Annotated in this window: 60 protein-coding genes, 1 tRNA gene and 1 pseudogene (2 of these 62 running past the window's edge); 33 read left to right on the top strand and 29 right to left on the bottom strand. The window is 56.5% G+C overall.

The annotated features are described in order from the left end of the window. Window positions 1-214, bottom strand: partial view of a PAS domain-containing protein gene (locus tag ACR0KG_RS12275; protein ID WP_480827436.1) — the 5' end (the start) only. The gene continues 455 nt to the left of window position 1, outside the view; the window shows 214 of its 669 coding nt (coding positions 1-214); it begins with the start codon at window positions 212-214; its stop codon lies off the left edge, out of view. A 245-nt stretch (window positions 215-459) separates the two neighbouring features. On the opposite strand from ACR0KG_RS12275, the gene ACR0KG_RS12270 reads away from it, so the two are divergent. The 12 genes from ACR0KG_RS12270 (at window position 460) to ACR0KG_RS12215 (ending at window position 12,259) form a co-directional block, all read left to right on the top strand. Then, on the top strand, window positions 460-1,350 hold the full coding sequence (locus ACR0KG_RS12270; RefSeq protein WP_480827844.1) for a YicC/YloC family endoribonuclease: 891 nt from the start codon (window positions 460-462) through the stop codon (window positions 1,348-1,350). A 17-nt stretch (window positions 1,351-1,367) separates the two neighbouring features. Beyond that, on the top strand, window positions 1,368-2,006 hold the full coding sequence (gmk, locus tag ACR0KG_RS12265) for a guanylate kinase (protein ID WP_480827435.1): 639 nt from the start codon (window positions 1,368-1,370) through the stop codon (window positions 2,004-2,006). Then, window positions 2,006-2,530 (top strand): gamma carbonic anhydrase family protein, encoded by a 525-nt coding sequence (locus tag ACR0KG_RS12260; protein ID WP_480827434.1) that lies wholly within the window; start codon window positions 2,006-2,008, stop codon window positions 2,528-2,530. The genes gmk and ACR0KG_RS12260 overlap by 1 nt, the downstream gene beginning before the upstream one ends. A 28-nt stretch (window positions 2,531-2,558) precedes the next feature. Further along, on the top strand, window positions 2,559-3,605 hold the full coding sequence (locus ACR0KG_RS12255; RefSeq protein ID WP_480827433.1) for a sensor histidine kinase: 1,047 nt from the start codon (window positions 2,559-2,561) through the stop codon (window positions 3,603-3,605). Window positions 3,606-3,803: 198 nt separating this feature from the next. After that, window positions 3,804-4,844 carry a substrate-binding domain-containing protein gene (locus ACR0KG_RS12250; RefSeq protein ID WP_480541457.1) on the top strand — a complete coding sequence of 347 codons (1,041 nt, stop codon included), beginning with the start codon at window positions 3,804-3,806 and terminating at the stop codon, window positions 4,842-4,844. 89 nt (window positions 4,845-4,933) lie between these two features. Beyond that, window positions 4,934-6,406 carry a phosphate ABC transporter permease subunit PstC gene (gene pstC, locus ACR0KG_RS12245; protein ID WP_480827432.1) on the top strand — a complete coding sequence of 491 codons (1,473 nt, stop codon included), beginning with the start codon at window positions 4,934-4,936 and terminating at the stop codon, window positions 6,404-6,406. Then, on the top strand, window positions 6,403-7,734 hold the full coding sequence (gene pstA, locus ACR0KG_RS12240) for a phosphate ABC transporter permease PstA (RefSeq protein ID WP_480827431.1): 1,332 nt from the start codon (window positions 6,403-6,405) through the stop codon (window positions 7,732-7,734). Before pstC ends, pstA begins: the two co-directional genes overlap by 4 nt. A 13-nt stretch (window positions 7,735-7,747) precedes the next feature. Then, window positions 7,748-8,545 carry a phosphate ABC transporter ATP-binding protein PstB gene (gene pstB, locus ACR0KG_RS12235; RefSeq protein ID WP_353007616.1) on the top strand — a complete coding sequence of 266 codons (798 nt, stop codon included), beginning with the start codon at window positions 7,748-7,750 and terminating at the stop codon, window positions 8,543-8,545. A 25-nt stretch (window positions 8,546-8,570) separates the two neighbouring features. Continuing rightward, entirely contained in the window at window positions 8,571-9,272 is a 702-nt protein-coding gene (gene phoU / locus ACR0KG_RS12230) for a phosphate signaling complex protein PhoU (protein WP_480541755.1), read from the top strand. Between the two features lie 12 nt (window positions 9,273-9,284). Then, window positions 9,285-9,974: a phosphate regulon transcriptional regulator PhoB gene (gene phoB, locus ACR0KG_RS12225; RefSeq protein WP_170536733.1), complete on the top strand. Its 690-nt coding sequence runs from the start codon at window positions 9,285-9,287 to the stop codon at window positions 9,972-9,974. Window positions 9,975-10,105: 131 nt separating this feature from the next. After that, window positions 10,106-11,335 (top strand): acyl-CoA dehydrogenase, encoded by a 1,230-nt coding sequence (locus ACR0KG_RS12220; protein ID WP_170536735.1) that lies wholly within the window; start codon window positions 10,106-10,108, stop codon window positions 11,333-11,335. 156 nt (window positions 11,336-11,491) lie between these two features. Next, window positions 11,492-12,259 carry an SDR family oxidoreductase gene (locus ACR0KG_RS12215; RefSeq protein WP_480549207.1) on the top strand — a complete coding sequence of 256 codons (768 nt, stop codon included), beginning with the start codon at window positions 11,492-11,494 and terminating at the stop codon, window positions 12,257-12,259. On the opposite strand, the gene ACR0KG_RS12210 is transcribed toward ACR0KG_RS12215, so the two are convergent. Continuing rightward, the gene (locus tag ACR0KG_RS12210) at window positions 12,256-13,119 is read right to left on the bottom strand and encodes an acyl-CoA thioesterase (RefSeq protein ID WP_480827430.1); all 864 of its coding nucleotides are present in this window, start codon (window positions 13,117-13,119) and stop codon (window positions 12,256-12,258) included. The genes ACR0KG_RS12215 and ACR0KG_RS12210 overlap by 4 nt on opposite strands. A gap of 49 nt (window positions 13,120-13,168) precedes the next feature. Beyond that, window positions 13,169-14,401, bottom strand: coding sequence for a serine hydrolase domain-containing protein (locus tag ACR0KG_RS12205; protein WP_480827429.1), 1,233 nt, complete (start codon window positions 14,399-14,401; stop codon window positions 13,169-13,171). 149 nt (window positions 14,402-14,550) lie between these two features. On the opposite strand from ACR0KG_RS12205, the gene ACR0KG_RS12200 reads away from it, so the two are divergent. Then, window positions 14,551-15,156 (top strand): DsbA family protein, encoded by a 606-nt coding sequence (locus tag ACR0KG_RS12200; RefSeq protein WP_480827428.1) that lies wholly within the window; start codon window positions 14,551-14,553, stop codon window positions 15,154-15,156. Between the two features lie 27 nt (window positions 15,157-15,183). Here ACR0KG_RS12200 and ACR0KG_RS12195 read toward each other — a convergent pair whose 3' ends face one another. Then, entirely contained in the window at window positions 15,184-16,212 is a 1,029-nt protein-coding gene (locus ACR0KG_RS12195; RefSeq protein ID WP_480827427.1) for a phosphotransferase family protein, read from the bottom strand. Between the two features lie 13 nt (window positions 16,213-16,225). Then, window positions 16,226-17,044, bottom strand: a complete 819-nt coding sequence (locus ACR0KG_RS12190; protein WP_480541471.1) for an SDR family NAD(P)-dependent oxidoreductase — start codon at window positions 17,042-17,044, stop codon at window positions 16,226-16,228. Between the two features lie 123 nt (window positions 17,045-17,167). Here ACR0KG_RS12190 and ACR0KG_RS12185 point away from each other — a divergent pair, with 123 nt between their 5' ends. The 3 genes from ACR0KG_RS12185 (at window position 17,168) to ACR0KG_RS12175 (ending at window position 19,494) form a co-directional block, all read left to right on the top strand. Beyond that, the gene (locus ACR0KG_RS12185) at window positions 17,168-18,169 is read left to right on the top strand and encodes an NADPH:quinone oxidoreductase family protein (protein ID WP_480827426.1); all 1,002 of its coding nucleotides are present in this window, start codon (window positions 17,168-17,170) and stop codon (window positions 18,167-18,169) included. Between the two features lie 123 nt (window positions 18,170-18,292). Next, window positions 18,293-18,742, top strand: coding sequence for a type II 3-dehydroquinate dehydratase (gene aroQ / locus ACR0KG_RS12180; RefSeq protein ID WP_480549220.1), 450 nt, complete (start codon window positions 18,293-18,295; stop codon window positions 18,740-18,742). Beyond that, window positions 18,739-19,494, top strand: a complete 756-nt coding sequence (locus ACR0KG_RS12175; protein ID WP_480827425.1) for a helix-turn-helix transcriptional regulator — start codon at window positions 18,739-18,741, stop codon at window positions 19,492-19,494. Before aroQ ends, ACR0KG_RS12175 begins: the two co-directional genes overlap by 4 nt. A 338-nt stretch (window positions 19,495-19,832) precedes the next feature. On the opposite strand, the gene tsf is transcribed toward ACR0KG_RS12175, so the two are convergent. The 5 genes from tsf to ACR0KG_RS12150 form a co-directional block, all read right to left on the bottom strand. Then, entirely contained in the window at window positions 19,833-20,708 is an 876-nt protein-coding gene (gene tsf, locus ACR0KG_RS12170) for a translation elongation factor Ts (RefSeq protein ID WP_480827424.1), read from the bottom strand. 76 nt (window positions 20,709-20,784) lie between these two features. Next, complete coding sequence (rpsB, locus tag ACR0KG_RS12165) at window positions 20,785-21,582, bottom strand: 30S ribosomal protein S2 (protein WP_480827423.1); 798 nt, start codon at window positions 21,580-21,582, stop codon at window positions 20,785-20,787. 166 nt (window positions 21,583-21,748) lie between these two features. Then, window positions 21,749-22,603 (bottom strand): lyso-ornithine lipid O-acyltransferase, encoded by an 855-nt coding sequence (gene olsA, locus ACR0KG_RS12160; RefSeq protein ID WP_480827422.1) that lies wholly within the window; start codon window positions 22,601-22,603, stop codon window positions 21,749-21,751. Continuing rightward, a complete protein-coding gene (gene olsB, locus ACR0KG_RS12155) occupies window positions 22,590-23,345 on the bottom strand; it encodes an L-ornithine N(alpha)-acyltransferase (RefSeq protein ID WP_480827421.1) in 756 nt (251 codons plus the stop codon). Before olsB ends, olsA begins: the two co-directional genes overlap by 14 nt. A gap of 100 nt (window positions 23,346-23,445) precedes the next feature. Beyond that, the gene (locus tag ACR0KG_RS12150) at window positions 23,446-23,628 is read right to left on the bottom strand and encodes a DUF3553 domain-containing protein (protein WP_480541487.1); all 183 of its coding nucleotides are present in this window, start codon (window positions 23,626-23,628) and stop codon (window positions 23,446-23,448) included. A 43-nt stretch (window positions 23,629-23,671) separates the two neighbouring features. On the opposite strand from ACR0KG_RS12150, the gene ACR0KG_RS12145 reads away from it, so the two are divergent. Next, window positions 23,672-24,268, top strand: a complete 597-nt coding sequence (locus ACR0KG_RS12145; protein WP_480827420.1) for a histidine phosphotransferase family protein — start codon at window positions 23,672-23,674, stop codon at window positions 24,266-24,268. Here the strand turns inward: ACR0KG_RS12145 and ACR0KG_RS12140 are convergent. The 9 genes from ACR0KG_RS12140 to ACR0KG_RS12100 all read right to left on the bottom strand — a co-directional run bounded on the left by ACR0KG_RS12140 (window position 24,265) and on the right by ACR0KG_RS12100 (window position 31,741). Then, on the bottom strand, window positions 24,265-25,527 hold the full coding sequence (locus ACR0KG_RS12140) for a glutamate-5-semialdehyde dehydrogenase (RefSeq protein WP_480827419.1): 1,263 nt from the start codon (window positions 25,525-25,527) through the stop codon (window positions 24,265-24,267). The two genes, ACR0KG_RS12145 and ACR0KG_RS12140, sit on opposite strands and share 4 nt — an antisense overlap. Before the next feature lie 21 nt (window positions 25,528-25,548). Beyond that, window positions 25,549-26,655 carry a glutamate 5-kinase gene (gene proB, locus ACR0KG_RS12135; RefSeq protein ID WP_480827418.1) on the bottom strand — a complete coding sequence of 369 codons (1,107 nt, stop codon included), beginning with the start codon at window positions 26,653-26,655 and terminating at the stop codon, window positions 25,549-25,551. After that, window positions 26,643-27,677 carry a GTPase ObgE gene (gene obgE / locus ACR0KG_RS12130; RefSeq protein WP_480827417.1) on the bottom strand — a complete coding sequence of 345 codons (1,035 nt, stop codon included), beginning with the start codon at window positions 27,675-27,677 and terminating at the stop codon, window positions 26,643-26,645. Before obgE ends, proB begins: the two co-directional genes overlap by 13 nt. 37 nt (window positions 27,678-27,714) lie before the next feature. Further along, a complete protein-coding gene (locus ACR0KG_RS12125) occupies window positions 27,715-28,251 on the bottom strand; it encodes a GNAT family N-acetyltransferase (protein WP_480541497.1) in 537 nt (178 codons plus the stop codon). Next, entirely contained in the window at window positions 28,248-28,856 is a 609-nt protein-coding gene (locus ACR0KG_RS12120) for a LysE family translocator (protein WP_480541499.1), read from the bottom strand. Before ACR0KG_RS12120 ends, ACR0KG_RS12125 begins: the two co-directional genes overlap by 4 nt. A gap of 93 nt (window positions 28,857-28,949) precedes the next feature. Beyond that, complete coding sequence (gene rpmA / locus ACR0KG_RS12115) at window positions 28,950-29,219, bottom strand: 50S ribosomal protein L27 (RefSeq protein WP_039535512.1); 270 nt, start codon at window positions 29,217-29,219, stop codon at window positions 28,950-28,952. Window positions 29,220-29,230: 11 nt separating this feature from the next. Next, complete coding sequence (locus tag ACR0KG_RS12110) at window positions 29,231-29,890, bottom strand: 50S ribosomal protein L21 (protein ID WP_480549238.1); 660 nt, start codon at window positions 29,888-29,890, stop codon at window positions 29,231-29,233. 208 nt (window positions 29,891-30,098) lie between these two features. Next, window positions 30,099-30,899, bottom strand: coding sequence for a DUF2059 domain-containing protein (locus ACR0KG_RS12105; RefSeq protein WP_480827416.1), 801 nt, complete (start codon window positions 30,897-30,899; stop codon window positions 30,099-30,101). Next, complete coding sequence (locus ACR0KG_RS12100; protein WP_480827415.1) at window positions 30,899-31,741, bottom strand: DUF2059 domain-containing protein; 843 nt, start codon at window positions 31,739-31,741, stop codon at window positions 30,899-30,901. The genes ACR0KG_RS12105 and ACR0KG_RS12100 overlap by 1 nt, the downstream gene beginning before the upstream one ends. Before the next feature lie 123 nt (window positions 31,742-31,864). On the opposite strand from ACR0KG_RS12100, the gene ACR0KG_RS12095 reads away from it, so the two are divergent. The 9 genes from ACR0KG_RS12095 (at window position 31,865) to ACR0KG_RS12055 (ending at window position 40,567) form a co-directional block, all read left to right on the top strand. Next, window positions 31,865-31,954 (top strand) — tRNA-Ser (locus ACR0KG_RS12095). A 217-nt stretch (window positions 31,955-32,171) separates the two neighbouring features. Next, window positions 32,172-32,717 (top strand): hypothetical protein, encoded by a 546-nt coding sequence (locus ACR0KG_RS12090; protein ID WP_480549244.1) that lies wholly within the window; start codon window positions 32,172-32,174, stop codon window positions 32,715-32,717. Window positions 32,718-32,913: 196 nt separating this feature from the next. Further along, window positions 32,914-33,942, top strand: a complete 1,029-nt coding sequence (locus ACR0KG_RS12085; protein ID WP_480827414.1) for an alcohol dehydrogenase catalytic domain-containing protein — start codon at window positions 32,914-32,916, stop codon at window positions 33,940-33,942. A gap of 38 nt (window positions 33,943-33,980) precedes the next feature. After that, window positions 33,981-34,856: a branched-chain amino acid ABC transporter permease gene (locus ACR0KG_RS12080; protein ID WP_480541511.1), complete on the top strand. Its 876-nt coding sequence runs from the start codon at window positions 33,981-33,983 to the stop codon at window positions 34,854-34,856. A gap of 3 nt (window positions 34,857-34,859) precedes the next feature. After that, window positions 34,860-35,957, top strand: coding sequence for a branched-chain amino acid ABC transporter permease (locus ACR0KG_RS12075; RefSeq protein ID WP_480827413.1), 1,098 nt, complete (start codon window positions 34,860-34,862; stop codon window positions 35,955-35,957). Then, window positions 35,954-36,718, top strand: coding sequence for an ABC transporter ATP-binding protein (locus ACR0KG_RS12070; protein WP_480827412.1), 765 nt, complete (start codon window positions 35,954-35,956; stop codon window positions 36,716-36,718). The genes ACR0KG_RS12075 and ACR0KG_RS12070 overlap by 4 nt, the downstream gene beginning before the upstream one ends. Continuing rightward, a complete protein-coding gene (locus tag ACR0KG_RS12065) occupies window positions 36,715-37,488 on the top strand; it encodes an ABC transporter ATP-binding protein (protein WP_480549254.1) in 774 nt (257 codons plus the stop codon). Before ACR0KG_RS12070 ends, ACR0KG_RS12065 begins: the two co-directional genes overlap by 4 nt. Before the next feature lie 5 nt (window positions 37,489-37,493). Then, window positions 37,494-39,380, top strand: coding sequence for an AMP-dependent synthetase/ligase (locus tag ACR0KG_RS12060; RefSeq protein WP_480549256.1), 1,887 nt, complete (start codon window positions 37,494-37,496; stop codon window positions 39,378-39,380). A gap of 26 nt (window positions 39,381-39,406) precedes the next feature. After that, window positions 39,407-40,567 carry an ABC transporter substrate-binding protein gene (locus ACR0KG_RS12055; protein ID WP_170536808.1) on the top strand — a complete coding sequence of 387 codons (1,161 nt, stop codon included), beginning with the start codon at window positions 39,407-39,409 and terminating at the stop codon, window positions 40,565-40,567. A gap of 38 nt (window positions 40,568-40,605) precedes the next feature. Here ACR0KG_RS12055 and ACR0KG_RS12050 read toward each other — a convergent pair whose 3' ends face one another. The 5 genes from ACR0KG_RS12050 to ACR0KG_RS12030 all read right to left on the bottom strand — a co-directional run bounded on the left by ACR0KG_RS12050 (window position 40,606) and on the right by ACR0KG_RS12030 (window position 44,579). Then, a complete protein-coding gene (locus ACR0KG_RS12050; protein WP_480549258.1) occupies window positions 40,606-41,325 on the bottom strand; it encodes a class I SAM-dependent methyltransferase in 720 nt (239 codons plus the stop codon). Window positions 41,326-41,537: 212 nt separating this feature from the next. Next, on the bottom strand, window positions 41,538-42,023 hold the full coding sequence (gene rpsI / locus ACR0KG_RS12045) for a 30S ribosomal protein S9 (RefSeq protein ID WP_010440030.1): 486 nt from the start codon (window positions 42,021-42,023) through the stop codon (window positions 41,538-41,540). 6 nt (window positions 42,024-42,029) lie between these two features. Next, on the bottom strand, window positions 42,030-42,488 hold the full coding sequence (gene rplM / locus ACR0KG_RS12040) for a 50S ribosomal protein L13 (protein ID WP_039536983.1): 459 nt from the start codon (window positions 42,486-42,488) through the stop codon (window positions 42,030-42,032). 152 nt (window positions 42,489-42,640) lie between these two features. Then, window positions 42,641-43,162 (bottom strand): GNAT family N-acetyltransferase, encoded by a 522-nt coding sequence (locus ACR0KG_RS12035; protein WP_480541525.1) that lies wholly within the window; start codon window positions 43,160-43,162, stop codon window positions 42,641-42,643. Between the two features lie 13 nt (window positions 43,163-43,175). Beyond that, the gene (locus ACR0KG_RS12030; RefSeq protein WP_480827411.1) at window positions 43,176-44,579 is read right to left on the bottom strand and encodes an aminotransferase-like domain-containing protein; all 1,404 of its coding nucleotides are present in this window, start codon (window positions 44,577-44,579) and stop codon (window positions 43,176-43,178) included. 99 nt (window positions 44,580-44,678) lie between these two features. Here ACR0KG_RS12030 and ACR0KG_RS12025 point away from each other — a divergent pair, with 99 nt between their 5' ends. After that, a complete protein-coding gene (locus ACR0KG_RS12025) occupies window positions 44,679-44,906 on the top strand; it encodes a YjiS-like domain-containing protein (protein ID WP_170536815.1) in 228 nt (75 codons plus the stop codon). Window positions 44,907-44,965: 59 nt separating this feature from the next. Here ACR0KG_RS12025 and ACR0KG_RS12020 read toward each other — a convergent pair whose 3' ends face one another. Continuing rightward, a complete protein-coding gene (locus ACR0KG_RS12020; protein ID WP_480541529.1) occupies window positions 44,966-45,409 on the bottom strand; it encodes a PaaI family thioesterase in 444 nt (147 codons plus the stop codon). 49 nt (window positions 45,410-45,458) lie between these two features. On the opposite strand from ACR0KG_RS12020, the pseudogene ACR0KG_RS12015 reads away from it, so the two are divergent. From ACR0KG_RS12015 to gluQRS, 4 genes and pseudogenes are all read left to right on the top strand, one after another. Continuing rightward, window positions 45,459-46,253 (top strand): annotated as a pseudogene (locus ACR0KG_RS12015) (enoyl-CoA hydratase); the annotation flags it as partial. A 257-nt stretch (window positions 46,254-46,510) separates the two neighbouring features. Continuing rightward, window positions 46,511-47,851, top strand: coding sequence for a methylenetetrahydrofolate--tRNA-(uracil(54)-C(5))-methyltransferase (FADH(2)-oxidizing) TrmFO (gene trmFO, locus ACR0KG_RS12010; protein WP_480827410.1), 1,341 nt, complete (start codon window positions 46,511-46,513; stop codon window positions 47,849-47,851). 37 nt (window positions 47,852-47,888) lie between these two features. Next, window positions 47,889-48,503 (top strand): class I SAM-dependent DNA methyltransferase, encoded by a 615-nt coding sequence (locus ACR0KG_RS12005; protein ID WP_480827409.1) that lies wholly within the window; start codon window positions 47,889-47,891, stop codon window positions 48,501-48,503. Beyond that, window positions 48,500-49,381: a tRNA glutamyl-Q(34) synthetase GluQRS gene (gluQRS, locus tag ACR0KG_RS12000; RefSeq protein ID WP_480827408.1), complete on the top strand. Its 882-nt coding sequence runs from the start codon at window positions 48,500-48,502 to the stop codon at window positions 49,379-49,381. The genes ACR0KG_RS12005 and gluQRS overlap by 4 nt, the downstream gene beginning before the upstream one ends. Before the next feature lie 55 nt (window positions 49,382-49,436). Here gluQRS and hisI read toward each other — a convergent pair whose 3' ends face one another. Then, window positions 49,437-49,826, bottom strand: a complete 390-nt coding sequence (gene hisI / locus ACR0KG_RS11995; RefSeq protein ID WP_170536827.1) for a phosphoribosyl-AMP cyclohydrolase — start codon at window positions 49,824-49,826, stop codon at window positions 49,437-49,439. Between the two features lie 48 nt (window positions 49,827-49,874). On the opposite strand from hisI, the gene ACR0KG_RS11990 reads away from it, so the two are divergent. Together ACR0KG_RS11990 and ACR0KG_RS11985 are read left to right on the top strand one after the other, a co-directional pair. Then, a complete protein-coding gene (locus tag ACR0KG_RS11990) occupies window positions 49,875-50,327 on the top strand; it encodes an iron-sulfur cluster assembly scaffold protein (RefSeq protein ID WP_480827407.1) in 453 nt (150 codons plus the stop codon). 60 nt (window positions 50,328-50,387) lie between these two features. Next, window positions 50,388-51,026 carry a MarC family protein gene (locus ACR0KG_RS11985; protein WP_480827406.1) on the top strand — a complete coding sequence of 213 codons (639 nt, stop codon included), beginning with the start codon at window positions 50,388-50,390 and terminating at the stop codon, window positions 51,024-51,026. A 187-nt stretch (window positions 51,027-51,213) separates the two neighbouring features. On the opposite strand, the gene ACR0KG_RS11980 is transcribed toward ACR0KG_RS11985, so the two are convergent. The 3 genes from ACR0KG_RS11980 to ligA all read right to left on the bottom strand — a co-directional run. Further along, a complete protein-coding gene (locus ACR0KG_RS11980; protein WP_353007504.1) occupies window positions 51,214-51,336 on the bottom strand; it encodes a hypothetical protein in 123 nt (40 codons plus the stop codon). A 112-nt stretch (window positions 51,337-51,448) separates the two neighbouring features. Continuing rightward, window positions 51,449-53,539, bottom strand: a complete 2,091-nt coding sequence (gene recG / locus ACR0KG_RS11975; protein ID WP_480827405.1) for an ATP-dependent DNA helicase RecG — start codon at window positions 53,537-53,539, stop codon at window positions 51,449-51,451. Continuing rightward, a protein-coding gene (gene ligA / locus ACR0KG_RS11970; RefSeq protein ID WP_480827404.1) for an NAD-dependent DNA ligase LigA crosses the window boundary here: on the bottom strand, window positions 53,536-55,070 show its 3' portion. It continues 592 nt past the right edge of the window; only the last 1,535 of its 2,127 coding nucleotides appear in the window; its start codon lies off the right edge, out of view; its stop codon occupies window positions 53,536-53,538. Before ligA ends, recG begins: the two co-directional genes overlap by 4 nt.

Genomic DNA, 55,070 nt, shown 5'->3' with positions numbered 1-55,070 from the left:
CAATCCGTTCCAGAATGAACGTATATTCCAGCACGTTTTCCAACCCGCGCGGGTCGATTTGCGACCGCATGGGCACTCCGTCGCCGGACAACAGCGCGGTCCAATACGCCTCGGCCTGACGGATCGGCGAAAGAGAACGTCCACTGTCAAAGCGATCCATTGCGACGATCTTTCCAAATTCTGACCCGGAATCAGTCCCGAAAAAGGTTTTCATTTCCATCACCCTAACGCCATTCAGCCGCTATTTTCTTAAAATGCATCGCATCCGGGACATCTGCGGCCCGACAGCCTTTGCTTTGGCCAAATTGACACGGGTTAATACAATTTTGGAGGAATTCTTTAATGAATGGTTAACTTCTGCGGATGAATTGCGGCTTGAGCAAACTCTTGCCCTTGCAAGGCCAATGGCATTAGGTGCGGCAAGAGTTGAAAATGCGGAAAGCCAAAGAAAGGTCTGTCATGATCAAATCCATGACCGGGTTCGCCTCGGGGACAGGCGAGTTTGGCCTGCATAGCTGGACGTGGGAGCTGCGCAGTGTCAACGGCAAGGGGCTGGACATGCGCATTCGCGTCCCGGATTGGCTGACCGGGCTTGAGGCCGAGTTGCGCGCCACCCTGTCCAAGTCTTCGAGTCGTGGCAACGTGACGCTTTCCATGCGCCTGAGCCGCGACGAAACGCTTACTGAGCTTGCGTTGAATACAGCCGCGATGTCCGCTGCGCTGGAGGCGTTGCAGCAGACCCAGGACATGGCTGAGGCCAAAGGTATTGCCCTAACACCTTCCAAAGCGACAGATTTGCTGGGTCTAAAAGGCATGATGGATGCGGGATCTGACAGCGATGATCCGGCCCCTCTGGTCGCGCATCTGATCAAGGCGTTTCCCGCATTGTTGGACGCGTTCCTGCAAATGCGCCAAACCGAAGGCGAGGCTTTGGCTGAGGTTCTGGATTTGCAGTTGGACCAGGTTTCGGCGTTGACCGCGCAGGCGGCTGATTTGGCCGAACAGCGCAAGGATAAAATGGCCGAAGCCCTGCGTGAGAATTTAGCGCGGGTGATGGAGAATGCTCAGGGTGCCGATCCGGACCGCGTGGCGCAGGAACTGGCGCTGATCGCGGTCAAGGCAGACGTGACCGAAGAGATCGATCGCCTGACCGCCCATGTAGCCGCCGCGCGTGATCTACTGGCTCAGGACGGGGCGGTGGGTCGTAAACTCGATTTCCTGATGCAGGAATTCAACCGCGAGGCAAACACCTTGTGTTCCAAGGCGCAAAGCACCGATCTGACCTCGGTCGGATTGGAACTAAAGGCTGTGATCGACCAGATGCGCGAGCAGGTACAGAATGTTGAATAATGACGGAACATATTGAAATGGCAAATCGTCGAGGCCTTCTTATCATCCTTTCTTCGCCGTCTGGCGCGGGCAAATCCACCTTGGCGCGGCGTTTGATGGCCTGGGATGAGGGGCTGGAATTTTCAATCTCGGCTACCACCCGCGCACCGCGTCCCGGCGAGCAGGATGGACGCGAGTATTATTTTCAGACCGAGGATGCGTTCAAACAGCAGGTCGCCGATGGCCAGATGCTGGAACACGCCCACGTCTTTGGGAATTTCTACGGCTCTCCGGCCGGACCGGTGCGAGAGTCGATCAACGCAGGTCGAGATGTTCTGTTTGACGTCGACTGGCAGGGTGAGGTTCAGATCCGCAATTCCGACCTAGGCAAACACGCCTTGTCGATCTTCATCCTTCCGCCCTCGATCCAGGAACTGCGCCGCCGTCTGGAAACCCGCGGTCAGGACAGCGACGATGTGATCGCCAAACGTATGCTCAAAAGCTGGGATGAGATCAGCCATTGGGGCTATTACGACTACGTTCTGGTCAATGACGATCTGGACGCGACCGAAGAAAAGTTGAAAACCATCGTTAGCGCCGAACGCATGCGCCGTATTCAGCAACCCAGGCTGCAAGACCACGTACGTAAACTACAAAATGAGTTCGAGGCCCTGTGATGCCAATCTATGCTTTGGGCAAAGACGCCCCCGAAATACACGAAGACACTTGGGTTGCACCGGACGCCAATCTGATCGGCAAAGTGGTGCTAGAGCAGGGCGCATCGGTTTGGTTCGGCTGCACCATCCGCGCGGATCACGAAGAAATTCGCGTGGGCGCTGGCAGCAATGTGCAGGAAAACTGTGTGATGCATATTGATGCGGGCTTTCCGCTGACCGTTGGGGCGAACTGTACCATTGGCCATAAGGTCATGCTGCACGGGTGCACCATTGGCGAAAACACCCTGATCGGAATGGGCGCGATTGTTCTGAACGGGGCAAAGATCGGCAAGAACTGCTTGATCGGGGCAGGGGCTTTGATCACTGAAAACAAAGAGATACCAGACAACTCTCTGGTGATGGGATCACCCGGCAAGGTCGTGCGCCAACTGGACAGCTCTGCCGCGCAGCGGATCACATTCAGTGCACAGTATTATCAGGAAAACATGCGCAGGTTTCGTGAAACTCTAACGCCCGTGTCCTAACAGGCCGAAGCGAACAAGGTTGCAGGCGATGTCAGAGGATTTACTTGCGGAAATTGTATCAGCCATTCCGATGCCGGCGTTGATGGTTGATCAGACCGAACGTATCATTGCTGCCAATACCGATGCGCGCACGCTTTTGGGCCAGAACATGTTGGGCCGACATTTTGCAACAATCCTGCGTCAGCCGCAGGTGATAGACGCGATGGAACAAAGCCTGCGCAGCAAAGGCCCGCGCAAGACCCGGCATCTGTCGAACGATGGTGCGCAGGACACGACATTCGAGATGCAGTGCCGCTATATGAACGGGATCGGCGCGGTCTCCGGGGGGGCGGTTCTGGCCGTATTTCAGGATATAACCCATTTAGAGCAAGCCAGTCAGATGCGGCGTGATTTCGTCGCCAATGTCAGCCATGAATTGCGCACGCCATTGACCGCTTTGATGGGCTTCATCGAAACCCTGCGCGGTCCGGCGCGCGAGGATGTAGCGGCGCGGGATCGGTTTTTGCAGATCATGACAGACGAGGCGAACCGGATGAACCGTTTGGTTGGTGATCTATTGTCGCTCAACCGTGTTGAAAGCGAAGAACGGGTGCGCCCGAAAGAGCAGCTGGAGCTGAATGGCTTGCTGGAATCGACGCTGAATTCTCTGAAACCCTTGGCTGAAGATGCAGATGTTGTGCTGACCTTGACCGCGCCTGATGATCCGGTCTCGATCACCGGAGACAGCGATCAACTGCGGCAGGTTTTCACCAATCTGGTCGAAAACGCGATCAAATACGGCGGCAGCGGTGGCAGCGTCGAGGTTCGTATCGCACCGTCCGAGCGGGACACGGCGGTGCGTGGTCCGGCTGTGCGGGTTCAGATCGTCGACAAAGGGCCGGGGATCGATTCGGTGCATTTGCCGCGACTGACAGAGCGATTCTATCGCGCCGACAGCCATCGCTCGCGGCAACTGGGCGGCACAGGCCTGGGGCTGGCGATTGTGAAACACATCGTCAACCGTCATCGGGGGCGCCTTCGAGTTGAAAGCGATCTGGGCAAAGGATCGGTCTTCACTGTTATTTTACCGCGATAACGCGCACCGGGTTTACGGCGGGCGATGGGTTCAACTCAGGGTGTAGCTTGCACCGCTGTGTGAGGCGGATTTCAAATAAAACTTCAGCTGTCATAAAAGCGTTACAAACTTGTCACAAAAGCCTTACGCAGGACCCCTAGGGGTTCAGCCGAGATCATCATGGGGGTGATCAAACATTCCTTTTTCAGGGAGACTGTAATGTCCTTTGTAAAACTGTCGGCTTCTGCGCTGGCGATCGCTGCTGTTTCGGCCACTGCTGCTGCTGCTCGTGACAACGTTCAGGTTGCCGGTTCTTCGACCGTTCTGCCTTACGCGTCGATCGTTGCTGAACTGTTTGGTGAAAACACCGACTTCCCAACACCTGTTGTTGAATCGGGCGGCTCTTCGGCTGGCCTCAAACGCTTCTGTGAAGGCGTTGGCGAAAACACCATCGACGTCGCAAACGCGTCGCGCGCGATCCGCGAAAAAGAGATCAAAGCCTGTGCCGAAAACGGCGTGACCGACATCATGGAAGTTCGCATCGGTTATGACGGTATCGTGTTTGCAAGCCAGCAGACTGGCCCCGCTTTCACCGCGTTCGAGCCCGCAGACATCTTCAACGCACTGGGTGCGAAGGTTCTGAAAGACGGCGCGATCGTTGACAACCCATACAACACCTGGGCCGAGTTCAACGGCGACCTGCCTGATGTTGAAATCGCAGGCTTCATCCCCGGCACAAAGCACGGCACTCGTGAAGTTTTTGAAGAAAAAGTTCTGCTGATCGGCTGTGAAAAAACTGGCGCCATGGAAGCGATGATCGCTGGCGGCATGAGCGAAGATGACGCAGAAGATGCATGCCTGGACGTGCGCACTGATGGCAAGTCGGTCGACATCGACGGTGACTACACCGAAACCCTGGCCCGTATTGACACCAACCCGAACGGTATCGGCATCTTCGGTCTGGCATTCTACGAGAACAACACCGACAAACTAAAAGTTGCGACCATGTCGGGTATCGCGCCGTCGACCGAAACCATCTCGACCGGTGAATACCCTGTATCGCGCCCGCTGTTCTTCTACGTGAAGAAAGCCCATATCGGCGTGATCCCTGGCCTGAAAGAGTACGCTCAGTTCTTCGTTGCTGACGAAATCGCCGGCCCGACCAGCCCGCTGGCCAACTACGGCCTGGTTGCTGACCCTGAGCTGGCAAAAACTCAGGACGCGATTGCCAACGAAGTCACCATGGGTTCGGGCAGCTAAGCCTGACATTGGTCTAATTGCCGGGGGCGGCCGTAGTCGCCGCCCCCTTGCTTCTTTTTTGAATTCCCAATCGGACCAGTGGGGGTGTCATGCCGATACTTTGGCTTTTCTTGATCGTTGCTGCGATCGCTGTGGTCGGATTTGTGCTCGGCCGATCTCGGGCTATGCAAAGCGCCGGCGGTGATATCCGAAACCTGCACTCCCTTCCCGCGTTCTACGGCGCGAACGTCGCGCTTAAGGTGGTTGTTCCTGCGTTTGGACTTCTTCTGATATGGCTGCTGGTACAGCCGCTCTATGTGAATTCTCAGGTTTCAGGCATGATTCCCGACAGTGCGATCAAGGAAGGATCGTCACGCGGTCTGGTTTTGGCCGAGGTGCGCCGGACAGCAACCGGTCTGGACAATGCAGTTGCGCAAGGGGCGATCACAGAAGATACCGCTCGCAATGCGCGCGCGGATTTCACGGATATGACGCAGCGTCTGAAAGATGCCGGTCAGGTGGTAACATCGAACATCACTCAAACCGTTCTGCGCGGCGCACAAAGCTATCGTATCATGAATGCGACCGGTTATCGGATCATGGCCATCGCGGTGATTGTTGTGGCCTTGATCGGGGCTGCCGTCAGCTGGGCGCAAACCAACGCTGACTACCGCGCCCGCAACGTTGTAGAACAAGGCATCCGGGTCCTGCTGCTGGGCGCCGCATCGATTGCCATTCTGACCACCATCGGCATTGTTCTTTCGCTGGTGTTCAACACCTGGGAATTCTTCCGGTTGTACCCGGCGTCTGATTTCTTTTTTGGCCTGACTTGGTCGCCCAGCTTTTCGGGTCGCGGCGGGGCCTCTGATCTGGGCATCATCCCATTGTTGTGGGGCACGCTCTATATTTCCATCGTCGCGCTGCTGGTTGCCGTGCCAATCGGTCTGTTTGCCGCAATTTACCTCAGCGAGTATGCCTCGCCTGCGGTGCGCGCTTTCGCCAAGCCGCTGCTGGAAGTGCTCGCCGGTATTCCCACCATCGTTTATGGTCTATTCGCTTTGTTGACAGTCGGTCCGCTTTTGCTGGATGTGTTCGGGGACAACGGGCTGGGTTGGATGAAAGCAGGCACCGCGGTGATGACAGCCGGTCTGGTCATGGGCATCATGCTGATCCCGTTTGTATCGTCTCTGTCCGATGACATCATCAACGCCGTGCCGCAGGCGATGCGCGATGGCTCCTACGGGTTGGGTGCAACGCAGTCTGAAACCATCCGTCAGGTGGTTTTGCCCGCTGCCTTGCCCGGCATCGTTGGTGCGATCCTGCTGGCCGCCTCGCGTGCCATTGGTGAGACCATGATCGTGGTTCTGGGGGCAGGGGCCGCCGCAAGGCTCAGCCTGAACCCCTTCGAGGCCATGACAACCGTGACCGCAAAGATCGTCAGCCAGCTGACAGGTGACGCAGACTTCGCCTCACCCGAAGCACTGGTGGCCTTTGCCCTAGGCATGACGCTGTTCATCGTCACGCTTGGGCTGAACGTCTTTGCCCTTTACATCGTGCGCAAGTACCGGGAGCAGTACGAATGACCGACGCAAGCATGCAAACCCCTGAAACGGGGCGCCACGCTGTTTCCCTGACTGCGTATGATGCGCGGACCCGCAAACGCGCCAAGGCAGAAAAACGGTTTCGCGCCTATGGCATCGTCGCAATTGCGACCGGTCTGTTTTTCTTGATCGTCCTGTTCGCCTCGATCCTGTCCGAGGGTATTCCGGCCTTCACCCGGACCGTTGTCAGCGTTGATTTCACCCTGACCCAGCAAGAGCAGGAAGAGGCAGAAGGTACGCTGTTCAAGACCAAAGCCTATTCTGACCTGTTCATCGCTGCCCTGAACAAAGAGCTTGATGAAAGCGGTCTTGAGGTCGATTTCGACGAAGCCGCGATTGAGCGTCTGCTTGGCAAGGTTGGCGGAACCATCCGAACCTTCTATGCGAACAACCCGGACAAATTGGGTGAACCTATCGAGTTTGATCTGGCCGCCTCCAGCCGCGTCGATGGCTACTACAAAGGCCGTGTTTCGCGAGACACAATTCAGGACAGTCGCTTTTTGCAGAAAAGCGACCTGGATCTGGTGGATGCGCTGCAAGAGGCTGGCATCATCAAACAGGTCTTCAACTGGCCCTTCATCACCGGGGCAGACTCGGGCGTGGATAATCCCGGCGGTGCTGGAATCGGCGCCTCGGTCGTGGGCTCATTCTTTATGATGTTGGTTGTGCTGGGCCTGTCGCTGCCCATCGGTGTGGCCGCGTCGATCTATCTGGAAGAGTTCGCACCGCAGAACAGGTTTACGGACTTGATCGAGGTGAATATCTCGAACCTGGCCGCGGTTCCTTCGATCGTGTTTGGTATCCTTGGTTTGGCCGTCTTCATCCAGTTCATGCACCTGCCGCAATCGGCGCCGTTGGTTGGTGGGCTGGTGCTGACGCTGATGACCTTGCCGACAATCATTATCTCGACCCGTGCATCGCTGAAGGCGGTTCCGCCGTCGATCCGCGATGCGGCGCTTGGGGTAGGGGCCTCGAAAATGCAGGCAGTGTTCCATCACGTTTTGCCATTGGCCGCGCCTGGCATCCTGACCGGAACCATCATCGGTCTGGCACAGGCGTTGGGTGAAACCGCCCCTCTGCTGCTGATCGGCATGGTGGGCTTTGTTGCTCGTGGTTACCCCGATGGTTTCATCGCAGGGTTTACCGAGCCGAACTCGGCCATGCCCGCCCAAATCTACACTTGGGCTGCACGGGCTGATGTGGGTTTCTATGAAAAAGCCTGGGGCGGGATCATCATCCTTTTGATTTTCCTGCTGACTATGAACATCATCGCAATCATTCTGCGCCGCCGCTTTGAACGCCGCTGGTAAGAAGGGCAGACCCATGAACGACATGTCACGAGTGGAGAGACAAGTGGATACCAATGAAATCAAGCTGGAGTGCCGGGACTGCCAGGTCTTTTACGGTGACACCCACGCCATCAAAGATGTGAATGTCGATATCGAAGATAAGACTGTCACGGCTTTCATCGGCCCGTCGGGCTGCGGTAAATCCACGTTCCTGCGCTGTCTGAATCGGATGAACGATACAATCGATATCGCGCGGGTGAAGGGCAGCTTTAAGCTGGATGGCGAAGATATCTATGACAAGCGCGTTGACCCTGTGCAACTGCGCGCCAAGGTCGGCATGGTGTTCCAGAAACCGAACCCGTTTCCGAAATCGATCTACGACAACGTCGCTTACGGCCCACGTATTCATGGCCTGGCCAAGAACAAAGCTGAACTGGACGAAATCGTTGAGAAATCCCTTCGCCGAGGTGCAATTTGGGATGAGGTCAAGGATCGTCTGGATTCGCCCGGCACCGGTCTGTCAGGTGGGCAGCAGCAGCGCCTGTGTATTGCCCGCGCCGTTGCAACAGAACCCGAAGTTCTGCTGATGGATGAGCCATGCTCGGCACTGGATCCGATCGCCACGGCCCAGGTCGAGGAATTGATTGACGAGCTGCGCGCGCAATATTCAGTGGTCATCGTGACCCACTCGATGCAGCAGGCCGCACGGGTCAGCCAGAAAACCGCCTTTTTCCATCTCGGCAATCTGGTCGAATTTGGCGAAACCGGAACGATCTTTACCAATCCCGTAGACCCGCGCACGGAAAGCTACATCACCGGCCGCATCGGCTGAGCACAGGTATTCAGATATGACCGAAATGAGCGAACAACATATTGCATCTGCTTTCGACCGCGACCTTGAGGCGATCCAAGCGCATATCATGAAGATGGGCGGGCTGGTTGAAGCGGCCATTATGAGCGCGGCCCGGTCCCTTGAATCACGCGACGTAGAACTGGCGGAAGAAGTGCGCGATGGCGACAAGGCCATCGATGCGCTGGAAGAGGTGATCGACGAAGAGACAGCGCGCTTGATCGCGCTGCGCGCGCCAACTGCCAGTGACCTTCGCCTTGTGCTGTCGGTACTGAAAGTGTCGGGCAACCTTGAGCGGATTGGCGACTATGCCAAGAATATCGCCAAACGCACCACGGTTCTGGTGGATGCGGGCGAGATCAACGGTAGTGCCGCCGCATTGCGCCGCATGGCGCGCGAGGTTGAACTGATGCTGCGTGATGCGCTGGATGCTTATATTCAGCGCGATGCTGAACTTGCCACTGACGTCATCAATCGCGATGAGGAGGTCGATCAGATGTATAACGGCTTGTTCCGCGAGTTTCTGACCTTCATGGCCGAGGACCCGCGCAACATCTCGGCCTGTATGCACCTGCATTTCATTGCCAAGAACATCGAACGCATGGGCGACCATGTAACCTCGATTGCCGAGCAGGTGGTCTATCTGGTCACGGGTGAACGCCCGGCCGAGGCGCGGCCCAAGGCCGATAACACGTCGCAAACCGTCTAGGAGACGCAGACCATGTCCGCAGATCAGCCGACTGTCCTGGTTGTCGAGGATGAATTGGCCCAGCGTGAAGTGCTGGCCTATAATCTTGAGGCCGAAGGCTTTCGGGTTTCCAAAGCGGCCAGCGGCGATGAAGCACTGTTGCTGGTCGACGAAGATTGCCCGGATATCATCGTGCTGGATTGGATGATGCCCAATCTCAGCGGGATTGAGGTTTGCCGGCGTTTGAAAACGCGGCCCGATACGCGTTCGATCCCGATCATCATGCTGTCGGCCCGCTCGGAAGAGGTGGATAAGGTGCGCGGGCTGGAAACAGGTGCGGATGACTATGTGGTCAAGCCGTATTCGGTGGTCGAGCTGATGGCGCGCGTGCGCACCCAACTGCGCCGTGTACGTCCGGCGACGGTCGGGATTCTGTTGGAATTTGACGATATCATCCTGGATTCGGAAACGCATAAGGTCAGCCGCGATAGCAAACCGCTGAAACTGGGCCCGACCGAATTCCGCCTGCTAAGCACTTTCATGGAAAAGCCCGGCCGCGTCTGGAGCCGTGAGCAATTGCTGGATCGGGTCTGGGGGCGCGATATCTATGTCGATACGCGCACCGTAGACGTGCATATCGGACGGCTACGCAAAGCATTGACGCAGCATGGGGGCGAAGACCCGGTGCGCACCGTACGTGGCGCCGGATACGCCTTGGGCTAATGCCAAGGGCAGGGGGCGCGGGGTCGTTCACGCCGCTTTGTCTTTGATTGTCGCAATGTGCCAAACTCCTGTTGTTGTTTGCGTCGGACCCGCGCTAGGGTTCGGCAAAATTGATCCAACGGAGAAGCACAATGAACGCGCCTCAGACGAAACCGACCTTGCGGGCAAAAGATGCCCCAGATTTGGGTAAATTTTCGTGGGAGGATCCGTTCCGCCTGACCGACCAGTTGCACGAAGACGAACGGATGATCACTGACAGCGCACGCGCTTATGCGCAGGAAAAGCTGCAACCGCGTGTGACCCAAGCCTATCAGAACGAAGAAACTGACCCCGAGATTTTCCGTGAAATGGGGGAAATGGGCCTGCTGGGCACAACCATTCCCGAAGAATATGGCGGTCTGGGTGGCAACTACGTCTCGTACGGTTTGGTCGCGCGCGAGATTGAGCGGGTGGATTCCGGTTATCGTTCGATGATGTCGGTGCAAAGCTCTCTGGTCATGTATCCGATCTACGCCTATGGCAGCGAAGATCAACGCCGGAAATACCTGCCGAAATTGGCCTCGGGTGAATGGATTGGCTGCTTTGGCCTGACCGAACCGGATGCTGGGTCGGACCCGGCGGGTATGAAAACACGGGCTGAGAAGATCGATGGCGGCTACCGTTTGACCGGTAGCAAGATGTGGATATCAAACGCCCCGATAGCTGATGTGTTTGTCGTTTGGGCCAAATCTGATGCCCATGATGGTAAAATCCGGGGCTTTGTTCTGGACAAAGGCCTCAAAGGTCTCAGCGCGCCGAAGATTGAAAACAAGCTGAGCCTGCGTGCGTCAGTCACCGGCGAGATTGTGATGGATGGCGTTGAAGTGGGCGAGGGTGCCTTGCTGCCGCATGTTCAAGGCCTGAAAGGCCCGTTTGGCTGTTTGAACCGTGCGCGCTATGGCATCAGCTGGGGCGTCATGGGGGCTGCAGAAAGCTGCTGGCATGCAGCGTTGCAATACGGTCTGGACCGCAAGCAGTTCGACAAACCTCTGGCGCAAACTCAGCTGTTCCAGCGCAAACTGGCCGATATGCAGACCGAAATTGCATTGGGTCTGCAAGCAAGCCTGCGTGTTGGGCGTTTGTTGGACCAGGCCGAGGCCGCGCCTGAAATGATCTCAATCGTCAAACGCAATAACTGCGGTAAAGCGCTCGATATTGCGCGCATGGCGCGTGACATGCATGGCGGCAACGGTATCTCGCTTGAATTCCACGTGATCCGCCACATGGTCAATCTGGAAACCGTGAACACCTATGAGGGCACACATGATGTCCACGCGTTGATCCTTGGACGTGCGCAAACCGGGTTACAGGCGTTCTATTGAGATCGTGCTGAATTGGGCCATCACGCGTTCAGCAGGTGGCCTAGTTCCCTGCAAATAATAATTCGCATAATTGGTATTATGGTAAATATTAAATCTAGCATAACGCCAGAAAACAACAGCTTACTAAATCAACTTTATCCAACTTGAGACAGCTAAATGGAACTGAATGGAAAAACCGTCGTAATTACCGGCGCCGCTGGCGGGATTGGCAAAGGTCTTGCAGAACGGTTCGCCCATGATGGCGCTACGGTTATATGTTCTGACGTCGATCTACAGGCAGCACAGGATCTCGCCAATCGCATTGGTGGTCATGCTTATCCCTGCGACGTGTCCAGCGAAGCTCAGATCAAGGCTCTGATCGACTACGTCGAAGCTGAGATCGCGCCGATCGATCTGTTTTGCGCCAATGCAGGAATACTGACGCTTGGCGGTTTGGATGTGCCAGATGAAGACTGGAACCGCATCTGGGACATTAACGTAATGTCTCATGTCTGGGCCGCACGCCATCTTGTGCCCAAAATGCTTGAGCGCGGTCAGGGTTACATGCTGATCACCGCATCTGCTGCTGGTTTACTGAACCAGCCAGGAGCCGCGCCATATGGCGTCACGAAACACGCAGCTGTTGGATTTGCCGAATGGTTGTCGCTGACCTACGGCCACAAAGGCTTGCGTGTGTCTGCGTTATGTCCTCAAGCCGTTCGGTCCGAGATGACACGCGGACACGAGATCTCGGTCGCTTCCATCGATGGAATGCTCGAACCCGAGGACGTTGCAGACGCCTGCGTTGAGGCCATTCGGGCTGAGCAGTTTCTTGTTCTGCCGCACCCTCAGGTGCTAGACTATATGCGACACAAAACGGCAGATTACGATCGCTGGTTGGCTGGAATGCGCAAGCTAAATCAAACCTTTGTGGAAGGTACTTAAGTCTTCGGTTTACGCATCAAACCTTCTTGGGCAACAGAAGCGACCAAAACGCCGTCCTGTGTGTAAATAGAGCCCCGGTTGAATGACCGGCCCTGCCCTGTCCACGGCGAATCCATCGCGTAAAGATGCCAATTGTCGAACTGCACTGGAGCATGGAACCATAGCGCGTGATCGAGGCTCGCACCGTTAACCTGACCAGTAAACCAGCTGAGCCCGTGTGGACGCATGCCAGAACTCAGCAAGCTCATATCCGAGGCATATGCCAGCAACAGGTGCTGAGTGCGCGCGTCTGCAGTTTCCGCGGCCCCCATCCGGAACCAGATTTGATTGCGGTCGTCAGCGGCCACGGGGTTAAACGGATCAAGGTGATCCACCTCACGCACCTCGATGGGACGTTCACGCAGCAATTCAACGCGCAGTTTCTCGGGAACGCGCTCCAAATATTGATGGCGCAAATCGGACCGCGCGGGATAGCTTTCTGGCGCATCCAGATCCGGCATTGGATGTTGATGCGCCCAGCCTTCATCCTGAACATGGAACGAGGCGGACATGTTTAAAATCTGTTTTCCATGCTGAATTGCGACCACACGGCGGGTTGTGAAGGAACTTCCATCTCTCGCTCTATCCACCTGATATATAACGGGTATCGATGGATCACCCGGGCGGATGAAATAGGCGTGTAGCGAATGACATAACCGATCTTCGACTGTTCTATAGGCCGAAGCCAGTGCCTGTGCGATCACTTGCCCGCCGAAGATACGCGTTGGTGTTTCACCACCGGACCCCGTGCCCCGGAACAGATCAACTTCCAGACGTTCAACATCCAAAAGATCAAGAAGAATGCGTTCTGCTTCGGTCATATTCTGCTCTCTGAGTGTGACAGATGTCCGCCTATCAGTCGCGTTCGGATCAATCAATCACCGCGCCTAGTACCAGCGCCTTTAACTCGGCGCGTGACGGATAAGAACTCGAGGGGGACAACTGAGTAAAAAAGATACCGCTCAGATCGTTTTCTCGATCCAGCCAGAAATAGGTTGAGGCCATGCCGCCCCAACTGAAATCGCCAACCGAGCCGGGCACGCGCATCCTTGAAGGGTTCAGAACCACGGATCCACCGAGGCCAAAGCCCATCCCCTCCATCGGTTGTTCGGCAAAACTGCTGGGCCCCATTGATGCAATATCGCCGGGTAAGTGATTGCAAAGCATAAAGTCTACGGTTCTGGGCCCCAGAATTCTATGCCCGTTGGCTGTCCCTCGATTGCGCAGCATTCCGACGAATTTGGCATAATCATCGATGGTGCCGATCAATCCGCCACCACCCGAGAAAGTTGAGGTGTTTTCGAAGGGGGACGACCCGGCCTCATCCACCAGCCGAAGTGTATCGCTGCCCCGTTCGGCTGAGTTCAGCGCCATCGCATCACCCGACAAGGGAGAATAAAGAGACGCAAAGCGATCCCCTACCCCTTTGGACACGGAAAAACCAGTTTCCCACATGCCCAGAGGCGCAAAGATCTGTTGGTCGAAATATTGATCCAACGGCTGGCCCGAGACAATTTCGATCACGCGCCCCAGAACGTCGATGCTGACGGAATACTCCCAGCGCGCACCGGGTTGAAACGCCAATGGCAAGCGCGTCAAATCATGGATCCGATCCGCCAACGGGCCCTGATTGGGTTTGAACAGCAAATCCTGCTGTTCCATAGCCTCAGGCAAAAGGCCGGGATTGAACGGGTAGCTCAGACCACTTGTATGCGTCAGCAGGTGATGCAGCGTCGGACTGGTTGCTGTTTCGGTTTGATCCAAACGGGTGGCACCGGGAACAAGGGCCTGTATATCATTGAATTCGGGTATAAATTCAGACAACGGCGAATCAAGGTGGATCAAACCCTGTTCGACCAGCATCATCAATCCAACCGAAGTTATGGGCTTAGTCATCGAATAAATCCGCGCCAGAGTATCGCGTTGGAATGGCAGGTTGTTTTCAACGCTGCGCTGACCACAGACATGAAAAAACACCTCGGCGCCTTGGTGATGCAGCAGAAAGGCGCTTCCGGCATATCTGCGCTGGGTGACATAGCGTTCCATCCAGACACGTATGCGGTTCAGCCGATCATGATCAAAACTTGCAGTGGATTGTGTCATAGAACCTGCCTGATCCTGCTTATGTCAGAAAAATACGCTTTGCTTTACCAAAGCCATACGCGATTGTTGCCACTGAAAAACGACCCTTGTCGCGGATTCGTTGCGTGCCGGTTCTAAAATCTGCTGACACCCCGGATTGGAGTATCAACATGGCGCAAACTATAGATTTCGTTTACGATTTCAGCAGCCCAAACGCGTTTCTTGCATATAAGATGCTGCCGGAACTTGCCAAAAAGCACAAGGCGAAGATCAACCCAATCCCGGTGCTGTTGTCCGGTGTGTTCAAATCTACCAACAACCAGAGCCCGTTCGAGGCGTTTTCCGAAAATCGTCAAAAAACGGCCTATTTGACCCACGATCTGCACCGCTTTGCCCGGCGGCGTGGTGTGAGTTTCCACATGAGTCCGCATTTCCCGATCAATAGCAAATTCGCTATGCGCGGCGCATACTATGCATCGGGGAAATCTTGGGAAAACAAATATATAAATGCCGTTTTTGATGCGATCTGGGTGCATGGTCAGAAGATCGAGGAGCTTGGCGTATTGACCGACATTCTGCGTGAAGCAGAACTGCCCGTTCGTAAAATCCGCGAGGCGATTGCCGCTCCGGAAACCAAGCAGCTGCTAAAAGAACAAACCAAAGCCATGGTCAGGCGCGGCGTCTTTGGCGTGCCTAGCATGTTTGCAGGGACTGAGATGTTCTTTGGAAAGAACAGTCTGGGCAATCTGGATCTGGAACTTGCGCTACATAAGTGATCCAAAACAAAGCTCTATCGCAATATATTAATCCTGTTCAAGTGCAGCCAAACCATGTTGCGCAAAAACGGGGACATAGGCCCCGAACGCCTGCGCTCGTTTCGGGTCCGAGGCGTTCCCATCCAGCGCGCGTTTGTAGACACCTTGTAGGATTCCTGCCATTCGGAAGAAGTTGAACGCCAGGTAGAAGCCGAAGTTGTCAATCCTCGGCAACCCGCGCAGTGCACAATACTTCGCAATAAAGGCAGCGTCGCTGGGCAAGCCGAGCTGATCCCGATTTATACCAGCCAGCCCGCGCCCTTCTTTGCCGGGTGGCATCTGCCATTGCATGATCACTGCGGCCAGATCGGCGTAGGGGTGGCCGATTGTGGACAATTCCCAATCCAGAACGCCGATACAGCTGGTCCCATCTGCAGCAAACATTAGGTTGTCGATGCGGTAGTCCCCATGCACAAGCGTGCGCTGCCCGTCATCATCAGGGATCACAGAGGCGAGCGCTTCGATAAGCGCGTTCATATCAGCAATATCAGTGGTTTCAGAGGCGCGATACTGCTTGGTCCATCGGGATATCTGGCGCTCAAAGTAATTGCCGGTTGGCCCATAGTCTGACAGGCCTACGGCATCGATATCCACCATATGAAGCTCTGCCAGAACGCGGTTCATTTCATCCAGCAAAGCGCTACGAACCTGATTGTTTTCCCCTTCCAGCGTGGGTTGCAGGAAGACGCGCCCCCGCAGATGCTCCATCACGTAGAAGGCGGATCCGATAACCGAGTCATCCTCGCACAGCAGCAGCATTTTGGGCACCGGAACGGCACTATCCGACAGTGCACTTTGCACGCGAAATTCGCGATCTACGGCGTGGGCTGATTTCAGAAGCACCCCGGGCGGTTTGCGACGCAGCACATAAGACCTTGTAGGCGTGCGCAGTTCATAGGTCGGGTTAGATTGCCCAATCGCAAATTTTCGGGCTTCGAGCGGGCCGCTATAGCCTGTCAGATGCGCTGACAGATAGGCGTCGATGGCAGCCAGGTCCAAATCCGTGTTGGTTGTCATGTCCTATCCTCGCCTAAAGAGCTTCGGCAAAGATATTCGGAGCGGTTACAACGTTAATACCGCCCGACACCGGAATGACTGCACCTGTTACGTATCCTCCGCCACGACCACACAGGAACAGCATACAGCCCGCAATATCCTCATCCCGACCTACACGCCCTAATGGCACGGATTTACCAACCCTATCGCGCGTATCCTCATCCGCAGTCGCAAAAGCGGTCATCCGCGATACAAACGGCCCCGGGGCCAGCGCGTTGACAGTGACATGATAGGGCGACAGCTCTTTGGCCAGGATTTTGGTCAGATGAAGCACCGCCGCCTTCGACGCGGAATAGCTGTAGGCGCCGTCGCCCATGGGAACTTCACCCATCACCGAGCCAACATTGATGACGCGTGCTGGATCTTCGGCCGTTCCAGACTTCATCAGCAACGGCAGCAGTCTCTGCGTCAGTTCGAAAATGCCCGTCACGTTGACAGACATCACCTTATCCCAGGCCTCATAGGGGAACTGACCCATCGGCGCACCCCAGCTGACACCAGAATTATTCATAAGAATATCAAGTGTCTCGGTCCGCGCGTTGATGTCGGAAACAAGTGCCTCGATCCCCTCTTTGCTGCCCAGGTCGCCCGCAAACCCGACCGCGCTTCCCGGCGCATCCAGCGCGTTGAGTTCTTCAGCGACCGCAGCGCAGGCCTCACCCTTGCGTGAGGCGATCATCACATAGGCCCCGGCCCGCACCAGTGCTTCGGCAGCCATGCGGCCAATTCCAGTGGCCCCGCCTGTGACCAGCGCGGTTTTACCCTGAAGTGAAAAAAGGGTTTCGGGGGTCATGGGTGTCTCCTGACTTACACGTGGTGGCGGTTGCCGTGACGGGAACCAGAGGTGGCCGTTGACAATACATAACCCAGCCTCAAAAGTTTCCGATACCAGAATAACAGGGACAACAGGGTCAACATGCAAGCATTACTCAGCGTCGCCCCCGGTGGGCCAGAGACTTTGGAACTGACCACCCTGCCCGATCCATCGCCCGGCAAGGGCGAGCTGTTGATTGCTGTGAAGGCGGCCGGGGTGAATTTCCCGGATACGCTGATCATTCGTGACCTCTATCAGATGAAACCACCGCGCCCCTTTGCCCCCGGCGGAGAAATCGCCGGAGAGGTTCTGGCCATCGGAGAGGGCGTAACAGGGTTTGAACCTGGTGATCGGGTGCTGGCGCTGACGGGTTATGGCGGGTTTGCGACCCACCTGACGATCAAGGCCGCCACTGCCATCAAGTTTCCGGATGGTATGCCCTATGAGGACGCGGCTTGTTTCATTTTCACCTATGGCACCTCATACCACGCGCTCAAGGACCGGGCATTGCTTCAAGCCGGTGAAACCATACTTATCTTGGGGGCCGCGGGTGGTGTCGGCTCTGCCGCGATTGAGCTGAGCAAAGCTATGGGTGCGCGGGTGATCGCCGCCGTGTCATCCGAGGACAAGGCCGTATTTTGCAAACAGATTGGTGCGGATGAAACGATCGTCTATCCGCGCGAGATGGACAAAGACGCCCAAAAGGCGTTCTCGGGCCAGATCAAAGCGCTGGCCGGTCCCAATGGCGTGGATGTTGTCTATGATGCCGTCGGCGGGTCGTTTGCCGAACCCGCGTTGCGCAGCATGGCGTGGAACGGGCGTTTTCTGGTGGTGGGGTTCCCTGCTGGCATCCCCAACCTTCCGCTGAACCTACCTTTGCTCAAAGGGTGCCAGATCGTTGGCGTCTTTTGGGGCGCGTCGGTGTACCGTGATCCTCAGGGTCATGCGCAGAATGTTGCAGAGCTATTTACACTCTATGCAAAGGGTCAAATCAAACCCCGCATCAGCGCGCAGTTCCCCCTGAATCAGGCTGCCGATGCGTTGAAGCTAATGGCGGATCGTTCCGTGTTGGGCAAACTGGTCATCACACCGGGCGCGACCTGAGGGTCACAGAATGGCGTGAAAGACGGTTCTGCAGCCGGCAGGCATTGTATCACTGTGCAACAAAGCGCAGTAGACAACTCAGGCTAATCGTGGCTATGAACCAGTGATGGGGAATAAAAAGACATGACGAACATTCTGGTTTTGAATGGTCCGAACCTGAACCTGCTTGGCACCCGCCAGCCGGAGGTTTATGGCAGCACCACATTGCAGATGGTCGAGGATCTGTGTGTTGACCATGGCGCTAAGCTTGGTCTGACCGTAACCCATTTTCAGTCGAACCACGAAGGCGCCTTAATCGATGCCATTCACGCAGCGCGCGAAACACAGCATGGGCTGATCCTGAATGCGGGCGGCTATACGCATACATCCGTGGCGCTGATGGATGCGATCTCGTCCGTCGGGTTGCCGCTGGTCGAAGTGCATCTGTCGAATATTCACGCCCGTGAAGCGTTTCGTCATAAGTCCTTTGTTGCCCCAGTCGCGCTGGGGCAAATCTGCGGATTTGGTGTGCAAAGTTACGTTCTGGCGCTAGACGCTATAGCGGCCCATCTTGGGGCAACGGGTGGCAGATGAAGCTAAACGAGTATCTGCACTTTGTGAGCTATGCCAAAACGCTGGAAGAGTTGTGGGACGCCCATTGCCGCCAAATGGCGCTGTTTGGCTTTGACCGGCTGATCTATGGTTATACGCAGTATCGGACCGAAACCTCGTTGGGCGATCCCGAAGACTTTGTAATCCTGTCCAACCATGATCCGGCCTACACGGATGGCTTTCTGCAGCGCGGGATGTATTTCCACGCCCCGATGCTCAAATGGGCGCTGGACAATGAAGGCGCGGCCAGTTGGCAGATGATCCAACAGATGATGTCCACCGGGCAGATGAGCGCCGAAGAAAAGCGGGTGATCGATTTCAACAGATCGATGGGCGTTGTGAATGGCTACACGGTCAGCTTCAACTCGGTCTCGTTGCGCTCGAAAGGGGCGATTTCGCTATCTGCGCGGGGCGATATCAGCCAGGAAGAGGTTGATGCGATCTGGGCGGAGCACGGAGATGCCATATTGCTCATGAACAATATGGCACATCTGAAAATTCTGACCCTGCCCTACAACCCGCCCAACCGCGCTCTGACAAAGCGGCAGCGCGAAGCGTTGGAATGGGTCGGCGATGGCAAAACAACGCAGGATATCGCGCTGTTGATGGGGCTGACCTCGGCAACCGTGGAAAAACATCTGAGGCTTGCACGCGAATCCCTGTCTGTTGAGACCACAGCACAGGCCGTTCTCAAGGCATCTCTGCACAATCAGATGTTCCTAATGGAAGCTTAAGCGCCAAGGGTATTTAAGATGGTTTACCCTAGGTAAGGAAAACATGACTTCCGAATTGGTAGGTAAAATTGCAAATTGGTCTTGTTCCGTGAGTGGTGGCTTTAGCCAGGGAACACTTCGATCAGATCTTTGCAATACCAAAGCTCTCTGATCACTCTGACACAGGGGCGCCTATTTGTCCGCGTCTCTAGGTCGGAAATTTGGGGGGCCTCGACCATCCCCATCATGCGGGGCCCTCCATTCTATTCTCAGTTTGACGAAAACAAAAAAACGGGCTGCGACCGCGCAACCCGTTTCGATGCTTTGAAAAGGCCCCAGAACGGGGCCTTTGAAGTGCTTTAGCCCTGAGCCGCCTTGGCGACTTCGGCTGCGAAGTCTTCTTTTTCGACCACGATGCCTTCGCCAACTTCCAGACGAATGAAGCCGGTGATGGTGGCGCCTGCCTCTTTGGCCGCCGCTTCGACGGTCAGATCAGGGTTCACAACGAACTGCTGGTTCAGCAGAGTCGATTCGGCGACGAATTTCTTCATGCGGCCGATGATCATCTTTTCGATCACCTGCTCCGGCTTGCCAGATTCGCGGGCGATATCCATCTGAACCTGCTTTTCCTTCTCGACGATAGCTGGATCCATGTCCGCCTCGGACAGAGCCGCCGGGTTCACAGCAGCGATGTGCATCGCAACTTGCTTGCCGATCGCCTCGTCACCACCGGTCAGAGCAACCAGAACACCGATTTTGCCCATGCCGTTGGTGGCCGCGTTGTGGACATAGGACACAACAGTGTCGCCCGACAGTTTGGCCATGCGGCGCACCGACATGTTCTCGCCGATGGTGGCGATCTTGTCAGTCAGTGTGTCTGCAACGTTCTTACCACCCAGATCAGCTGACAGCAGCGCTTCGACATTGTCGACACCTTCTGCGGCGTAAGCGATCTTGCCAACCATTTCCTGGAATTCAGCGTTCTTCGCAACGAAGTCGGTCTCCGAGTTCACTTCGACTGCAACACCGGTGCCGCCGTTGACGTGAACAGCAACCAGACCTTCTGCTGCGGTACGGCCCGATTTCTTCGCCGCTTTGGCCAGACCTTTGGTGCGCAGCCAGTCAACGGCTTCGTCCATGTTGCCACCGGTTTCGGTCAGCGCTTTTTTTGCGTCCATCATGCCTGCGCCGGTCGAGTCGCGCAGTTCTTTAACCATTGCTGCTGTGATTGCCATCTTTAGGCTCTCCTCAATTCAAACGGAATTGGGGCAGGTCTACCCTGCCCCATATGTCATTTACGTGACGGGCAGCTTACGCTTCGGCAGGTGTTTCTGCTTCGGCTTCTGCAGGTGCTTCTTCGGCAACGGCTTCTTCAACCGGTGCTTCTTCGAACGCACCCAGGTCAACGCCTGCGGCACCCATCTGAGCGGTCATACCGTCCAGAGCGGCGCGTGCGGCCAGATCACAATACAGAGCGATGGCGCGCGCTGCGTCGTCGTTGCCGGGGATGATGTAATCCACACCATCGGGCGAGCAGTTGGTGTCAACCACGGCCACAACCGGGATACCCAGCTTGTTGGCTTCGGCGATGGCCAGTGCTTCTTTCTTGACGTCGATGACGAACAGCAGATCGGGAACGCCACCCATTTCGCGGATACCGCCTAGCGAAGCTTGCAGCTTGGCCTGGTCACGTTCCATGCCCAGACGCTCTTTCTTGGTCAGGCCTTCTGCGCCTGTTTCCATGGCTTCGTCGATCTGGTTCAGACGGTTGATCGACTGCGAAACGGTTTTCCAGTTGGTCAGCGTGCCGCCCAGCCAGCGGTGGTTCATGAAATACTGAGCCGACTTTTCGGCTGCCTCAGCGATCGGTTGAGCCGCCTGGCGCTTGGTGCCAACGAACAGGACACGGCCGCCTTTTGCAACGGTGTCACGAACAGCCTGCAGCGCCTGATCCAGCATCGGAACGGTCTGGGTCAGGTCCATGATGTGGATGCCATTGCGCGAGCCGTAGATGAACGGGCCCATGCGGGGATTCCAACGCTGTGTCTGGTGACCAAAGTGAACGCCAGCTTCCAACAGCTGACGCATGGTGAACTCGGGAAGAGCCATGCTATTTTCCTTTTCCGGTTTACGCCTTGGCGGGGGTGAAAGAAGCGGATGCTCCAACCGGCGGGCCAGATAAGGATGTCTCCCTCAAATAGCCCAAACCCCGCCTGCGGGTTTGAATGGCGCGCGTATACGGCAGGTTTTGGGGCAGTGCAAGGGCCAAATGTCCCTATTTTTCAAGCCGCGCCAAGCTGTGTGCGTGACGAACGGCTTGCTCGCACCAGGCCGCTAGTGCTTTGCGGTTTTCAAAGTCGCTGACCTTGGCTGGTGCGTGGTAAATCAACTCGACCGCTCCCTGCCGCCGGGCACCTAGTGTCTTGAGCAGATGCGGCCCGAACTCCATATCTCCCCACCAGCCATAAAAGCGGGCTGGTTGTCCATCTGGCGCGTGGAACACCGCTGTAACGGGCTGTACATACATGAAATCGCGCAACTCTTCTGTAAAGAACGCGGCGAAAAGCGTTGTTTTAAATGGCAAAACCCGCAACCCATCGGTCGAGGTGCCTTCTGGAAAAAACAACAGCTTATGTCCTGCTTTCAGCCGATCTTCGAAAATCTTGGTCTGTTCTTTTGCTTTTTTGGGGTTCCGCTCAATAAAGACCGTGCCCGTCGCACGCGCCAGCCAGCCAATGCCGGGCCAGCGCGCCACTTCGGCTTTTGAGACAAAATAAATCCGCTTACGTGCATTGAGGGCAAAAATATCCAGCCACGAGGTATGGTTGGCCACAACAGCCCCGCAATGCTGCATCAAATCCCCCGATGTTCTGAACGTAATTCCAAGAATGCGAAAGGCGTTGCGACAGACAAATTGGGTGATGTACGGTGTGACCGGGCGGTGCAGACCATAGAGGGGCCGTTCAACAAGGCGCACCAGCAGCAAGATGATCAGCCCGCCAAAGACCAGAATGGCCAAAGGCACGCCGCGAAGCAGGACCAGAACCCAGCCAACCGGCCCCAACTCAATCGGGTCCGGGGCGTCTTCGCTGTTCCAAAGGGGATCGCTCACCGCGTTACGCTCCACCATAGATGCGCCTTTGGCGTTCATTCATGCGCGCGGTGTCGAGGATCAGGCAAACATCCGTCGTGTTAAAGTTGTGGTCGATAAATGCCCCCTCGCCCACAAAACCGCCCAACCGCAGATAGGCTTTGATCAGCGCGGGCACCTGAACCATTGCGGCGCGGCGATCCAGATCCTGAGGCGCGACAAGATCCATGGATTGGAACACATCCGATTGCGCCCGCACGCGCAGATCAGGCGGGGCAAGGTGGTTGTGATGCAGCATCGCCAAGGGCTGGGCCAAGGCGGCCACATCCGTGCCGTGAAAGCTGGCCACACCAAACAGAACCTCAATCCGGCGCTCGGCGACATAGACGGCCAGCCCGTTCCAAAGATGATACATCGCCGAGCCGCCGCGATAGTCTTTGTGCAGGCAGGATCGGCCCAGTTCCAACAACCTGCGCCCGCTGTCTTTGAGCACGCTCAGGTCATATTCATCCTCGGAATAAAACTGCCCGATATCTACCGCACGTTCCCCAGGCAACATCCTGTAAACGCCGATAATTTCCCCGGTACCATCGTCATAGGCCAGCATATGATCGAAATAGGGATCGAACCTGTCTTTCTCTAATCCCGCTTCGTGATCGACCAGTTCTCCGCCACCGCCCAATTCGCGCACAAAGACGTCGTAGCGCAGCTTTTGTGCGGCGCGCAGCTCAGCCTCGGTCTCGGCGAGCTTTACTGTAAAGGTGGGGCCAGTATCCGGCATAAGGTGATCCGTTCTCGTTTAGGGGCTGATACCGCAGTCTTTCGACCAGGCGCAACTGTTGCGCCTTTGGTCAGGGTTGTTAACCTTTCCTAAACCAGTTTCACGGATCAAAGACGGGCATCAGGGCGATGCGCGTTCCATTGATTACCACTTTCCCCTGCTCGCGGAAGTTTACGGTGATCTTGCCTGCGATGTTGGACTGTACCTGTCCAACACCCCATTCGGGGAAATCCGGGTGGCGAACAAACATGCCCGGTGCAAGAATAGCATTCATGTCTGTCATGCGGGTCCCTTGTATCCTGCGGCAGATACAGCAGGAGGTACGCATGGGCGCATCAGACGTCAACCTGGCCGAATTGATCGGATCGCGGATCTGTCACGATCTGATCAGCCCGATCGGGGCAATCACCAACGGGTTGGAACTGCTCGAGATGGTGGGCGCGGTTCAAGGCCCCGAGATGGAATTGATCTCGGGCAGTGTCGGCAGCGCTGGTGCGCGCATCCGGTTTTTTCGCGTGGCCTTTGGTGCGGCCAGCGATCAGCCCTTGGGCAAGACCGAAATAGCAGAGCTGCTGAACGATATCGAGCGCGCCGGGCGCGTTCGGGTCAGGTGGAACCTGACTGAACCTATACCGCGCAATCAGGTTAAGCTGGCCTTTCTGGCACTGATGTGCTGCGAAAGCGCGATGCCTTTGGGGGGTGAAGTTGAAATCTCAACCAATGGCTCGGGCTGTCAGGTTGTCGGAACCGCTGATAAACTGAATGTTGACAGCGACTTGTGGAAAAGTGTCGTCACAGGACACCCCTCGGGCAAAATCACGCCTGCACAGGTGCAATTTGCACTTTTGCCAGAATCAGCAGCAACGATAGGACGGCGGGTCGCGGTCGAAACCAGTTCGACCCGCGTAGCGCTGAGGTTTTAGCTCCGGATCGTGCCGTTGCCGCGCACCAGATACTGAAAACTGGTCAGCTGCGCCGCGCCGACCGGGCCACGCGCATGCATCTTGCCGGTTGCGATCCCAATCTCTGCGCCCATCCCAAACTCGCCACCATCGGCAAACTGGGTCGAGGCGTTGTGCATCAGGATCGCACTGTCGAGCCGCTCAAAGAAACGCGATGCCGCCTGACCATCCTCGGTCATGATGCAATCGGTATGGTTCGAGCCATACTGCTGGATATGCGCGATGGCGGCATCAATATCGGCTACCGGTCTGGCAGCAATGATGCTGTCCAGAAACTCTTTGCCCCAATCATCGGCTGTCGCCTGGAGCGTTCCATCGACAGCCAACGCGCCCTCGGCATGAACTTCGACGCCTGCGGCGATCAGAGCAGCGATTAGGTCACGCCCCAGAGTTTCGGCAATATCCTGATGGATCAAAAGGCATTCCGCCGCACCGCAGATACCTGTGCGTCGGGTTTTGGCGTTCAGTACCACTTCCAGCGTCTTCTGCGGATCAGCAGCTTTGTCGACAAAGATGTGAACAATACCTTCCAGATGCGCAAAGACGGGCACACGGGCCTCGCGCTGCACCAGACCGACCAGCCCTTTGCCACCGCGCGGCACGATAACGTCCACATAATCGGTCATGGTCAGCAATTCTTGCACCGCTGCACGGTCACGGGTCGGGACCAGTTGAATGGCATCTTCGGGCAGGTTCGCGGCCTTCAACCCCTCGATCAGGCAGGCATGGATGGCGGTGGACGAATGAAACCCTTCGGACCCGCCCCGCAAAATCACCGCATTGCCGGATTTCAGGCAAAGCGCGCCTGCATCGGCGGTCACGTTCGGGCGGCTTTCATAGATCACCCCGATCACACCCAGGGGCGTCCGAACCCGCTGAATATGCAGGCCCGAAGGCATGTCCCATTCGGTCATCACCTCACCCACAGGGTCCGTCTGTTTTGCAACGGTGCGCAAACCATCGACCATGCCCTGAATGCGGGTCTCGTCCAACATCAGGCGGTCCATCATTGCAGGGCTCAGGCCCTTGTTGCGACCGAATTCTAGATCTTTTTTGTTGGCTTCGATGATCTCGGCACGGTTCTTCCAAACCGCATCGGCGGCGGCGATAAGGGCTGTATGTTTGCGTTCGGCACTGGCAAAGGCCAGCTCACGCGCTGCATCTTTGGCGCGTTTGCCAAGATCGGCCATCAGGGCGGGAATATTATCGAGGTCTTTCATCTTGTGCACCTTTCTGCGCCGCTAAAGCGCCAAATCGTCCCTGTGGATCAGCGCCGCGCGACCGGGATAGCCCAGCGTCGCCTCTATCTCCGAGGATTTGCGCCCTTTGATCGCATCCGCCTCTTGCGCCGTATAGCGGCTGATCCCTTGAGCCAACCGCCGCGCCTGAGGATCCAGAACCGCGACCGGATCGCCGCGACCGAAATCCCCGGTCACTTCGGTAATTCCAGCAGGCAGCAAGCTGTTGCCGTTTGCAAGAGCCTTGGCCGCGCCCTCATCCACGGTGATCTCGCCCCGAGGTTTCATTGCTGAAATCCACCGCTTACGCGCCGCGTGCGGGTCCAGCTTGGCTGTAAACCATGTACAGTTTGCGCCATTCTCAAGCGATTGCAGAGGTTTAAGCGTTGACCCTTCGGTAATCGCCATATCGCATCCGGCGGCTGTTGCCATCTTGGCCGCCAACAATTTGGTTTTCATCCCGCCTTTGGACAGGCCAGACCCGGCATCACCCGCCATTGCTTCAATCTCAGGTGTGATGTGATCAATGGTTTCATATCGTTTAGCCGTGGCATCTTCGTTCGGATTGCCCGAATAGAACCCATCCACATCAGATAGCAGGATCAGTTGATCCGCGCCTACCGTCACCGCGATCTGGGCCGCCAGACGATCATTGTCGCCATAGCGGATTTCATCTGTCGCTACAGTGTCGTTCTCATTGACAATCGGCACAACGCCGAGACCCAACAGAGTTTCTAACGTTGCGCGCGAGTTCAAATAACGGCGGCGGTCCTCACTATCTTCCAAAGTGACCAGCACCTGAGCCGTTGTGATCTCATGCGGGGTCAGCGCTTCTTCGTAAGCGCGGGCCAGTCGGATTTGACCCACCGCTGCGGCAGCCTGAGATTGCTCCAACGGCAGTGTAGCGGAGGGCAGGCCCAAAACGCCACGGCCCAAGGCGATTGAGCCCGAGGATACTAGAATGACATCAGCCCCCTGCCCCTTCAGCCAGGCCACATCCTGTGCAAGCGATTTCAACCAGTCCGAACGCAGCACGCCGGAATGCCGGTCCACCAACAAGGCCGACCCGATCTTGACCACCAAACGACGGGCTGCGGTCAGGGTTGCCACGATTGGGCCTCCTCCGCGGGTTTCTGGCGCAGCCGGTTTTCATCGATCTCGGCCCGCAGCGCACGCAACACCTCGGTCACGCCCAGATGGGCAACGCCTGACATGGTCATGACAGGGCCGCCAACCGCCTCTTCCAATTCGGCCTTGGTGAGGTCGCGTTCTTCTTCATCCAACGCATCCACCTTGTTTAGCACGGTAATGCGTGGCTTATCAGCCAGTTCACCGCCATAGGCTTCGAGTTCATGGATGATGGTGCGATAGTCTTCGGCCACAGTTTCTGAGGTGCCATCGACCAGATGCAGGAGCACAGCGCAGCGTTCCACATGTCCCAGAAACCGGTCGCCAATCCCGCGCCCTTCGTGCGCACCTTCGATCAGACCGGGAATATCGGCCACCACGAACTCAACATTGTCGACGCCGACAACGCCCAGATTGGGATGCAAGGTCGTAAACGGATAATCGGCGATCTTGGGTCGCGCATTTGATGTGGCGGCCAGAAAGGTCGACTTGCCCGCATTCGGCATGCCCAGCAGGCCCACATCCGCGATCAGTTTCAGCCGCAGCCAAATCGTGCGGTCGATCCCTGCCTGCCCCGGATTGGCGCGGCGTGGCGCCTGATTGGTCGCCGATTTGAAGTGCAGGTTGCCGAACCCGCCATTGCCGCCCTTGGCCAGCGAAAACCGCTGCCCGACCTCTGTCAGGTCGCAGATCACGGTTTCTTCGTCCTCATCCAGGATCTCGGTCCCGACCGGCACACGCAGGATGATGTCATCACCATCCTTGCCAGTGCGCTGCTGGCCGCGACCAGGCTGTCCGTTCTTGGCAAAGAAATGCTGCTGATAGCGAAAGTCGATCAAGGTGTTCAGCCCATCGACAACTTCGGCCCAAACTGTACCACCTTTGCCGCCGTCCCCGCCATCAGGGCCGCCATATTCGATGTATTTTTCGCGTCGAAAGCTGACGCAGCCGCCACCTCCGGCCCCGGACCGGATGTAGACCTTTGCAAGATCGAGAAATTTCATAACTGTCCCCTACTGCAAAGGCCCCATCGGCCACAAGTCAGAGTTTTTTGCTATATGTCCAGGTGGGCACATTTGCGTCGCGCGCAACCGAATAGGTCTCGGCATCGCCAAGATATTCAAACCCGCAATGCGTCAGCACTCGCGCCGAGGCTGGATTGTCCTGAAACACACTGGCGAACATGCTGGAATGCTGTAGGGGGTTGGCCAGAACCAAAGCCTCTACCGCCAATGAGGCGATGCCGGTGTTCCAGTAAACCGGTGCGACCCAATAGCCGATTTCGGCCTGGTTACGATCCAACCGCTGTAGCGAGATCAGGCCGATCAATTCCGGCCCGCCATCCTTGGTGGCATCCAGCGCCCATACGTCCTCATCCCGTTCATCCGCCATGGCACGGGTTACAAAAGCCTCGGTCGAACCGGGTGGCAGCGGATGTGGAATCGTTGTGGTCATGCGCGCCACGCGCTCATCGCCTGCATAATGTTCAATGAGACCCATATCCGAACGGCGCAGTGGGCGCAGGTCGAACCGCTCGGTTTCGATGACCGGCTGGTTGATTATCGTCTCAAGTTTCATGTCTGTGCTCCTCCTCCGAACAACACGAAAAGTACGGACGCAACTGTGACACTCGCTAACGTCCACATCAGATATTTTTCCATAGGCCGTCCTTCAACCGCATGGGCGATTCTATCGCCCGCAAAAGTCCAGATCGGATGGAGAATTACCTGACAAAACAACAAACAAAGTGCGATTGTTAAAGTCGCCTGAAAGGCCGAAGTCCCCGCAGCGACAAAACCAGTGAAGCCTGCGATGATCATGGCCCAGGCCTTGGGGTTCAGCGGATGCACGATCAGCCCTGACCAAAAGCCCGGCACCGCAACATCGCCCTGACCGCGCGACAGGCGCAGATTGGCGATTTTCCACGCGAGCCAGATGATATAGGCCGCCGAGGCGTATTTGAGCACCTCAAACACCATGGGCACCCGATCCGCCAATTGCATCAGGCCAAAACCAACGGGCCAAATGATCAGCTGCTTGCCCAGGATGACCCCTGCAACAAATGGTAAGGCCGCCCGAAAACCATAGCGCGCACCTGTTCCCAGCAGGACCATATTGGCTGGTCCCGGCGTGCCGACCTGACTGGCGGCGAACAGGAGGAAACTGGTGGTTGCGACTGTCATCGGGTTTTGTTCACGACTGGGTTAAAACGAAAAAGGGACCGGCACTTTCTGCCGGTCCCCTGTGAATTTTTTATTAACCTTCTGGGTCTCGGCTTACTCTGCGGCCTCCGCCACTGGCAGGACCGAAATAAAGGTGCGGTTTTTAAGTCCCTTGTGGAACTTCACGGCGCCATCGGTGGTTGCAAAGATGGTGTGATCTTTGCCCATGCCTACGCCTTCGCCCGGCCAGAACTTGGTGCCGCGCTGACGCACGATGATGTTGCCTGCGATGGCGGCCTGGCCACCATAGAGTTTCACGCCAAGGCGACGACCCGCTGAGTCGCGACCGTTACGGGAGGAACCGCCAGCTTTTTTATGTGCCATTCTCTCTCTCCTTAGCCTTTAGCCAGTTCTTTGGCCTGTTCGATCCAGCCTTCACGCTCGATCCGACCTTTGAACGACAGTTTCTCGTCCATAGCAGCAACGTCTTCTTCCGTCCATGCCGCAATCTGGGCAAAGGTGGTGATGCCAGCTGCAAGAAGCTTCTTCTCGAGCGCGGGGCCAACACCGGACAGTTTCTTCAGATCGTCTGCACCAGCGTCAACAGCGGGTGCTTCGGCCTTGGGTGCCGCGTCTTTTTTCGCAGCAGCTTTCTTGGCCGGTGCTTTCTTCGGCGCAGCTGCTTCGACAGCCGCCGCAGAAACCGAACCGGTCGCCGCTTTGATGCCCGACTTGTCCGCACCCGACGACAGGATATCGGTGATTTTGACCAGGGTCAGCTTCTGACGGTGGCCAACGGTACGCTTCGAGCTGTGCTTACGACGACGTTTGACGAATTTGATGACCTTATCACCTTTGATCTGGTCGATCACTTCGGCCTGTACGCCTGCGCCTTCAACGAAAGGTGCACCAACAACCGGAGCGTCACCGCCCAGCATCAGAACATCGTTGAATTGAACTTTTTCACCTGCGTCGGCAGCCAGTTTTTCAACGCGGAGCACATCGCCCGCCTGAACCTTGTACTGCTTGCCGCCAGTCTTGAGGACCGCAAACATGCGTCTTTCCTTTTCCAAATCGCGTTCTGCGGTCCCCGCCTGGGTGTTGTCGGCTTTCGCCACCTCGAACAGCGAGCCCTTTTCGGGCTGTGATGAATGACCTTTGAAGCAAGTCCAAGGGTCAAATAATAACGATACCCGGCGCGGTATTCCGGCCGGGATGCGCGCTTATCCATGGATTAGGGGGCAAAGTCAACACCAAAGCGTGTTAAAGATCGGACCCGTTCAAAACCTGCGCTACAGCCTCGCCCAACTGGAACGAGATCGTATTAAACATCTGGTCGAACCCGTCAAACAAGGCGGTATTCAGCGCCTGCCCGGTCTTGGTTCTGGAAAAGGCGATGTATTCGCGCATTTCAGCCTCATCCAGCGGTGCATAGGCCATGAGCAGAAAGGAATAGAGCCATTCGGTGGTGTCCTCTGTTTTGGCGTCCTGTTCGGCCAAAAGCTGCGCCAACAACTCGGCGTCGTCGCCGGGCTGGCCTAGTGTCATCCCTTTGAAGAAGTTATATTGGGCGCTCAGCGTACCCTGCACATTCTGCTCGACCAAATCATTGACCCCAATGAACTCTGTCACGAGTTCGAACAACATCGAGTCAGGTAATGCGTCCTTGTATGTCGCGCGCGCCATTTCCTCGATTTCGGGGGTTAGAAAGGCGCGACGCGCCGAGTTTTCAAGCGAAACGACCGTCTGACCCAGATCGCTGTTATAGAAGACGATGGCCTGATCCATCTGTGCGTCTGACATTTGGGCGGCAAACGCGTCACGCATCTGGTTGCGCATCCAGGTCGGATCATAAATGTCCTGCACCTGAGCCTGGAAGAAATCTCCACCCGCATTATCCAGCAGCGTTTCATCCACTTCGCGCCGATATATGTCACCCTCTTCCGCAAGAATTTGCGCCACTTGGTCAAGCCGCATGGCCTCGGCCAATTGTTCGGCTTTCTCACTGGCGAACGCTGGCAAGGCCCCGACAAATAGCGCTGAAAACAAGGGCAGTAGGCGCATCAGATATCCTGAGCGGGGTGCAGTTCAGCCATGCGGGCGGCCAGCACTTCGAAGCGCATGGCCATGATTTCATACTGAATGGCATTCAGCAGCTCATAGACTTCCTGCATAAGCGGATGTTCCAAAGCGTCCACATAATCGTCAACTTCGGTGTCCGAGAACGCCTGATAGGTATAGGCCGCCCCCGCCAAACCAGAAAGCTGCAAGGATTGTCGCATCCCGGCTTCGTTGCTTTTCAACATCTGCCTCAGCTCATCAGCGCTCAACTGCAATTCGATCACGCCGGACGCGCTTGCAGCCAGCAAAAACCTCACCTGAATTTCCTGCAACGCCCGCAAGGACGTGCCCGAGGCATCAATGGCCGCATTCATGCGTTTGTAGCTTTCAACCCGCGGCGATCCAGCCTGCACCAGCGCGGCAAAAATCTCCTGCCCTTGCTGTTGTTTGACGTCGTCATCCTCTTCCATGTGCGAGGCGTTTTCAGCCTCGACCAGACGCTGACCCAGATCTGATGCATAGAAATCGACTGCGTGGTTCAGGGCATCGTCGCTTAGCGTCTCCTCCAGGATCGAAACGGCAGTTTCATGCATGCCCTCGGTGTTGAACACCTCTTCTGTCAAGCGCGTCCAGTCAGACCCGAACCCTTCTGGATCAATCCCCAGCATTTGCGGTGCTGAACCGGATGCCAAAGCGATGCTTTCCAATGCAACATCAAATCCGGTTGTGGTCAGAAACGCCTCAATCCGATCGCGATTGGCGGCCATAACAAGCGACGGCAACAGGATCAGCGCGACAAGCGGGGCGAAAAAGGCGATGGCGAAGCGGCGTGGTTGATGTGTCATATGGATGAGCCTAGGTGTTTTACCCCTGTAGGCAATGGAAAAACGCGGCTTTGCCGAATTCCGGAATTTTCTGCTTGCACCCCTGCCCGTTCCTAACTAAATCCCCCCCTCACAGACCCCCGCGGAGAGGTGCCGGAGTGGTCGAACGGGGCGGTCTCGAAAACCGTTGTGGGTGCAAGCCCACCCAGGGTTCGAATCCCTGTCTCTCCGCCAGCTTGTTTTGCCCAGCAAAATCGATCGTTCTTCTCAATACAAAACCATGGTTAAACCCATTCCCATCTCGCATTGGGCGTGTTCTTGCCACGCGGGTGGCGCGGGATCAGCGTAGCTTGGCCCATATCTCGCAGTTGCAGAAAAACACAAAGAATTCCCCTTTGAGAACAGATAGTTTTGCCCCATCTCGGCGACACATATTTCAAAGGAGAACCACATGTCGCGTACACTAATTCTGGCCATTGTCATCGCTGCAATCGGCGCTGGCGGCTATTTCTATTTTAACCAGGCAGAGCAAACTCCAGGTGAGCAATTGCAGGACGCGGCGCAAGATACTGCCGATGCTGTGGATGATGCCGCTGATGCTGCTGGCGACGCAGCAAATGACGTGGTCACTGACGCGCAGGAGGCTGTCAATGATGCCGTAGACACCGCTCAGGATGCCGCCTCGGACGCATTGGACGCGGCTGCAGATCAGGCCAGCGAAGCCGCTTCATCGGTTTCGGATGCCGCGGATCAAGCTGGCGAGCAAGTGGCCGCCTTGGCCAATCAGGGGCAGGAGTTGTTCAATTCCTGGCTGCAGGACGGGCTGCTGACCGCCGGAGAATTCGACTATGACGCGATGGTCGCTTCTGTTCAGGACAGCGACCTGACGCAAGAGCTAAAAACGCAGGCGATCCAGATATTTGACGAAATCAAAGCATCACCAGAAACCCTGCTGCAGAAGATCCAGGACCTGCGCAACCTGCTGACTCAACAATAAAAGATATTGGGCCAGCCCTAAGGGCGGGCCCTGCTTCTATGTAAGAAATTGCCAATTCCGCTACGTCAGCGCGACACGCGATTGACGCCGCACCGCCCATTTGTTTGGCTTGTCTTCAAACCAACCGCGTTGCTTTCCCTCGTCGTCATTTGATTTCGGAACTCATTGGAAAGCGCGCTGAACCGAGGGCGCATCTGTGACTGAAATTCCCAAAACGATGTTCGCGACTATTCTCAAATATGATGGGTATTCCGGCACCATGACCGGACCGGTGATCGAGAATGCTGGTGACTGGCTTGCCGAAGCGGAACTGCCTGTTCCCCAACCCGGCCCTGGGCAGGTTCTGATCCGCTTGCGCACCGCATCGGTGAACCCGTCTGATCTGCATTTCATAAAGGGCGAATATGGACAGCCTCGGGTCAAAGGTGCTGCGGCCGGGTTTGAAGGATGCGGAGACGTCGTGGCCAGCGGCAAAGGTGCCGAGGCCCTGCAAGGGCAGCGCGTGGCATTTGTCGCCGCAGGCTCAGGTGCATGGGCCGAGTATGTCGTGACCCAGATGCAGATGTGCATCCCGCTGCGCCCGGATATTTCTGACGATGACGGCGCGGCGCAAATCGTCAATCCGCTGACCGCGATGGCGATGGTCGACATGGCGAAAGAGGCAGGAGACGCCTTTGTCCTCTCGGCCGCGACCAGCCAGCTGGGCAAACTGATGTGCAGCCTGGGGCGCGATCTGGGTTTGAAACCCATTGCTCTGGTCCGACGGGCCGAGGCGGTTGATATGCTCAAAGACCTTGGCGCGGCTGAGGTGTTGGTGACCACCGATACAGATGTTGCGCAGAAATTCTCCGAACTGAGCGCCACGCTCAAACCTCGCATGTTCCTGGATGCGGTGATGGATCAACTCTCGGAACAGATCTTTTGCGCGATGCCAAACCGGGCGCGCTGGGTCTGTTATGGCAAGCTCGGCAGCGAAGCCCCTACCCTGACACAAACCGGCCAGTTGATCTTTATGGGCAAGCAGATCGAAGGGTTCTGGTTGACCCAATGGATGATGTCCACACCACCTGCCGATCAAATGCGCGTTGTGGCTGAAGTGCAAGCGCGCTTTGCCGACGGTCGGTGGAAAACCGATGTATCGGAACGGCTTACACTCCGCAATCTGATCCCAAATCTGGCCGATGCGCTGAAAAAGAGTGACGGGAAGGTGATTATCACGCCATAGTAGAACAAACGCTGGATCACCAGCATGGGGAGGAAAGCTTGGATAACGCGCAGCTGCTGATCAGCGGGCTGGCGAACGGGTGTGTGTATGGCCTGATCGCGCTTGGTTTTGTTCTGATCTACAAGGCGACCGAAGCGGTGAATTTCGCACAAGGCGATTTCATGATGCTGGGGGCCTTTGTCACCATTGGCCTGACGAATACCGAATATATGGGATTACCCTTCTGGATGGCGCTGCCGATCTCACTCGGCATCATGGGGGCGCTGGGGTATCTGCTGGATCGGCTGATCATCCGCCGCATGTTTGGGGAAAGCCAGACCGCCGTTGTGATCCTGACCATTGCTTTGGGCTTTGTGATCCGCTTTGTCGCCGGGCTGATCTGGGGGCATGAACCTCATACCCTGCAAAACCCGCTGGCGGGGAAAGAAGTTCGTTTTGGCGGGCTTGTACTGGGGATGGAGGATGTGGCCGTCATCGTCGTAACCATCCTGCTGACCTGGGGGCTTTACGTGTTTTTCAGCAAAACCAAGCTTGGGTTGGCAATGCAGGGTGCCTCGCAGAACCAGTTGGCGGCCTACTATATGGGCGTTCCGGTCAAGCGCGTGCAGGGTTTCATCTGGGCGCTTGCCGGAGTTGTTGCAGGGATTGCGGGCATTCTCTTCGCCGCCAAAGGATCAGTGGACCCAACCACCGGCCTGCTGGGGATCAAAGCCTTCGCCGCTGCTGTGATCGGAGGGTTTGGCAGCCTGCCCGGCGCTCTTGCGGGCGGTTTGATCGTCGGCGTGATCGAACCCTTTGCCAGCCGCTATATCGCTGCTGGCTACAGCCAGATCGCCCCCTATGCGTTGCTGCTGGCCGTGCTGATTTTCCGACCCAATGGCCTGTTTAGCCAGGTTCGGGTCAAGAAGGTCTGAGCCATGCGTATCGTTTTTAAAACCGATTACATGCAGGATATCCGCCCTTGGAAAGACGGCTATCAGCTCAGCCTTTATCTGATCTTGCTTGTTGTCGTTGCAGCGGCCCCATGGTGGCTTGATGATTTCTATCTGGGTGAACTGACCAACGTTCTAATTTGGGCTATCGCTGGTTTGGGTCTAATGATCCTGACCGGCCACACCGGTCAGGTCAGCCTGGGCCACGCTGCGTTTCTGGCGTTTGGCTGCTATGCCAATGTGATCCTGATCGAAGCGGGGGTGCCCTTTCTGATCGCCTTTCCGCTTGCCGGTGTGTTGACTGGCATAGCGGGAGTCACCGTCGCCATCCCTGCCCTGCGGCTGCATGGCATCTATCTGGCGATTTTCACCATGGCGCTGTCGATCCTGATGGATGACGTGATTGTTCTGAGCGAACCCTTGACCGGTGGCGTGGCGGGCAAGTTCATCGGCGGCGTCGACATCTTTGGCCTGAGTGTGGATCGTTGGGGCACCCCTGCCCCGTTCTTCTGGCTGGTGCTTTGTGTCGCTGTTCTGGTCACGCTGGGCTATATCAACCTACTGCGCGCGCCATTGGGGCGCAGCTTCATCGCGGTGCGGGATTCCGAAGTTTCCGCGCAAGCCATGGGCGTGGATATCGCGCGCACTAAGATGATCTCATTTGCCTTGTCCTGCGCTGTCACTGGTTTGGCCGGTGCGCTGATGGGTATGTTTTCCGGGGCGTTCAATAACGAAACCTTCTCGGTCCTGATTTCGATTCAGTTGTTGATGATGATCGTGATCGGCGGGTTGGGCTCGATCCATGGCGCGTTTCTGGGGGCCATCGTGATTGGCTTCCTGCCGCAATTCCTGTCGATTTCCAAGGAATATGTCGGCGCGATCTTTGGCGGTAGCACAGTCGCCATTCCGGGGCTGGAATTCGGCATCTTCGGCATGATCCTGATCGCCTTCATCCTGTTCGAACCCTTGGGCATGTATGGCCGCTGGCTGAAAATCCGTACATGGTTCGAGTTGTTCCCCTTCTACCGCAAGGACATGTTCAAACGGCAGAAATCCTATCTCAAGACGGAGCGTCTGAGATGAGCCTGCTTGAGTTTGAAAACGTCACCCTGAAATTCGGCGGTGTCACGGCGGTCGATAGTCTTTCCTTCGAGGTTGAAGAAGGCGAAGTTTTTGCCATCGTCGGCCCCAATGGCGCGGGCAAGTCGACGGTATTCAACCTGATCTCACGCTTCTACGACCCTGTCGCAGGCTCGATCCGGTTTGACGATCATGATCTGTTGCGGGTCAAACCGTCGGGCGTGGCTGCATTTGGCGTGGCACGGACGTTCCAGAATATCGAACTGTTCGAACATGCAACGGTGTTGCAGAACCTGCTGGTCGGTCGGCACCGGCATCGCAAAACCAACCTTCTGTCCGAGGTTTTGTTTCTGCCCTCTGCCAGCAGGCAAGAGCTGGAAAACCGCGAGAAAGCCGAACAGATCATCGATTTCCTCGATCTGCAGGCTTACCGCGACAAGATGATCTCGGGCCTGCCCTATGGGGTTCGAAAAGTGGTCGAGGTCGCCCGTGCGCTGGCCACCGATCCCAAGCTACTGCTGTTGGACGAACCAGCCTCGGGGCTGTCGGTCGAAGAGACCACCGATATGCGCTGGTGGATCGATGACATTCGGCGTCAGATGGGGATCACCGTTTTGATGGTCGAGCATGATATGGGGTTGGTTTCGGGCGTATCTGATCGCGTGTTGGCTATGGCCGACGGTGCCAAACTGGCCCTCGGCACTCCGGCTGAGGTACAATCCCACCATGCCGTGGTCGAGGCTTATCTGGGTAAAGCCTCATGAGCGAGCCGATCCTGAAAATCCGCAACATCGAAAGCTTTTATGGCCCGATCATGGCCATTCGCGGCGTCTCGCTCGATGTGTATCCCGGTCAGATCGTCTCGATCCTTGGGGCCAATGGCGCGGGCAAAACCACACTGATGAAAACGGTTTCAGGCGTCATGGACCCGGAAAAAGGCACAATCACCTTCGACGGGCAGGACATTCAGGGATCTGAGCCTCATAAGGTCGTGCAACAGGGTATCGTGCATGTCCCCGAAGGACGCGAAGTGTTTCCCCTGCTGACCGTCAATGAAAACCTCAGCCTTGGGGCCTACACCGCCAAGAACAAAGCCCAGATCGAACAGGACCGCGATATGGTGTTCAGCTACTTCCCGGTTCTGAAAGACCGTCGCGGACAAGAGGCCGGGACGCTGTCAGGCGGGCAGCAGCAAATGCTGGCGATCGGCCGGGGGCTGATGGCCAGCCCCAAGATCATGCTGCTGGACGAACCTTCGCTCGGCTTGTCGCCGCTGTTGGTTCAGGAAATCTTTGGCATTCTGAAACGTCTGAACGAAGAGCAGAAGATGACAATGATGCTGGTCGAACAGAACGCTCACGCCGCGTTGGAATTGGCCCATCATGGTTATGTGATGGAGGTTGGGCGGATCGTCATGGACGGTGCTGCCGACAAGCTTTTACAATCCGAGGACATCCAGAACTTCTATCTGGGCGTGCAGGAAGAAGGTGCGCGGGAAAACCGCCGCTGGAAACGCAAAAAGACGTGGAGGTGACACGGATGGACAGCACGCCTCTGCCCCCTCAGATCGACATCAACGGTGTCCGGTTCAACGCGACCGCTGGGCAGCGTCCCGTGCGGGTCGACGGGGCTGTCACGATCTCGGAGCTGTTCCAGAACCGTTGCGCCGATCTGGGCGACCGGACGGCCCATCGGGAAAAAGATCTGGGTATCTGGAAATCCTACTCATGGACCGACTATTGGCAGCACGCCAAGTGGATCGGGCTTGGCTTGCGTAAGTTAGGGCTTGAGCGCGGTCAGGTCGTCTCGATCCTGTCCGAGGACCGCAAGGAATGGGCCTGGTTCGACATGGGCATTCAATGTGTCGGCGGGATTTCATCCGGTATCTATACGACCGATGCGGCCAGTCAGGTGCAATATCTGATCAACGACAGCACCAGCCGCTTTCTGATCGTTGAAGACGAAGAACAACTGGACAAGTTTCTTGAGGTCGAAGACGCGGTTCCTGACCTTCAAATGGTGATCATCCTTGAAGATGAAGGTTTGCATGACCTCGACCATCCGCGCTGCATGATGATCGATCAGCTCTATGCCCTTGGTCAGCAGGTCGAGGCAGAGGACCCGGGCCGGTTCAAAGCTGAAATCGCTCAAGCCCGACCATCGGACACCGCCTTGCTGGTCTACACATCGGGCACAACGGGCCAGCCCAAGGGTGCGATGCTGAGCCATGAGAACATTCTGGCCGCCATGGAAAGTGGCGCGCGGGCCCTGCCTGCCAAGGCCAGTGACGAACAGCTTTGCTTCCTGCCGCTATGTCATATTCTGGAGCGCGATGTCTCGGTCTATTTTCCTTTGGCCTCCAAATGCACGGTGAACTTCGCGGAAAGCCCGGAAACGGTGTTTGCGAACCTGCAAGAAGTCTCGCCCACCACCTTCACCGCTGTGCCGCGCGTGTGGGAGAAGATCTATGCTCAGGTTCAGATCATGTCACAGGACGCAACGCGCTTTGGGCGGGTTGCATTTGGTCTGGCAGTTAAGGCCGGTCTGGCGCGGGCTGAGTACCTGAGCAGAGGACAGCCTGTCCCGGCGGGTATCGCCGCCCAATTCTGGGTTTGGGATCATCTGGTCCTGCGCAACCTGCGGCGAATGCTGGGCATGGACAAGATGCGCCGAGGCGGGTCTGGTGCGGCCCCAATCTCGCCTGACCTGTTGAAATGGTACTGGGCGATTGGTGTACCGCTGGTCGAAGGGTTCGGCATGACCGAAACCGCAGGTCTGGCATCACTGAACACCACCGATGAGAACCGTATCGGAACCATCGGGCGCGCGGCAGAGGGTTGCGATATCCGGGTCTCGGACGAAGGTGAGTTGCAGATCAAAGGTCTGAACATCTTTCAAGGTTATTGGCGCAACAACGCCAAGACGGCTGAAAGCTTCACCGATGATGGATGGCTGCGCACAGGCGATGTCGGAACGATTGACGCGGATGGCTATGTCTCGATCACCGGTCGAATGAAGGACATCATCATCACGGCAGGCGGCAAGAACATCACCCCTGCCGAGATCGAAAGCCGGCTGAAGTTCAGCCACTATGTCTCGGACGCCGTGATTGTTGGCGATCAGCGCAAGTTTCTGACAGCGCTCATCATGATCGATCAGGAGAATGTCGAGAAATTCGCGCAGGACCGAAAGATCCCTTTCTCGAATTTTGCCTCGCTTTGCGCAGCACCTGAGATCAAAGAGCTGATCGGGGCCGAGGTCGCTTCGGTAAACGCGGATTTCGCCCGCGTCGAACAGGTCAAGGATTTCAGGCTGATCGACGTGTTGTTGACCGCCGAAGATGAAGAACTGACCGCGACGATGAAACTGAAACGCGGCGCCGTGGAAAAGAAACACGCACATCTGATTGAAGACATGTACACTTAACCAAAGCACGAAACGGGAGGAGAACTATGAGCAAGCTGATAAACCGGCTAACGGTCGCTGCGGCTTTGACAGCGTCAGCCACGATGGGTTGGGCACAAACGCAGGGTGTGACCGATGATGAGATCGTGATCGGTGCGGTCAATGACCTCAGCGGTATTTTCGCCGCCGTGGGCGTTCCGGCGACCAAGGGCGCGAATGTGGTCTTTGACCGGGTCAATGCGGCAGGCGGCGTGCATGGTCGCACGATCCGCTATGTGGTCGAAGACAACGGCTATCAGATGCCGCGCGCGATGCAGGGCTATAACAAGCTGCTGAACCGCGACAAGGTATTCGCCATGCTGCAATCGCTGGGCACGCCCATGAACCTAGCCGGGTTTAAACTGCTGGACCCGAAAGGCATTCCCAACGTTGCCCCCCTGACCGCTGCACGGCAAATGCTGCAAGAGCCGGTCAGGAACAAGTTCACGTCGTTCTCAACCTATTACGACCAGGCGCGGGTTGGCGTGAAATACCTCGCCGGCGAGTTCGGGTCGCAGGCTGTTTGCACTATGTATCTGCCAACCGATTTTGGTGAAGAAATACTGGAAGGTAGCAAATCGGGCGCGGAAGAGGCAGGTATCTCATTTGCTTCGGAAACCACGCATAAACCGGATGAAACGGATTTTGTCGGCTCGTTGAGCAAACTTAAGGAAGATGGCTGCGATATTGTCACCATTGCCCTTGGTGTGCGTCAGGCCATCACCGTTGTTGGGACTGCCAAAAAGATGGGCCTGACGGATATGAAATTCCTGGGCACATCTGCCAGCTTCCTGACCGTTGTGGCACAGGTTCCGGGTGGTGTGACCGATGGGTTCTACGCCGCAGCATCCTGGCAGGACCTATGGGCGCGCGCGGATGAACCCGTCCCTGCCGCGTTTATCGAGGAATACAAGGCCGCCACAGGCGAAGACCCGGTTGGCTTTGCAATGCTGGGTTATTCCGCCGCTGAAATGATGGTCAAAGCGCTAGAGGCCGCCGGCCCAGACCTGACCCACGATAGCTTTATCGCCGCGATGGAATCGCTGGACTACACGGATGAGCTGGTCGGCAACCACATCTCGTACAGCGCGGATGATCATCAGGGCGCCGATACGGTCTTTGTGAATGTGGTGGAAAACGGAGCCTGGAACCTCGTCTACGAGGAGTAGGCCATCCAATGAAAGGGGCTGCGGCCCCTTTCGCACTCTCAGGCCCTAAGCAATTTCTTTAGTCTTTTCCGCAATTTCTGCGCTCTGGGCCGGGCATAGATCTGAGCTGGCGTCAGAGTTGCATACCCACCGTGATCGATGACGCGAAATCCCGTCTGGGCATTGACGATCAGAAACTGGTTGAACGGAAGCGTATAGATCGGAAGCCCCTGCGCCTCGCAGAAATAAATGGCATAGGGAAAAACCTCGCTGGGGCTGTATTCTTGGCTATGCTGCCAGATCGTCTTGGTGAAATCATCGCCGCCAATGAACCCATCCTTGCGGATCTTCGGTAGCATCGCATGAAGATCAATGGTGATCCCACGCAAGGTGTGATCGCCGTCGATATACGCCAAGTCCAGCGAGCAGTCTGGTATCTGCGACTGTGCGTTGCGTGTTGTGTCGCGAATTTCAGTCACCTTGTCCAGAAACGGGCTGACCCGTCTGAGCGCTTCGTTTCGGATTTCTTCGAACTCGATATCGGTTTTGTTGGCAGGCTTGTTCCAGTCCGGCAGATTCCGCCATGGATCGATCAGGGTGTAGTGTTCAATTTGAGCGACCTGTGTCAGCAGGGTTTCGGCAAACTGGCCTTTCCAGACCCCAACCTCACAAACAGATCTACACTTCAGCCGCGAGATGAGATTGACCCACAATTGATGCCGGTCCTGACTGATCCCGATCGCCTGTTCAATAATTTCGTCAAGCTCTGCCGTGTCCATGGGTGCCTCGAACTACGCGACAACCTTAGGCCACCGCTTTGAAAGGAAACTACGGTCTTCTAACAGTCTGTACTCTTCGAGATCAGGTTTACACGAATTGGCAGCGCTGGTTTCAAAATTTGAGACAGGCAGCGCATTGTTGCCTATCAGCACAAAAAAAAGGGCGCCTGCGATTGCAGACGCCCGATTTGAAATCTGGAAGCAGTTGGTGATTAACGCTTCGAGAACTGGAACGAACGGCGGGCTTTGCGCTTACCGTATTTCTTACGTTCCACAACGCGGCTGTCGCGGGTCAAGAAGCCAGCGGCTTTCAGGGCGCCACGCAGGTTCGGATCATAAAGCTGCAGCGCTTTCGAGATGCCGTGCTTGACCGCACCGGCCTGACCGGTCAGGCCACCGCCTTTGACGGTTGCGACAACGTCAAACTCACCTTCTACACCGGCAACCTGGAACGGCTGGCGCAGGATCAGCTGCAGAACGGGACGTGCGAAGTACTTGTCCTGGTCCTTGCCGTTTACGGTGACTTTGCCGGAGCCCGGCTTGATCCAAACGCGGGCAACAGCGTCTTTACGCTTGCCGGTGGCGTAGGAGCGGCCCAGCTCGTCACGCACGGGTTCGCGCACGATGACTTCTTCGGCCACGGTTTCAACGCCTGCGACGGCGCTCAGCTCTTCGAGAGTATTGATCTGATCAGCCATCGGTCATTAGCTCCGGGTGTTTTTCTTGTTCATGGACTTCACGTCCAGAACTTCGGGCGCTTGCGCCTCGTGGGGATGCTCGGCACCGGCATAAACGCGCAGGTTGGTCATCTGCTGGCGCGCCAGACGGTTGCCCGGCAGCATGCGCTTGACCGCTTGGGTCACGACGCGCTCGGGGTGTGCACCCTCAAGGATCTGCTGCTTGGTGCGCGACTTGATGCCGCCCGGGTGGCCAGTGTGCCAGTAGAAGTTTTCTTCGCGCTTCTTGCCGGTCATCTGGATTTTGTCAGCGTTGATCACGATGACATTGTCGCCCATGTCCATGTTCGGGGTGAACGACGCTTTGTGCTTGCCACGCAGGCGCATGGCGACGATCGAGGCGAGACGGCCCAGAACAACGCCCTCGGCGTCGATCAGGATCCATTTCTTGTCGATGTCTGCAGGTGTTGCAGAAAAGGTTTTCATGGCAGGATAGTCCTGTTTGATGTGAAAGACCGCCCTAATACAGAGCGGCCCGAATTCGATGGACGGGTTTTATGGGGTGAAAGCATGCAGGTCAAGCGCGCAAAGATAGATTTACTTGTTAGATAACAATGCTTTAAAAAATAGGTATTATTTTACCCCATATTACTCCACACATCTTTCAGCAAAACCCAGCGCATCCACATCGTAGGACCATTCCCCAAGTCAAGTGATTGGTTATCCACGTGTCGTGCCCCTAGTTTTGCTGTCGCTTTTTGCGATCGAATATTGGAAGGGTCGATATGAAACCAGACTTGGTCCCAATCCTGAAAGGCATAATCAAGCATCAGCGCCTTTACCGCCCGATTACTGTCGCCGCCCCAATGATCCACAGTCAGAAAACTATACCCAATCGCGATCCCACCAGGAACCTCGGGGGGCTCGTAATACTTTGAACATCCCACAACCCGACCACCTACGTCGCGGATTATCACAGCACCTTCTGTCGAAAGCAGGAACTCAAAATACGGGCCAAAGACATCTCTTTTATGCCTCGTCGTTGCCGGGTGACCGGCCCAGATCACAGGGTCGCTAGCGGCAGCATAGAGCGGCTCGAAATCGGCTTCTGTCATTGGGTCAATTACAAACCCACCGCCGCGCAATTGGGGGATATGCATTAACCTATTCACCTTAGACCGAGATCTGTTCCGGTGGATTGTCCAGCAAAGACCGCAGACGCATCATGGCGTCTTCAAATCGTTGCAGCGAGACATGCCCGTTCATGGCAATGCGCACCGCATTTGGTGCACGACCATCCCGCAATGCGAACTCATCCGCAGACCGCAATTGTATCCCCTCTCGCTCAGCCGCGCGGCTAAAGGCAGCGGCGCGCCAACCCGACGGCAGGCTCAGCCAGACAAACGGAACATCGGGGGCCCAGTTCAGATCAAACCCACCCAAGGCGTTTACTGTGATGTGAACATATTCCGTCATCCTACCACGTACGTCTTGTGCAATCTGACGCGTTCGAGGATCGGACAGAAGCAGGCGGGTTAACTCGGCCAAGGGCTGAGCCAAGCCAAAATACCCATATTCGGCAGACCGGCGCAAACCCACGCTGCGTTCACGCGGAGCGATGGCAAAGCCAACCCGCAAAGCTGGGGTCAGAATCTTCGAGATCGAAGACACGTGCCACCCACGCTCGGGCGCAAGGGCGCGGAAACTGGGTTCTTTGGCATCCCCCATTCGATAGCAATCATCCTCAACGATCTGGACATCAAATTTCCGCGCGATCTCAACGATTTCTTTGCGCCTTTCCAAAGGCGTGTGCGTTGCGGTTGGATTTTGAACTTCGGGTGACACGCACACCGCCTGCGCCGGGGTTTGGCGCAGAACATGTTCCATTGCGCCGGGATCGATACCCCATTTGTCCATTCGGATGCCGACCACCTCGGCGCGCATCAACTCTCCTGCACGACGGAAACCGGCGTAAGACAGGTCCTCGACCAAAACGACCGGCTTGGGCCCTTGCAGGATGGTTTGAAACACCAAGCATAGCCCATTCTGCCCCCCATGGGTAAGGACAATGTCATCATCGTTCAGCGGGCCCAGCGGAAGATCCGAAAGCCAATCAACCACTGCCTGTCGCATGGGCTGATACGCATCGCGTGTGGGGTAGTTCATAAATAGTGCTGGATCGGATTGAGAGACTTTCTGCAAACACTCACGGATCAACGACACCTGCCCCATATCCACCAGCCTGGGGCTGAACAGGCTAACATGGTGGGTGTTCTGCGCCTCGGCCAGATGAAGTTGCCGGGACCAGACATCATCCAGAATCGGAGATTTTGGCGGGGCTACGAATGTACCACGTCCGACCTCGGCTTGTAGCAACCCCTCATCGGTGAGAATCGTATAGGCGCGTGCGACAGTGCCGGGTGTAATTTGCAATCGATACGCCAGTTCCCGCACCGGCGGCAGTTTGGTGCCGATATCTAAAGTTTTGTTATCAATAGCTTTTCGTATTGTGTCGGCAACCAGAGTATACTTTGGCCCCTTGGACTTTGGCAGCGTGCTTGGCCAAATTGTATCCATTACAATTCTTCCTTTGCGTTTGACACAATCTTGAATGTATCAAGTACACATATCGAACATCAATGCTTTGTGTCAATACAATGGGAAAGGAATACTGAGATGACACGCACAATGCACAACCCCGCCCTCTTGCTGCTGAACGACAGCCCCCGGTTGCCGCTGATCGCCGCGCTGGCCGTGCGGTTTGCGGCGGCGGTCACTCAATGGGAACGCCGTCGTCGCAGTCGCATTAACCTGAGCTATCTGGATGACAGGCTTCTTGAGGATGTTGGTCTGACCCCAATGCAGGCCAAACGTGAGGTAAGCCGCCATTTCTGGCAGCTCTGATTGATCCCCAGTCCCATTTTGGGACCTCTTCCTGGGCCGGGGTTTATCCCCGGCCTTTTTTATCCAAACTTGGCCGCAGCCGACCCCGCCGGTGGAAGGGAATAGGTCATACTGGCCCGAGCAACCGGCTGATCTGAGCCTTCGGAGTAGATCAGCACATCCCCGACAGCCAGGCTGCGCCCAAGTTTCAGCAACCGACAAGTTGCAACCAGATCTTTGCCGCCTTCCGGTTTTCGCAGAAAATCCAGCGAACTGTTGGTGGTTACGGCAAGCGACTGGCGACCTTTGCGCGCCAGAACCATCGCGTAAACACAGACATCTGCCAGCCCGAACATCGAAGGCCCAGACACTGTTCCACCGGGGCGCAAGTGACGATCTGCCACAACAAGGCGCATGGTGATGCTGTCTTCATCCAGCGCCTCGACCACGAAGTCCTTATGGACCTGTGGGAATACCTCGGCCAGGTATTGTGACAGTTCGTCTTTGTTCAGCGCCAATCCCATGCTTCCCCTCCTGTATCTTGCGCCCTAGAGTTGGCCCAACAGCCAGCAGGAGGGCAAGATGGCAATTTTGGAACGTAACGACACTGGCGCGGTCGCGCAGCTTCGATTGAATGCGCCGGATCGGTTGAACGCCCTGAGCGATGAGATGCTGGCGGCCCTGCAAGCTGAGTTCGACAAACTGCGCGAGGACAGATCGATCCGCGCCATTACCCTGTCGGGTGCGGGCAAAGCCTTCTGCGCCGGGCATGATCTGAAACAGATGACAGCAGGCCGGCAATCCGAGGATGGCGGCAAAGCTTACTTTCAGGATCTGTTCAATCGCTGTGCCAAGATGATGATGTCAATCCAGTCCCTCCCGCAGCCCGTTGTCGCGCAAGTGCACGGCATTGCGACAGCGGCGGGATGTCAGTTAGTGGCGACCTGCGATCTGGCCGTTGCGGCTGAAGGCACACGTTTTGGTGTGAATGGTGTGAATATTGGGCTGTTCTGTTCGACGCCCATGGTCGCACTTAGCCGCAACATCCCCAGAAAACTGGCCTTTGAGATGCTGACAACTGGTGATTTCATCACCGCCGAACGCGCAGCGGAACTCGGCTTGGTCAATCGCGTGGTGCCTGAAATGCTGCTGGAACACGAGACAATCTCGCTTGCAGAGCAGCTGGCCAGCAAGTTGGGAAGTGCGGTGAAAATCGGGAAAGAAGCGTTTTATCAACAGCTTCAGATGCCACTGGATCAGGCCTATTCCTATACCGGAGAGGTAATGGCGCAGAATATGCTGCATCGGGATACAGAAGAAGGCATTTCCGCCTTTATCGAGAAACGCCCCCCGAATTGGACCCAATAACGCAATTGTGGGGTATATTTTTTGCCACTGTTTTCATTTTTGCACTTTTCAAAAGGGCAGCACTGTGGCAAAGCTGAGACGAGGCTAAGGCCTCGGACATACTTTTGGGTCGCCGTGGGCGGAAGGTCCCTCCAAGCTGGTTTCTCTCACCGGCGTTGACATTCCCGCAGCGGCGACCCCAAGACCTCCCGTAAAATCAGCGCTACATTCCTACGGGTGAGTTGCGTCCACTTGCCCCCTGCCCTATGTGGCAGCGCATGACACAAGTTTTGCATATCGTGGGCGGCGGCATGGCCGGGTCCGAGGCCGCATGGCAAGCCGCAGAGATGGGCGTGGATGTAGTTATCCATGAAATGCGCCCCACTATCGGCACCTTTGCGCACCAGACAGGCAACCTTGCCGAAATGGTGTGCTCAAACTCTTTTCGCTCTGACGATGATGAACAAAACGCCGTTGGTTTGCTGCATTGGGAGATGCGCGCCGCGAACGGGCTGATCATGACCACGGCTGATGCGCACCGCCTGCCCGCTGGTGGTGCGCTGGCGGTTGATCGCGATCCGTTTGCCGAAGACGTCACCGCCAAGCTACGCGCCCATCCCCGCGTGAGCGTCACCGATGAAGAGGTCACGACGCTGCCTGATGATGGGCATTGGATCTTTGCCACGGGTCCTTTGACCTCGCCGGCTCTGGGTAAAGCGATCCAGGCTGAAACCGGGGCTGAGGCGCTGGCCTTCTTCGATGCGATCGCGCCGATTGTCTATGCCGACAGTATCGACATGAGCCAGGCCTGGATGCAGTCTCGCTATGACAAAGGCGAGACCGAGGAAGAGCGGACGGCTTATCTGAACTGCCCCATGGACCGCGATCAGTACGAAGCCTTTATCGATGCCCTGCTGGCCGCCGACAAAACCGAGTTCCACGAAGGCGAAACCGCGGGCTATTTCGACGGCTGCCTACCCATCGAAGTGATGTCGGAACGCGGACGCGAAACCCTGCGTCATGGTCCGATGAAACCCGTTGGCCTGACCAACCCGCATCAACCGGATGTGAAACCGCACGCCGTTGTGCAACTGCGCCGCGACAATGCTCTTGGCACGCTGTTCAATATTGTGGGCTTCCAGACTAAGATGAAATACGGCGCGCAGACCGAGGTGTTCCGCATGATCCCTGGCCTGGAAAACGCCAGCTTCGCGCGCTTGGGCGGTATCCATCGGAACACGTTCATAAACTCGCCCACCCTGCTGGACGCACAGATGCGGCTAAAGTCGAAACCGAACATCCGCTTTGCCGGTCAGATCACCGGGGTCGAAGGCTATGTTGAAAGCGCTGCAATGGGTCTGCTGGCCGGACGCCTGGCCGCAGCAGAAATTCTGGGGCACTCGCTGCCCGAGGTGCCGCAAGACAGTGCGATGGGCGCTTTGATCCACCACATCACGGGCGGGGCTGAGGCAAAGACCTTTCAGCCGATGAATGTGAATTTCGGCCTGTTCCGTCCGGTCGACGGCCTGAAAGGCGGTCGTCGGGGACGCAAGGACCGTTACAAAGCCTACACAGATCGCGCCAAAACGGAATGGAACAACTGGTTAGCCGCTTGCTGACTGGACGAAGCGTAGAGGTTCAGCCTACCATCGGCATATGAGCGACGAATTCTTCAAAAGCACCTACGATCTGGAAACCCCCGAACAGACTGAGGCCCACTACCAAAAATGGGCCGCAACTTATGAGGCCGAAGTGGCCGAGCAAGGTTATGCTACACCGGATCGCGTGGCTCAGGCGCTCTGGTCGCAAAAGCCCGAATCTCAGATGCCGGTTCTGGACTATGGTTGCGGCACCGGTCTGTCAGGGGTCGCGTTGCGAAATGCCGGTTTCGCAGTCATCGACGGCATGGACCCAACCGCCAACATGCTGGCAGTTGCAAAAACCAAAGGCGTCTACAGAACACTGTCCAGCTTTGAGATCACCGATCCTGCGCCGCTTACCAATGGCGCTTATACCGCGATCACTGCCATCGGTGTCATCGGAGCAGGTGCCGCCCCACCTGAAACGCTGGATATGTTGATGCACGCGCTGCCCAAAGGTGGAATGCTGTCGTTTTCCTTCAACGATCATACACTTGCGGATCACACGTATACAGCTCGGCTGAACGACTGGTTGGATATGGGCGCGGCACGACTGTTGTTCCGTGAACACGGTCCTCATTTGCCGGGTCTGGACATGAACTCCGACGTGTATGTGCTAGAAAAAACGTGACATTCACCACGCGATTTGCGCCATCTCCGACGGGTCCTTTGCATCTGGGGCACGCCTATTCGGCGTTGCTGGCCCATGATATGGCGACGTCTGAAGACGGTGAATTCCTATTACGGATCGAAGATATCGATCAATCCAGATCGCGCCCACACTGGGAAGAACAGATCTATGACGACCTCACATGGCTTGGCCTGCGTTGGCCCAAACCCGTCATGCGCCAATCCGAGCGTCAGGCAATCTACGATGCAGCGCTGGATGAACTCTGGCGGCGCGGCTTCCTGTACCCGTGCGGCTGCAACCGCAAAGATATTGCCGCAGCGGTCAGCGCCCCTCAGGAAGGCGCACCGTTATTGGGCCCTGATGGTGTGATCTATCCGGGCACATGTCGGCACCGCGCACCTAAATCAGAAGATACACCCCGACCTCAAACCGAAGCGCTGCGTTTGGATATGAACAAAGCGGCGCACCACGTCTTTGATAAAGATGCCTCGGTCTGGCAGTTCACTGAACACGGCGCAGGCCCCGACGGCAGAACCGGAACGGTCCGTTTCTCGCCGGAAGAATTGATCACTACGATCGGAGACGTCGTTCTGGCCCGCCGCGGTATGGGCACCTCGTATCATCTGTCCGTCGTTTTGGACGACGCGGCACAAGGTGTGACACATGTGGTCAGAGGTCAGGACCTGTTCGACGCGACACGTATCCATGTTCTTCTGCAAGCCCTTCTTGACTTGCCGGTGCCCGAGTATTTTCACCACGACCTGATCCGCGACGAGAATGGCAAACGTCTGGCGAAACGAGACGACGCGCGCGCGATCGCTAAATACCGATTAGACGGGGCAAGCCCAGAAGATATTCGGGCCATGGTCGATCTTTGACCACATCCTTATCTTATCTGGAATATCTTCGCCGAACGCGTGGTGTTTGCGTTACCTATTCCATCGGTTTCATCAGCTCGGTTTCATCCCCGTCCCGGATGGCGGTATAGAAACAGCTGCGCCGGTTCGTGTGACAGGCTGGACCTTTCTGATCGACTAGAACCAACAGACAATCCCGGTCACAATCAACGCGGAAATCGATCAACTCTTGCGTATGACCCGAAGACTCGCCCTTGATCCAGAAGGACTGCCGTGACCTTGACCAATAGGTAACCCGACCTGTTTCCAGGGTGCGTTCAATCGCTTGTGCATTCATCCAGGCCATCATCAGAACCTCGCCCGATGCATGATCTTGCGCGATGGCTGGAACCAGCCCCGCCTCATTATATTTCAAGGTTGCGGGGTCAAACACAATTGGATCAGTCATCAGAAAAACCTTTTGCATCCCAAGGGCTGGCCACTATGTATGGGGAACACGCAACGAGGGAAAGCCATGAGTGGCGAAAACGATCTGATAAAGCTGTACTCGGCAAGAATTCTTGCGCTGGCCGCAGATATCCCCCATCTCGAACGGCTGGAGAACGCCGACGCAACGGTGAAAAAGCGCTCACCTCTGTGCGGATCAACGGTATCCGTGGATGTAAAGATGCAGGATGGGCGTGTCAGTGCTTTTGGGCAGGATGTCAAAGCCTGCGCATTGGGTCAGGCTTCGGCCTCTGTTGTGGGTGACGCAGTGATCGGCGCGACGCGCGCACAGATCGAAACGGCCCGGGATCAGCTTGCAGCGATGTTAAAAAAGGACGGCCCGGTTCCGGATGCACCGTTTGACGGGCTTGAGGTTTTGATGCCGGCACGCGAGTACAAAAACCGTCACGCCTCGATCCTGCTGTGTCTGGACGCCACGGCCGAAGCCATAGCACTTGCCGAACAGGCCAACTGCGCCTGAGCGTAGCTTTTCAACACTTTCCCGTCTAACCTCGCCAACAACTGGTTAGAGGGGTTCGATGTGGACAATTTACTAGAGCATTTTGTAACCCTATGGGTCGTGATCGACCCGATCGGTACGATCCCGGTTTTCATCGCAGTGACCGCAGGTCTTGCGGCATCGGCCCGCAGACGGGTCGCCGTTCTGGCCGCACTGATCAGCGCCGGGGTCCTGCTGTTCTTCCTGATCTTCGGCCAATTACTGATCGAAGCGCTGGATATTGGGCTGAACTCGTTTCAGGTCGCTGGCGGCATCATCCTGTTCCTGTTCGCGCTGACTATGATCTTTGGTGAAAGCAAGCAGGATATCGAACAACGCGCAGCCGAAGATGACAAAGACGACAAAACCCATAAGCACAACCCAGCGATCTTTCCGTTGGCGGTGCCGTCCCTCGCCTCACCCGGCGCGATGCTGGCGATCGTCATTCTGACCGACAACAACCGCTACAGCGCAGCAGACCAGGGCATCACAGCCTTAGTCATGCTGTCTGTGCTCGTGATCGCATTTATTCTCATGTTGCTGGCCGAGCCGATCATTCGTCTGATCGGTCATTCCGGGGCTGCCATCATCAGTCGCGTGATGGGCATGATCCTGGCCTCAGTCGCCGTCAATTCGGTTTTATCGGCCATGCTGGAAATCATGAAAACTGGTCAGCTATAAAAAAAACCGCCGCTCCTTCCGGGCGGAAAGGGCGGCGGCAGTCTATGCGTGTCTCGCGTGGGGTCCGGAACGCCGCGCGGGGCCGAGGCATGGCCCCTTCAAGGGGTTTGGGACAGGCAGGTCACCCTTGATCGTAATGGGGATGACAGGCGCGGGTTGATCGGCACGAGATCGCAGGCAGAAAGGCTTAGAAACCAACGGGAAGGTGAAGGGCAACCATCAGCATGACAACCAAGGACGCAACCCCCGCGACATCCTGCAGGATGGTCGTGTGCGAACGGCTAAACGCGGTCTTGATCTGGGTCAGCATTGGGTCACCTCCGGTCGAAGATTTAATCCTTTGTTGACCTTTTGTTCTCATATTTCCTCAAGTCAGTAAAGAACTTTTTAAGAACATTTGTGAACTTTAAGGGATTATTTACCTAACCCACTGAAATCAAACGGATCGCCTGATCCTGTTTCATCAGCCATAACAGAACACGCGCGGCCTTACCCCGCTCCGAGGTCAGTTTCGGGTCTTGGTTCAGCAGCGCACGGGCATCTGATTGCGCCACCGCCATCAACCCGGCCTGCCGTTCGAGATCGGCAATGCGAAACTTTGGCAATCCTGACTGCGCGGTCCCGATCAGGTCGCCCGCGCCGCGCATTTGCAGATCGGTTTCCGAGATACGAAAGCCATCCTCGGTTTCTCGTAGCACTTCTAATCGTTTGCGCCCCCCTTCGCTGAGCGGCGGTTGATACATCAACAAACATGTTGACTCCGCATCACCTCGACCAACGCGTCCCCGCAATTGGTGTAATTGTGCCAGCCCGAAGATCTCGGCCCGTTCGATCACCATGATCGTGGCATTTGGCACGTTTACACCAACTTCGATGACGGTCGTGGCCACAAGAACCTTGGTGTCACCGCTCTGAAAAGCTGCCATGGCCGCGTCTTTCTCGGCTGGCGGCATCTGGCCGTGAACAAGACCGACAACTCCTTCACCTAGAATAGCACGCAGGCGTTTGAACCTTTCTTCTGCAGCGGTCAGGTCCGATACTTCGGATTCGTCCACCAAAGGACAGACCCAGTAGCACTGCCGCCCCTCATCAATCGCACGACGTAAATGCGAGACAACCTCATCCATACGGTCCGTGCTGACAATGGCTGTCTTGATTGGCTTCCGACCGGGCGGCTTTTCATCCAGAACCGAGACATCCATGTCGCCATATTGCGCCAGTGCAAGACTGCGTGGAATCGGAGTGGCCGTCATCACCAGCACATCCGCACCCTGCCCCTTTTCTGACAATTCCATCCGCTGGCGCACGCCAAACCGGTGCTGTTCGTCAACGATGGCAAGACGCAGCGCGTGAAACTCCACATCGCTCTGGAACACCGCATGTGTGCCAACCAGAATCTGAATATCCCCAGCTTTCAGGGCTGCCAGCTTCGCCCGCCTCTCGGCCCCTTTGTCGCGCCCTGTCAGGATTTCCAGCACCACGCCGGCCTCTTCAGCCAGGGGGCGCAATCCTTCCAGATGCTGCCGCGCCAAGATCTCGGTCGGGGCCATCATCACGCCCTGCCCGCCAGCTTCGACCGCAATCAGTAGCGCCATGAAGGCGACCAGTGTTTTCCCGGCCCCCACATCGCCCTGCAACAGACGGTTCATCCGCGCATCAGAGGCCATATCAACAGAAATCTCTTCGATGGCGCGGGTCTGTGCCTTGGTTGGGCGATAAGGCAGGCTACCCAAGACCCTCGATTGCAACGCGCCGGTTCCAGCGCTGACGATACCCCGCGCTTTACGCTCGATCTGGCGCGCCAAAGCCAGCGTCAACTGATGGGCCAGAAGCTCATCATAGGCCAGACGCTCTCGTGCGGGTGAAAACGCCGCCACATCATCTGCGCCCTGCGGGTTATGGGCCGCCTCGACAGCCCCCTTCCAACTTGACCACTTCTGCTGCGCCACCTGGGCCGGATCGATCCATTCGGCCAGGTCTGGCGCGCGTGCCAAAGCGCTGCGGGCCGCTTTGAAGGCCGTCTTTTGGGTGACGCCATGGGTCAGGTGATACACCGGTTCGAATTCCGGGATATCCTGCGCCTGCTCAACCGGCAGCATATGATCGGGATGGACCATCTGCACCATACCATCAAACAGCTCCAATTTGCCCGAGATCACGCGGCGCGATCCCTGCGGCAGCAGTTTTTTCAGATAATCGCCCCGCGCGTGAAAGAACACGAGTTGGAAATCGGCCTGACTGTCTTCGACATGAATCCGATACGCACCACCTTTATTGCGTGGTGGTCTGTGTACGCCAACGGTTACCTCAACTGTCAATGTCGCAGGTAGATCAACACCCTGAATGGTCTCACGCCTGCGCCGGTCGACCACCGCATAAGGCAAACCAAACAGTACATCTCGTGGGCTTTCGACCCCGCTTTGTGCCATGGCCTGTGCCGTTTTTGGGCCGACACCCTCCAGTGTTTCCAACCCGGCAAACAGCGGGAACAGCTGTTCGGGCCGTCCACTCATGCGCCGTCAATCAGCTGTAGCCAGCCATCCTCATCCAGTGTTTCGATCCCCAGCTCAGCTGCTTTCTTGGCCTTGGACCCGGCACTTGGACCAGCGACAAGCAGATCGGTTTTCTTGCTGACCGAACCAGAGACCTTGGCGCCCAATGCCTCAGCCCGGGCTTTGGCTTCGGCACGGGTCATCTTTTCCAGCGTTCCGGTGAAGACGACGGTTTTACCCGCAACCGGGCTGCCTGTTGTATCCGGGCGCTTTGCCTCCTCTACCTGCAACTGGGCAACAAGATCATCGATGCTGGCTCGTTCCGCTTCTTGTGCAAAGGCCGAAACCAGCGCGCGGGCCATGACTTCGCCCACTCCGTCGATACCCAGCAGATCCTCCCATTCTGGCCCTTCGAAAGCGGCCGCTACGGTCACGGCGGTTTCGAACTCGGCCCAACTGCCATAGTGAGTAGCAATCAGGTTCGACGCGGCCTCACCCATGTGGCGAATGCCCAAAGCGAACAGCAAACGCCCGAACCCGATATTGCGTTTTTCATCTATTGCGGCCCACAGGTTGCCCGCGCTTTGCGCACCCCACCCTTTGCGGTTGGCCAGTTTGGTCAGATTGCCCGCATCGCGCTGTTGCAGCGTGAAGATGTCGACCGGCGTTTTGATCGGCAACTCGGGATCGTCATAGAACATCTCAATTTGCTTGGAACCCAGACCTTCGATGTCAAACGCCTTGCGCGAGACGAAATGCTTCAGTTTCTCAACAGCTTGCGCAGGGCAGATCAAGCCACCTGTGCAGCGCCGAACCGCATCGCCTTCTTCCCTGATTGCCTCGCTGCCGCATTCGGGGCACCGCGTTGGAAAATCGAAAGGCACTGCGTCATCTGGGCGTTTGGAAATGTCGACATCTGCGATCTTGGGGATCACATCGCCGGCACGGTACACCTGCACCCAATCACCGACCCGAATATCCTTGCCATCGCGGATTTCACCGCCCTTAGCGTCACGGCCCGCGATATAATCTTCGTTATGCAATGTGGCGTTTGAGACAACGACGCCGCCCACCGTAACCGGATGCAATCGTGCAACCGGGCTAAGCGCGCCGGTCCGACCAACCTGAATGTCAATCGCTTCAAGCCGGGTCCAGGCCAGTTCAGCAGGAAATTTGTGGGCAATCGCCCAGCGGGGCGTGGTTGACCGGAACCCCAATCGCGCCTGCAGCGCCAGATCGTTGACCTTGTAGACGACACCGTCGATATCATAGCCCAGCGTGGCGCGCTGTGCTTCGATTTGTCGGTACTGGGCCAGCATTTCATCCGTGGTTTTGCATTCTTGAGTTAGCTCATTCGTTGAGAAACCAAACGCATTTAAGCGGTCAATCGCGCCTTTCTGAGTATCAGAAAGCGGTTCTGACACCTCACCCCAGGTATAGGCGAAGAACCGGAGCGGCCGCGCGCGGGTGATTTCCGAATCCAACTGCCGCAACGACCCGGCCGCTGCATTTCTAGGGTTGGCAAAGGTCTTCCCGCCGCTTTCGGCTTGGC

The organism is Ruegeria sp. H4, from assembly GCF_056533065.1.
Note: the sequence above shows the minus strand (reverse complement) of the source record. Positions and strands in the feature narration are given on the sequence as shown.

What these genes read in the sequence shown, in the direction of transcription:
- ACR0KG_RS12270 (WP_480827844.1), top strand. Translation starts at nt 460, where the DNA reads ATGATCAAATCCATGACCGGGTTCGCCTCGGGGACAGGCGAGTTTGGC.
- gmk (WP_480827435.1), top strand. Translation starts at nt 1,368, where the DNA reads ATGGCAAATCGTCGAGGCCTTCTTATCATCCTTTCTTCGCCGTCTGGC.
- ACR0KG_RS12260 (WP_480827434.1), top strand. Translation starts at nt 2,006, where the DNA reads ATGCCAATCTATGCTTTGGGCAAAGACGCCCCCGAAATACACGAAGAC.
- ACR0KG_RS12255 (WP_480827433.1), top strand. Translation starts at nt 2,559, where the DNA reads ATGTCAGAGGATTTACTTGCGGAAATTGTATCAGCCATTCCGATGCCG.
- ACR0KG_RS12250 (WP_480541457.1), top strand. Translation starts at nt 3,804, where the DNA reads ATGTCCTTTGTAAAACTGTCGGCTTCTGCGCTGGCGATCGCTGCTGTT.
- pstC (WP_480827432.1), top strand. Translation starts at nt 4,934, where the DNA reads ATGCCGATACTTTGGCTTTTCTTGATCGTTGCTGCGATCGCTGTGGTC.
- pstA (WP_480827431.1), top strand. Translation starts at nt 6,403, where the DNA reads ATGACCGACGCAAGCATGCAAACCCCTGAAACGGGGCGCCACGCTGTT.
- pstB (WP_353007616.1), top strand. Translation starts at nt 7,748, where the DNA reads ATGAACGACATGTCACGAGTGGAGAGACAAGTGGATACCAATGAAATC.
- phoU (WP_480541755.1), top strand. Translation starts at nt 8,571, where the DNA reads ATGAGCGAACAACATATTGCATCTGCTTTCGACCGCGACCTTGAGGCG.
- phoB (WP_170536733.1), top strand. Translation starts at nt 9,285, where the DNA reads ATGTCCGCAGATCAGCCGACTGTCCTGGTTGTCGAGGATGAATTGGCC.
- ACR0KG_RS12220 (WP_170536735.1), top strand. Translation starts at nt 10,106, where the DNA reads ATGAACGCGCCTCAGACGAAACCGACCTTGCGGGCAAAAGATGCCCCA.
- ACR0KG_RS12215 (WP_480549207.1), top strand. Translation starts at nt 11,492, where the DNA reads ATGGAACTGAATGGAAAAACCGTCGTAATTACCGGCGCCGCTGGCGGG.
- ACR0KG_RS12210 (WP_480827430.1), bottom strand. Translation starts at nt 13,119, where the DNA reads ATGACCGAAGCAGAACGCATTCTTCTTGATCTTTTGGATGTTGAACGT.
- ACR0KG_RS12205 (WP_480827429.1), bottom strand. Translation starts at nt 14,401, where the DNA reads ATGACACAATCCACTGCAAGTTTTGATCATGATCGGCTGAACCGCATA.
- ACR0KG_RS12200 (WP_480827428.1), top strand. Translation starts at nt 14,551, where the DNA reads ATGGCGCAAACTATAGATTTCGTTTACGATTTCAGCAGCCCAAACGCG.
- ACR0KG_RS12195 (WP_480827427.1), bottom strand. Translation starts at nt 16,212, where the DNA reads ATGACAACCAACACGGATTTGGACCTGGCTGCCATCGACGCCTATCTG.
- ACR0KG_RS12190 (WP_480541471.1), bottom strand. Translation starts at nt 17,044, where the DNA reads ATGACCCCCGAAACCCTTTTTTCACTTCAGGGTAAAACCGCGCTGGTC.
- ACR0KG_RS12185 (WP_480827426.1), top strand. Translation starts at nt 17,168, where the DNA reads ATGCAAGCATTACTCAGCGTCGCCCCCGGTGGGCCAGAGACTTTGGAA.
- aroQ (WP_480549220.1), top strand. Translation starts at nt 18,293, where the DNA reads ATGACGAACATTCTGGTTTTGAATGGTCCGAACCTGAACCTGCTTGGC.
- ACR0KG_RS12175 (WP_480827425.1), top strand. Translation starts at nt 18,739, where the DNA reads ATGAAGCTAAACGAGTATCTGCACTTTGTGAGCTATGCCAAAACGCTG.
- tsf (WP_480827424.1), bottom strand. Translation starts at nt 20,708, where the DNA reads ATGGCAATCACAGCAGCAATGGTTAAAGAACTGCGCGACTCGACCGGC.
- rpsB (WP_480827423.1), bottom strand. Translation starts at nt 21,582, where the DNA reads ATGGCTCTTCCCGAGTTCACCATGCGTCAGCTGTTGGAAGCTGGCGTT.
- olsA (WP_480827422.1), bottom strand. Translation starts at nt 22,603, where the DNA reads ATGGTGGAGCGTAACGCGGTGAGCGATCCCCTTTGGAACAGCGAAGAC.
- olsB (WP_480827421.1), bottom strand. Translation starts at nt 23,345, where the DNA reads ATGCCGGATACTGGCCCCACCTTTACAGTAAAGCTCGCCGAGACCGAG.
- ACR0KG_RS12150 (WP_480541487.1), bottom strand. Translation starts at nt 23,628, where the DNA reads ATGACAGACATGAATGCTATTCTTGCACCGGGCATGTTTGTTCGCCAC.
- ACR0KG_RS12145 (WP_480827420.1), top strand. Translation starts at nt 23,672, where the DNA reads ATGGGCGCATCAGACGTCAACCTGGCCGAATTGATCGGATCGCGGATC.
- ACR0KG_RS12140 (WP_480827419.1), bottom strand. Translation starts at nt 25,527, where the DNA reads ATGAAAGACCTCGATAATATTCCCGCCCTGATGGCCGATCTTGGCAAA.
- obgE (WP_480827417.1), bottom strand. Translation starts at nt 27,677, where the DNA reads ATGAAATTTCTCGATCTTGCAAAGGTCTACATCCGGTCCGGGGCCGGA.
- ACR0KG_RS12125 (WP_480541497.1), bottom strand. Translation starts at nt 28,251, where the DNA reads ATGAAACTTGAGACGATAATCAACCAGCCGGTCATCGAAACCGAGCGG.
- ACR0KG_RS12120 (WP_480541499.1), bottom strand. Translation starts at nt 28,856, where the DNA reads ATGACAGTCGCAACCACCAGTTTCCTCCTGTTCGCCGCCAGTCAGGTC.
- rpmA (WP_039535512.1), bottom strand. Translation starts at nt 29,219, where the DNA reads ATGGCACATAAAAAAGCTGGCGGTTCCTCCCGTAACGGTCGCGACTCA.
- ACR0KG_RS12110 (WP_480549238.1), bottom strand. Translation starts at nt 29,890, where the DNA reads ATGTTTGCGGTCCTCAAGACTGGCGGCAAGCAGTACAAGGTTCAGGCG.
- ACR0KG_RS12105 (WP_480827416.1), bottom strand. Translation starts at nt 30,899, where the DNA reads ATGCGCCTACTGCCCTTGTTTTCAGCGCTATTTGTCGGGGCCTTGCCA.
- ACR0KG_RS12100 (WP_480827415.1), bottom strand. Translation starts at nt 31,741, where the DNA reads ATGACACATCAACCACGCCGCTTCGCCATCGCCTTTTTCGCCCCGCTT.
- ACR0KG_RS12090 (WP_480549244.1), top strand. Translation starts at nt 32,172, where the DNA reads ATGTCGCGTACACTAATTCTGGCCATTGTCATCGCTGCAATCGGCGCT.
- ACR0KG_RS12075 (WP_480827413.1), top strand. Translation starts at nt 34,860, where the DNA reads ATGCGTATCGTTTTTAAAACCGATTACATGCAGGATATCCGCCCTTGG.
- ACR0KG_RS12070 (WP_480827412.1), top strand. Translation starts at nt 35,954, where the DNA reads ATGAGCCTGCTTGAGTTTGAAAACGTCACCCTGAAATTCGGCGGTGTC.
- ACR0KG_RS12065 (WP_480549254.1), top strand. Translation starts at nt 36,715, where the DNA reads ATGAGCGAGCCGATCCTGAAAATCCGCAACATCGAAAGCTTTTATGGC.
- ACR0KG_RS12060 (WP_480549256.1), top strand. Translation starts at nt 37,494, where the DNA reads ATGGACAGCACGCCTCTGCCCCCTCAGATCGACATCAACGGTGTCCGG.
- ACR0KG_RS12055 (WP_170536808.1), top strand. Translation starts at nt 39,407, where the DNA reads ATGAGCAAGCTGATAAACCGGCTAACGGTCGCTGCGGCTTTGACAGCG.
- ACR0KG_RS12050 (WP_480549258.1), bottom strand. Translation starts at nt 41,325, where the DNA reads ATGGACACGGCAGAGCTTGACGAAATTATTGAACAGGCGATCGGGATC.
- rpsI (WP_010440030.1), bottom strand. Translation starts at nt 42,023, where the DNA reads ATGGCTGATCAGATCAATACTCTCGAAGAGCTGAGCGCCGTCGCAGGC.
- rplM (WP_039536983.1), bottom strand. Translation starts at nt 42,488, where the DNA reads ATGAAAACCTTTTCTGCAACACCTGCAGACATCGACAAGAAATGGATC.
- ACR0KG_RS12035 (WP_480541525.1), bottom strand. Translation starts at nt 43,162, where the DNA reads ATGCATATCCCCCAATTGCGCGGCGGTGGGTTTGTAATTGACCCAATG.
- ACR0KG_RS12030 (WP_480827411.1), bottom strand. Translation starts at nt 44,579, where the DNA reads ATGGATACAATTTGGCCAAGCACGCTGCCAAAGTCCAAGGGGCCAAAG.
- ACR0KG_RS12025 (WP_170536815.1), top strand. Translation starts at nt 44,679, where the DNA reads ATGACACGCACAATGCACAACCCCGCCCTCTTGCTGCTGAACGACAGC.
- ACR0KG_RS12020 (WP_480541529.1), bottom strand. Translation starts at nt 45,409, where the DNA reads ATGGGATTGGCGCTGAACAAAGACGAACTGTCACAATACCTGGCCGAG.
- trmFO (WP_480827410.1), top strand. Translation starts at nt 46,511, where the DNA reads ATGACACAAGTTTTGCATATCGTGGGCGGCGGCATGGCCGGGTCCGAG.
- ACR0KG_RS12005 (WP_480827409.1), top strand. Translation starts at nt 47,889, where the DNA reads ATGAGCGACGAATTCTTCAAAAGCACCTACGATCTGGAAACCCCCGAA.
- hisI (WP_170536827.1), bottom strand. Translation starts at nt 49,826, where the DNA reads ATGCAAAAGGTTTTTCTGATGACTGATCCAATTGTGTTTGACCCCGCA.
- ACR0KG_RS11990 (WP_480827407.1), top strand. Translation starts at nt 49,875, where the DNA reads ATGAGTGGCGAAAACGATCTGATAAAGCTGTACTCGGCAAGAATTCTT.
- ACR0KG_RS11980 (WP_353007504.1), bottom strand. Translation starts at nt 51,336, where the DNA reads ATGCTGACCCAGATCAAGACCGCGTTTAGCCGTTCGCACACGACCATC.
- recG (WP_480827405.1), bottom strand. Translation starts at nt 53,539, where the DNA reads ATGAGTGGACGGCCCGAACAGCTGTTCCCGCTGTTTGCCGGGTTGGAA.